45 protein-coding genes are annotated in these 57671 nt (G+C 44.2%); 36 read left to right on the top strand and 9 right to left on the bottom strand.

Annotation, left to right across the window (positions count from 1 at the left end; translation table 11 throughout):
• The first annotated feature begins 110 nt into the window (after positions 1–110).
• From gndA to ACRRU2_RS22900, 7 genes are all read left to right on the top strand, one after another.
• Positions 111–1517, top strand: a complete 1407-nt coding sequence (gene gndA / locus ACRRU2_RS22930) for an NADP-dependent phosphogluconate dehydrogenase (protein WP_331698820.1) — start codon at positions 111–113, stop codon at positions 1515–1517.
• Between the two features lie 22 nt (positions 1518–1539).
• Entirely contained in the window at positions 1540–2802 is a 1263-nt protein-coding gene (locus ACRRU2_RS22925) for a glucuronate isomerase (RefSeq protein WP_432505284.1), read from the top strand.
• A 258-nt stretch (positions 2803–3060) separates the two neighbouring features.
• Positions 3061–4584, top strand: a complete 1524-nt coding sequence (locus ACRRU2_RS22920) for a spore germination protein (RefSeq protein WP_331698822.1) — start codon at positions 3061–3063, stop codon at positions 4582–4584.
• A 23-nt stretch (positions 4585–4607) separates the two neighbouring features.
• Entirely contained in the window at positions 4608–5801 is a 1194-nt protein-coding gene (locus tag ACRRU2_RS22915) for a Ger(x)C family spore germination protein (RefSeq protein ID WP_432505282.1), read from the top strand.
• A gap of 23 nt (positions 5802–5824) precedes the next feature.
• Positions 5825–6925 carry a GerAB/ArcD/ProY family transporter gene (locus ACRRU2_RS22910; protein WP_432505280.1) on the top strand — a complete coding sequence of 367 codons (1101 nt, stop codon included), beginning with the start codon at positions 5825–5827 and terminating at the stop codon, positions 6923–6925.
• 38 nt (positions 6926–6963) lie between these two features.
• The gene (locus tag ACRRU2_RS22905) at positions 6964–7503 is read left to right on the top strand and encodes a cysteine hydrolase family protein (protein WP_331698825.1); all 540 of its coding nucleotides are present in this window, start codon (positions 6964–6966) and stop codon (positions 7501–7503) included.
• Positions 7504–7526: 23 nt separating this feature from the next.
• On the top strand, positions 7527–8966 hold the full coding sequence (locus tag ACRRU2_RS22900; protein WP_331698995.1) for a nicotinate phosphoribosyltransferase: 1440 nt from the start codon (positions 7527–7529) through the stop codon (positions 8964–8966).
• Positions 8967–9080: 114 nt separating this feature from the next.
• On the opposite strand, the gene ACRRU2_RS22895 is transcribed toward ACRRU2_RS22900, so the two are convergent.
• Positions 9081–9986 (bottom strand): helix-turn-helix domain-containing protein, encoded by a 906-nt coding sequence (locus tag ACRRU2_RS22895; RefSeq protein WP_432505277.1) that lies wholly within the window; start codon positions 9984–9986, stop codon positions 9081–9083.
• 37 nt (positions 9987–10023) lie between these two features.
• Here ACRRU2_RS22895 and ACRRU2_RS22890 point away from each other — a divergent pair, with 37 nt between their 5' ends.
• The 19 genes from ACRRU2_RS22890 (at position 10024) to ACRRU2_RS22800 (ending at position 33945) form a co-directional block, all read left to right on the top strand.
• A complete protein-coding gene (locus tag ACRRU2_RS22890; protein WP_432505275.1) occupies positions 10024–10158 on the top strand; it encodes a hypothetical protein in 135 nt (44 codons plus the stop codon).
• Positions 10159–11042: 884 nt separating this feature from the next.
• Entirely contained in the window at positions 11043–11894 is an 852-nt protein-coding gene (locus ACRRU2_RS22885; protein ID WP_331698828.1) for a sugar phosphate isomerase/epimerase family protein, read from the top strand.
• 23 nt (positions 11895–11917) lie between these two features.
• Positions 11918–12931 carry a Gfo/Idh/MocA family protein gene (locus ACRRU2_RS22880; protein ID WP_331698829.1) on the top strand — a complete coding sequence of 338 codons (1014 nt, stop codon included), beginning with the start codon at positions 11918–11920 and terminating at the stop codon, positions 12929–12931.
• Positions 12932–13230: 299 nt separating this feature from the next.
• Positions 13231–13974, top strand: a complete 744-nt coding sequence (locus ACRRU2_RS22875) for a GTP pyrophosphokinase (RefSeq protein WP_331698830.1) — start codon at positions 13231–13233, stop codon at positions 13972–13974.
• 107 nt (positions 13975–14081) lie between these two features.
• Positions 14082–14459 (top strand): ATPase, encoded by a 378-nt coding sequence (locus tag ACRRU2_RS22870; RefSeq protein WP_331698831.1) that lies wholly within the window; start codon positions 14082–14084, stop codon positions 14457–14459.
• A gap of 164 nt (positions 14460–14623) precedes the next feature.
• Positions 14624–14911: an Asp-tRNA(Asn)/Glu-tRNA(Gln) amidotransferase subunit GatC gene (gatC, locus tag ACRRU2_RS22865; RefSeq protein WP_331698832.1), complete on the top strand. Its 288-nt coding sequence runs from the start codon at positions 14624–14626 to the stop codon at positions 14909–14911.
• A 35-nt stretch (positions 14912–14946) separates the two neighbouring features.
• Positions 14947–16395 carry an Asp-tRNA(Asn)/Glu-tRNA(Gln) amidotransferase subunit GatA gene (gatA, locus tag ACRRU2_RS22860; protein ID WP_331698833.1) on the top strand — a complete coding sequence of 483 codons (1449 nt, stop codon included), beginning with the start codon at positions 14947–14949 and terminating at the stop codon, positions 16393–16395.
• A 90-nt stretch (positions 16396–16485) separates the two neighbouring features.
• On the top strand, positions 16486–17925 hold the full coding sequence (gene gatB / locus ACRRU2_RS22855) for an Asp-tRNA(Asn)/Glu-tRNA(Gln) amidotransferase subunit GatB (protein ID WP_331698834.1): 1440 nt from the start codon (positions 16486–16488) through the stop codon (positions 17923–17925).
• An 824-nt stretch (positions 17926–18749) separates the two neighbouring features.
• Positions 18750–20447 carry a sensor histidine kinase gene (locus ACRRU2_RS22850; RefSeq protein ID WP_432505271.1) on the top strand — a complete coding sequence of 566 codons (1698 nt, stop codon included), beginning with the start codon at positions 18750–18752 and terminating at the stop codon, positions 20445–20447.
• A gap of 34 nt (positions 20448–20481) precedes the next feature.
• On the top strand, positions 20482–21981 hold the full coding sequence (locus ACRRU2_RS22845) for a response regulator transcription factor (RefSeq protein ID WP_432505269.1): 1500 nt from the start codon (positions 20482–20484) through the stop codon (positions 21979–21981).
• A gap of 89 nt (positions 21982–22070) precedes the next feature.
• Positions 22071–24026 carry an ABC transporter substrate-binding protein gene (locus tag ACRRU2_RS22840; RefSeq protein WP_432505267.1) on the top strand — a complete coding sequence of 652 codons (1956 nt, stop codon included), beginning with the start codon at positions 22071–22073 and terminating at the stop codon, positions 24024–24026.
• 322 nt (positions 24027–24348) lie between these two features.
• The gene (locus ACRRU2_RS22835) at positions 24349–25347 is read left to right on the top strand and encodes an ABC transporter permease (protein ID WP_432505265.1); all 999 of its coding nucleotides are present in this window, start codon (positions 24349–24351) and stop codon (positions 25345–25347) included.
• A gap of 11 nt (positions 25348–25358) precedes the next feature.
• Positions 25359–26183 (top strand): ABC transporter permease, encoded by an 825-nt coding sequence (locus tag ACRRU2_RS22830; RefSeq protein WP_331698839.1) that lies wholly within the window; start codon positions 25359–25361, stop codon positions 26181–26183.
• A 1-nt stretch (position 26184) separates the two neighbouring features.
• Complete coding sequence (locus tag ACRRU2_RS22825) at positions 26185–27150, top strand: ABC transporter ATP-binding protein (RefSeq protein WP_432505263.1); 966 nt, start codon at positions 26185–26187, stop codon at positions 27148–27150.
• A 20-nt stretch (positions 27151–27170) separates the two neighbouring features.
• A complete protein-coding gene (locus tag ACRRU2_RS22820; protein ID WP_432505261.1) occupies positions 27171–28208 on the top strand; it encodes an ABC transporter ATP-binding protein in 1038 nt (345 codons plus the stop codon).
• Between the two features lie 16 nt (positions 28209–28224).
• Positions 28225–29331, top strand: coding sequence for a glycoside hydrolase family 172 protein (locus ACRRU2_RS22815; RefSeq protein ID WP_432505259.1), 1107 nt, complete (start codon positions 28225–28227; stop codon positions 29329–29331).
• A 181-nt stretch (positions 29332–29512) separates the two neighbouring features.
• Positions 29513–31537: a DUF4097 family beta strand repeat-containing protein gene (locus ACRRU2_RS22810; RefSeq protein WP_432505257.1), complete on the top strand. Its 2025-nt coding sequence runs from the start codon at positions 29513–29515 to the stop codon at positions 31535–31537.
• Positions 31538–31623: 86 nt separating this feature from the next.
• Positions 31624–32058 carry a peroxide-responsive transcriptional repressor PerR gene (perR, locus tag ACRRU2_RS22805; protein WP_331698844.1) on the top strand — a complete coding sequence of 145 codons (435 nt, stop codon included), beginning with the start codon at positions 31624–31626 and terminating at the stop codon, positions 32056–32058.
• A 150-nt stretch (positions 32059–32208) separates the two neighbouring features.
• Positions 32209–33945, top strand: coding sequence for a glycosyl hydrolase family 18 protein (locus tag ACRRU2_RS22800; RefSeq protein ID WP_432505255.1), 1737 nt, complete (start codon positions 32209–32211; stop codon positions 33943–33945).
• 159 nt (positions 33946–34104) lie between these two features.
• Here ACRRU2_RS22800 and ACRRU2_RS22795 read toward each other — a convergent pair whose 3' ends face one another.
• On the bottom strand, positions 34105–34473 hold the full coding sequence (locus tag ACRRU2_RS22795) for a YgzB family protein (RefSeq protein ID WP_331698996.1): 369 nt from the start codon (positions 34471–34473) through the stop codon (positions 34105–34107).
• 179 nt (positions 34474–34652) lie between these two features.
• Here ACRRU2_RS22795 and ACRRU2_RS22790 point away from each other — a divergent pair, with 179 nt between their 5' ends.
• From ACRRU2_RS22790 to ACRRU2_RS22775, 4 genes are all read left to right on the top strand, one after another.
• Positions 34653–35531 carry a nucleotidyltransferase-like protein gene (locus tag ACRRU2_RS22790; RefSeq protein WP_331698846.1) on the top strand — a complete coding sequence of 293 codons (879 nt, stop codon included), beginning with the start codon at positions 34653–34655 and terminating at the stop codon, positions 35529–35531.
• 902 nt (positions 35532–36433) lie between these two features.
• Positions 36434–36571, top strand: coding sequence for a hypothetical protein (locus ACRRU2_RS22785; RefSeq protein ID WP_331698847.1), 138 nt, complete (start codon positions 36434–36436; stop codon positions 36569–36571).
• Between the two features lie 131 nt (positions 36572–36702).
• Positions 36703–38559, top strand: a complete 1857-nt coding sequence (gene glmS / locus ACRRU2_RS22780; RefSeq protein WP_432505253.1) for a glutamine--fructose-6-phosphate transaminase (isomerizing) — start codon at positions 36703–36705, stop codon at positions 38557–38559.
• Positions 38560–39141: 582 nt separating this feature from the next.
• A complete protein-coding gene (locus ACRRU2_RS22775) occupies positions 39142–39987 on the top strand; it encodes a hypothetical protein (protein ID WP_432505251.1) in 846 nt (281 codons plus the stop codon).
• Between the two features lie 390 nt (positions 39988–40377).
• On the opposite strand, the gene ACRRU2_RS22770 is transcribed toward ACRRU2_RS22775, so the two are convergent.
• Positions 40378–41277 (bottom strand): helix-turn-helix domain-containing protein, encoded by a 900-nt coding sequence (locus ACRRU2_RS22770; RefSeq protein WP_432505249.1) that lies wholly within the window; start codon positions 41275–41277, stop codon positions 40378–40380.
• A 132-nt stretch (positions 41278–41409) separates the two neighbouring features.
• Here ACRRU2_RS22770 and ACRRU2_RS22765 point away from each other — a divergent pair, with 132 nt between their 5' ends.
• The 4 genes from ACRRU2_RS22765 to ACRRU2_RS22750 all read left to right on the top strand — a co-directional run bounded on the left by ACRRU2_RS22765 (position 41410) and on the right by ACRRU2_RS22750 (position 46358).
• Positions 41410–42417: a Gfo/Idh/MocA family protein gene (locus tag ACRRU2_RS22765; protein WP_432505247.1), complete on the top strand. Its 1008-nt coding sequence runs from the start codon at positions 41410–41412 to the stop codon at positions 42415–42417.
• Complete coding sequence (locus tag ACRRU2_RS22760) at positions 42414–43406, top strand: Gfo/Idh/MocA family protein (protein ID WP_331698853.1); 993 nt, start codon at positions 42414–42416, stop codon at positions 43404–43406. The genes ACRRU2_RS22765 and ACRRU2_RS22760 overlap by 4 nt, the downstream gene beginning before the upstream one ends.
• Before the next feature lie 292 nt (positions 43407–43698).
• The gene (locus tag ACRRU2_RS22755) at positions 43699–43899 is read left to right on the top strand and encodes a copper ion binding protein (RefSeq protein ID WP_331698854.1); all 201 of its coding nucleotides are present in this window, start codon (positions 43699–43701) and stop codon (positions 43897–43899) included.
• Between the two features lie 26 nt (positions 43900–43925).
• Positions 43926–46358, top strand: a complete 2433-nt coding sequence (locus tag ACRRU2_RS22750) for a heavy metal translocating P-type ATPase (protein ID WP_432505244.1) — start codon at positions 43926–43928, stop codon at positions 46356–46358.
• A gap of 154 nt (positions 46359–46512) precedes the next feature.
• Here the strand turns inward: ACRRU2_RS22750 and ACRRU2_RS22745 are convergent, their stop codons facing one another.
• The 6 genes from ACRRU2_RS22745 to ACRRU2_RS22720 form a co-directional block, all read right to left on the bottom strand.
• Positions 46513–48117 (bottom strand): response regulator transcription factor, encoded by a 1605-nt coding sequence (locus ACRRU2_RS22745; protein ID WP_432505242.1) that lies wholly within the window; start codon positions 48115–48117, stop codon positions 46513–46515.
• Between the two features lie 303 nt (positions 48118–48420).
• Positions 48421–50163 carry a sensor histidine kinase gene (locus ACRRU2_RS22740; RefSeq protein WP_432505240.1) on the bottom strand — a complete coding sequence of 581 codons (1743 nt, stop codon included), beginning with the start codon at positions 50161–50163 and terminating at the stop codon, positions 48421–48423.
• A 139-nt stretch (positions 50164–50302) separates the two neighbouring features.
• Positions 50303–50458, bottom strand: a complete 156-nt coding sequence (locus tag ACRRU2_RS22735; RefSeq protein ID WP_331698858.1) for a DUF6903 family protein — start codon at positions 50456–50458, stop codon at positions 50303–50305.
• 9 nt (positions 50459–50467) lie between these two features.
• Complete coding sequence (locus tag ACRRU2_RS22730; protein ID WP_331698859.1) at positions 50468–51361, bottom strand: carbohydrate ABC transporter permease; 894 nt, start codon at positions 51359–51361, stop codon at positions 50468–50470.
• Positions 51362–51372: 11 nt separating this feature from the next.
• On the bottom strand, positions 51373–52263 hold the full coding sequence (locus tag ACRRU2_RS22725; RefSeq protein WP_331698860.1) for a carbohydrate ABC transporter permease: 891 nt from the start codon (positions 52261–52263) through the stop codon (positions 51373–51375).
• 118 nt (positions 52264–52381) lie between these two features.
• Positions 52382–53737 carry a carbohydrate ABC transporter substrate-binding protein gene (locus tag ACRRU2_RS22720; protein WP_331698861.1) on the bottom strand — a complete coding sequence of 452 codons (1356 nt, stop codon included), beginning with the start codon at positions 53735–53737 and terminating at the stop codon, positions 52382–52384.
• A gap of 379 nt (positions 53738–54116) precedes the next feature.
• On the opposite strand from ACRRU2_RS22720, the gene ACRRU2_RS22715 reads away from it, so the two are divergent.
• The gene (locus tag ACRRU2_RS22715) at positions 54117–55547 is read left to right on the top strand and encodes a carbohydrate ABC transporter substrate-binding protein (protein ID WP_432505237.1); all 1431 of its coding nucleotides are present in this window, start codon (positions 54117–54119) and stop codon (positions 55545–55547) included.
• A 142-nt stretch (positions 55548–55689) separates the two neighbouring features.
• Positions 55690–56322 (top strand): hypothetical protein, encoded by a 633-nt coding sequence (locus ACRRU2_RS22710; protein WP_432505235.1) that lies wholly within the window; start codon positions 55690–55692, stop codon positions 56320–56322.
• The last annotated feature ends 1349 nt before the right edge of the window (positions 56323–57671 follow it).

The following is a 57671-nucleotide window of genomic DNA, read 5'->3' as shown; positions in this document are numbered from 1 at the left end:
GCGCTCGTCCAAGGACGGCGGAAGCCGTTTATCCTTGCAAATAAATATATTTTTTTGCAGCTTTATAACAACGTTGTTATGAGGCTCGACAGGAAAGGGAGATTTGTGCAATGAGCAAGCAGCAAATCGGTGTAATCGGTCTTGCGGTAATGGGCAAAAATTTGGCGCTCAATTTGGAGAGCCGTGGATTTCAGGTAGCGGTATACAACCGTTCTTATAGTAAAACAGCTGAGCTGATGGAGGAAGCGAAAGGCCGTCAGTTATATGGCTATGAGCAGCTGGCTGATTTTGTAGCTGCGCTGGAGAAGCCGCGTAAAATTTTACTGATGGTGCAGGCAGGCAAAGCGACAGATGCGACAATCGAGCAGCTTATTCCTTTGCTGGACAAGCAGGATATTATTATTGATGGCGGCAATGCCTATTTTATGGATACAGAGCGCAGAACGATCGAGCTGGAAAGCTATGGCATCGAGTTTGTCGGCTCTGGCGTATCTGGCGGAGAGCAGGGTGCTTTGGAGGGACCTGCGATTATGCCTGGCGGCACAAAGGAAGCTTACGCGCATGTTGAACCGTTCCTGACCGCCATTTCTGCAAAAGTAGACGGCGATGCATGCTGCACGTATATCGGTCCAGGCGGAGCTGGCCATTACGTAAAAATGGTGCATAACGGCATCGAGTATGGCGATATGCAGCTGATTTGCGAAGCGTACCATTTGCTAAAAGAAATCATTGGCGCAGAGGCGGATGAGCTGCACAGCATATTCAAGGAGTGGAACGAGGGCGAGCTGAACAGCTACCTGATTGAAATTACAGAGCAAATCTTCACCAAGGTTGATCCAGAAACGGGCAAGCCTATGGTTGAAGTCATTAAGGATTCTGCTGGACAAAAAGGGACTGGTAAGTGGACTTCACAAAATGCGCTTGATTTAGGCGTACCGCTTCCGGTAATAACAGAGTCTGTATTTATGCGCTTCTTATCCTCACTTGGCGATGAGCGCAAGCATGCTGCCAAGCTTTTTGATAAGCCAAGCCCAATCTATAAGGGCGACCGCAAGCAATTTATCGAGCTGGTCCGCAAGGCGCTGTATGCAAGCAAAATTTGCTCCTATGCGCAAGGCTTTGCTCAAATGAAGCAAGCATCCGATCAATACAACTGGGATTTGAAGTGCGGCAATATTGCGATGATTTTCCGCGGCGGCTGCATTATCCGGGCTCAGTTTCTAGATAAAATCAAAGCAGCGTTCGAGAAGGACGCAGCGCTTCCAAATTTGCTGGTGGATGATTATTTCCGAGGTATTGTGAATGAATATCAGAGCGCTTGGCGCGAGGTTGTGTCGATCGCAGCGCTAAGCGGCATTACAATTCCAGCTTTTGCAGCAGCGCTGTCTTACTTTGATGCGTATCGCACGGAATATCTTCCTGCGAATTTGCTGCAGGCGCAGCGTGATTTCTTCGGTGCTCACACCTTCGAGCGATTGGACAAGGAAGGCAGCTTCCATTTTGAATGGAATAAATAAATAGTGATAAGGAGATCAGGCTATGTCAGCATTTATACCTTTTGGAAATATTAGAGAAACGGCAGTCCGCTTGGCGCAGACAACGCCAGTAACCGATATGCATACCCATCTATACGCTCCGGAATTTGGCGAGCTGCTGCTTTGGGGAATTGACGAGCTATTGACGTATCATTATTTGATATCTGAATCCTTCCGCTGGTCAACGGAGGAATACGATCAGTTCTGGTCTATGACCAAGCGCGAGCAGGCAGACTGGATATGGCAGAAGCTGTTCATTGAACATTCGCCGGTCAGCGAAGCGGCGTCTGGCTTTATTACGGTATTGCACCGTATGGGGCTTGATGTATCTTCTCGCAACTTGGATGATTACCGCCAAGCTTTCGAGAGCCGGACGACTGAGCAGCAGGTAGATATGATTATGGAGCTGGCGAAGGTTAAGAAAATCGTTATGACGAATGATCCGTTTGATCCTGTTGAGCGTAAAGTATGGCTGGAGGGCAACGGCAAAAAGGATGATCGCTTCTATGCAGCGCTTCGCGTGGACGGTCTGCTTAATGATTGGCCGAACGCCGTCAACAGCTTGGTTGAGCTTGGCTATGATGTCGAAGCAGAGTGGACAGAGCGCACGAAGCAGGAAACGCGCCGCTTCCTGGCCGAATGGATAGAGCGTATGGATGCACTGTACTTGGCGGTATCCATGACTGGAGACTTCCAGTATCCTGCAGAGGATCATCGCAGCCGTATGATCGATGATGTTATGGTGCCTGTATGCCAGCAGCTTAACATTCCGTTCGCGCTTATGATCGGTGTCCGCAGAAAAGTAAATCCGGAGCTTCGCCTTGCCGGCGATATGAGCATGCGCTCTGATGTGTCAGCGGTTGAAGCGCTATGCCGCAAGTACCCGAATCAGAAATTTTTGATTACGATGCTGGCAAGAGAAAATCAGCATGAGCTCACAGTATTGGCGCGTAAATTCCGCAACCTGATGATATTCGGCTGCTGGTGGTTCCTTCATATTGAATCGATGGTGGAGGAAATGACGCGCTTCCGTGTAGAATTGCTGGGAACCTCTATGATTCCACAGCATTCCGATTGCCGCGTGTTCGAGCAGCTTATATACAAATGGGATCATTCCCGTACCATTATCGGCAATGTGATAGCCGATAAGTACGAGCGACTGCATCGCAGCGGCTGGGGCGTAACGGAGGATGAGATGAAGCGTGATTTCGATGATCTGCTTAATCGCAATTTCTGGCGCTTCCTAGGCAGAGAAGCAGAAGCTTAATCAATATTGCAATAAAAGAACTTGCCCTGTAGGTGCAGCTGGTATGCTGTGTCCGTGGGGCAAGTTTTTTTTGAAACTATAGGAAAGTATAAGTTTTCACTTAATATATGTTCCTATATTTCATCGGTAAACGCGCCTGTCCAAAGGACGGCGGAGCCGTTTATCCTTGTCCGGTAAATGCGCCGACCACGCTGCTTATATGAATGATTTCACCACAAAAGGGAAATTTAAGCAGAGCAGGTGAAAAGAGGTGCGAGTTTGGAAGCAAATGAAGATTTTAGCAAGCTGCTGCTTAAAAAAAGTTTAACGGTCAATTTGGATCAAATTCAACAAAGGCTGGGCAACAGTCCTGACGTTGTTATAAGAGAATGCCGGCCTGCATTAATGAGAAAAACGCGTGTTGCGCTTGTATATATTGATGGACTTGTGGATTCTGTAGCAGCTAATGACTTTATTATGGAATCGCTGATGTACGATGTTTCAGAACAAGCCATTGTACATATCAAAAGCAGCGAGCAGTTTTATTGGTATGCCAAGGAATCTTTGCTTGCTTCGATCCATGTTCAATCCGATGTTTTGAATTACGGGCAATTGTTTTCGCTTCTATTTTCCGGCAATGTCATTTTTCTCATCGATAACTATAATAAAGCACTTGCAATCAGTGCAACTGGCTGGAAGGAGCGCGCCATTGATGAGCCAACCTCTGAGACGGTTATTCGCGGCCCGAAGCAAGGCTTTACGGAAAATCTGCGGACGAATACCGCTCTTATCCGCAGAAAAATAAAGTCGCCGGACTTGTGGATGGAAAACTTTGTAATAGGCCGGGTAACTCAGACTAACGTGTCCATCATGTACATAAAAGGAATTGCAGATGATGCAGTCATTGAAGAGCTGCGTACTCGTCTCAACAAAATTGATACAGACAGCATATTAGAAAGCGGGTATATAGAAGAGTTTATTGAGGATCAAAAATGGACGCCTTTTCCGACGCTGTACAATACGGAGCGCCCTGATGTTATATCGGCGGAACTATTAGAAGGTAAAATTGCGATAATTGTAGACGGAACACCTTTTGTTTTGGTTATTCCAGCTGTTTTTGCAGCTTTTTTTCACTCCGCTGAAGATTACTATCATCGCCGAGATATTAGTACGCTTGTACGTCTGCTGAGATTTATTGGCAATATTATAGGGCTGCTTGGCCCTGCAACCTATGTTGCTATAGGCTCATTCCATCCGGAGATGATTCCAAGGCAGCTTTTTTTAAGTCTGGCTGCCCAACGTGAGGATTTGCCTTTTCCAGCTTTTATAGAAGCCATCCTGATGGAGCTTGTATTTGAAATTTTGCGGGAAGCCAGTATCCGGATGCCGCGTAATATCGGGCAGGCGATGTCGATTGTCGGTTCGATTGTGCTTGGAACTGCGGCTGTTCAAGCAGGCTTCGTATCGCCAGCTATCGTGATCGTTGTATCGATTACTGCTATTGCATCATTTGTTATACCGTCAACGGATATGGCCATATCGATACGCTTGCTTCGCTTTCCCTTTATTTTGCTGGCAGCTTCCTTCGGCATATTCGGTATTATTCTCGGAATGATTGCGCTCTTGCTGCATTTAGTAAGCTTACGCTCATTCGGCGTTCCTTACATGGCTCCGTTTGCGCCATTTGATGCGCAGGGACAAAAGGACACTTTATTTTGGAGAGCTTCTTTAAAGTCAATGGTTTTTAGACCTAAGTTTATTGCTAAGGGCAATCTTGTGAGAAGAAGAAATCGTAAGAAATAGCAATCAGGGACAGGGATGAAAAAATGCGAAGATATGTATGGTTGGTTGCTGTATTATTATGCCTCTTTGTTTTGACCGGCTGCTGGGACCGCAAGGAGCTGAGTCAATATGCATTGGTAAGCGGTGTATTTATCGATAAAAAAAATAGTGAATATCAGGTTTCCCTTCAGGTAATAAACACAAAGGAAGTTACTAATAAGGGCGGAAGCAGCGCTCCGGTTACTGTGTTTACCCAGAAAGGAAAAACGATATCGGAAGCGATGCAGCGTATAGCTAAAATAAGCCCCAGACAATTATTTTTGGGACACTTTAGAATATTAGTTATCAGTGAAAGGCTTGCGCGTGATGGTGTTAGAAAAGAGTTGGATGTCTTTCGCAGAAAAGTAAATGTACGGAGTGATTTTTCTATTATTGTACTTAAAGACAGCTTCGGACAGAATCCATTTACCGATTTGGTTCCGCTGGAAAAGCTGTCTGCAAGTTTTTTATATGATACGCAAAAAAACTCAGAAAAACAATTTGCCTCTTCCAGAACAGTAAGGGTACACGACATCGTTAGTGTATTGGCCGAAAAGGGCAAAGATGCTGTATTGCCAGCTGTTGAAATTAAAGGGAAGCATAGCGCAACAGGGAAAATCGATCAATATAAATCGACAGTGCCGCCAACATTATTTGAGTTCTCAGGCTTGGCAGTGTTCCATGACGATAAGCTGCAAGGGTGGCTGAATGAAAACGAGACGATACTGTTTAATATAATGACAGGGAAAGTCAAGCTCTCTAATCTTGTTGTCCCATGTACTGCGGATAATGGTTTTATTTCATATTTAATAGATAAAAGTAAATCAAGCTTGAAAAGTAAGATGGATAACAACAATTTGCAGCTAGGAATCAGCGTCAAGGTAGATGCTTATATTGAAGAGACCAGTTGTATGAGCAAATTATCGAACCCTAATCAGATGAAGCAATTGGAGAAGCAACTGGCTGCTGACCTCAAGCAAAAAATGACAAATCTGATTAATCATATTCGTATGGACTTCAAGTCTGATTTATTTGGGTTTGGAGCTAAAATACATCGCTCGAACCCTAAACAGTGGCAGCAAATATCTGGCCGGTGGGATCAATTATATGCGACAGCGGATCTGGATATTGAAGTAAAGGTGCTGATTAAAGATACAGGTTCGATTACGGATCCGGATATCGTTGATGTTGGAGACTAAGCAATAAGTGAGAGGTTGAGCTGATGAAAAGCAAAATTATGATCCCAAACAGACAGTTTTCTATTCTGGTTACTATGAGCCTTATCGGTACAACGATATTAATCATCCCTCATCTGGTGGGGACGGATGCCAAGCAGGATGCCTGGATGTCTGCCATAATAACATTTGTTGCAGCAGTGCCGCTTATACTTCTCTATACCAGGCTGTACTATTTGTATCCAGGCAATACATTTACGCAGCTTTTTCAAGTCGCTTGTGGTAAATGGATGGGGAAAATACTAGCTGCTGTATATTTGCTTACTTTTCCGCTTATTATTAATTCTTTGTCCTTGCGTAATGTCGGCGATTTTCTGGTCACTCAAATTATGCCAGAGACACCTATTGAAGCTATACATATCATCGTTATGCTCGTCGCTGTATATGCGGTGCATTTAGGAATAGAGGCGATTGCGCGTATAGGCGAGCTGCTTATTCCAATTACGATGTTTTTTTTAATTATCATGTTCATAATGCTGATCCCAAACATTAATTTGGATTTCCTGTTTCCCGTTTTTGAGCACGGCTTTAAACCGGTATTGCAAGGCAGCCTTACCTTTTATTCCTTTCCTTTTATGGAGGGGGTTATGTACATAATGGTTATGCCATTAGTAAAAGAGCAGAAAAAGCTGTTCAAAGCTTATTTTACAGGCATATTAATTGGCTGGTTTATTTTATTTGTCACTACGCTGTTCACAATACTAGTGCTGGGCCCATTTATTACTTCAAATGAAGTGTTTCCTAGCTTTGTATTGGCTAAAAGCATCGCCGTACCGAATATTTTGGAGCGAATTGAACTAACGATAGCTATCGCTTGGTTTATAACGAGCTTTTTTAGAGTCTGTTTTTATTTTTATTGCGTAGTAGCAGGGTTGTCTCAATTGTTTAATGTTACTTACCATTGGATCATCAATTTTTTTGCTGCAATTGCAACTGTTGTGATTTCAGTTACTATTTCTCGCAACATAAACTTATTGCTTAATTTTGATCAAACGCTATGGCCGATCGTGACAGGAGTGTGCGGGCTCGCTTTACCGCTGCTGCTGTTCGTAGTATTGTTAATAAAGAGAAGCTTAAGAAAAGGCTAGACTTCGCCGGCCAAAAAATGCAGAGGAAGGTGTTTCAAATGAAGGCTCTATTAGTCATTGATTACACAGTTGATTTTGTTGACGGAAAGCTGCCATGCGGACAGCCTGCTATTGATCTGGAGGAGCGCATCGCGCATTTGACTCAGCAGTTTGTGGATCAGAAGGATTTTGTCGTTATGGCGGTTGATATGCATGAAGAAGGGGATGTGCTTCATCCCGAGAATAAGCTGTTTCCTCCGCATAATATCCGCGGCACGAGCGGGCGTGATCTATACGGCAAGCTTGATGAAGTATACAAGCAGAACAAAGAAAGCATCTACTGGATGGACAAAACGCGCTACAGCGCTTTTTGCGGAACGGATTTGGAGCTGCAGCTTCGCATGAGAGACATTAACGAAATTCATTTAGTAGGCGTGTGCACCGATATTTGTATTTTGCATACTGCAGTGGACGCTTATAATAAAGGATTTAAAATTGTCGTGCATGAAGATGGAGTAGCTTCGTTCAACGAGGACGGGCATAAATGGGCGCTGACTCATTTTGAACATACGCTTGGTGCAGAGGTTAAGCATAAATAATAAGGTTAGGGATGAGAATGCATATGATAGGGCCTAATTTAACGCTTCATACAGATAAATATCAGATTAATATGATGTACGCGCATTGGAAGATGGGTACGATGAATGACAGGGCCGTGTTCGAGATTTTTTTCCGGAAGCTTCCTTTTGGTAACGGCTATGCGGTATTCGCTGGCTTGGAGCGCGTCGTTGCTTATATACAACAGCTTCGCTTCGGTGATGCGGAAATCGCTTTTTTAAAAGAGCAGGAGGAGCAGTATGAGGAGGAATTTTTGCAGCTGCTGCGTCAATTCCGCTTTACTGGCGATTTGCATGCGGTAAAGGAAGGAACGTTTGTTTTTGCGAATGAGCCTATGCTGCGCATCGAGGCTACTATATTTGAAGCTCAGCTTATTGAAACGGCGCTGCTTAACTTTGTAAACTATCAAACCTTGATTGCAACGAAGGCATCTCGTGTCAAGCAAGCGGCTGGCAATGATGTATTGATGGAGTTCGGCACAAGAAGGGCGCAGGAGGCCGATGCCGCGCTGTGGGGAGCAAGAGCAGCTTATTTAAGCGGCTTTGATGCAACCTCCAATATGCTTGCGGGCAAAATGTTCGGCATACCTGTAAAGGGGACCCATGCGCATGCCTGGGTACAGGCTCATGATACGGAAGAAGAAGCTTTTATGAGGTACGCAGAGGTATTGCCGGATCATGTAACCTTGCTGGTCGATACGTATGATACGCTCAGAAGCGGCGTGCCTAATGCGATTAAAGTGGCTAAGCTGCTTGAGCAGAAAGGGAAAAGGATGAACGGAATTCGGCTTGACAGCGGAGATCTGACATATCTCTCGCAGCAAGCGCGCAGGATGCTTGACGAAGCCGGTTTGTCTTATGTTTCCATCGTAGCTTCCAATGATCTTGATGAAAACATCATTTCCGAGCTGAAGGCGCAGGGAGCCAAAATCGATTCATGGGGCGTAGGCACACAGCTGATTACAGCTGCAGACCAGCCTTCGCTTGGCGGGGTGTACAAGCTGGTGGCGCGTGAGAAGGGCGGCGAGTTTGTTCCGGTCATTAAAATTTCCGGCAATCCGGAAAAGATGACAACCCCTGGCATCAAGCAGCTGTATCGAATCGTGAATAAAGCTAACGGCAAGGCGGAGGGCGATTATTTGGCGCTTGATTACGAGCGGGATATTATCGCTGGCGAGCGGATTAAGCTATTCGATCCGATTCATCCTTATTTTCATAAATACTTGGAAAATTACGAGGCAATTCCATTGCTGAAGCCGATATTCGAGGCGGGCGAGCTTGTGTATGAGCTGCCCGCGCTCGAGCAGATCAGAGAATATAAAAAAAGCCAGAAGCAGTTATTCTGGCCAGAATATTTGCGCAAGCTCAATCCGGAAAAATTCCGAGTCAGCTTAAGCATTGCAGCCTGGGAGCTTAAACAAAAGCTTATTAAAGAGCACAGCTAAGCCGAATTAAGTGGTCGACCGACCGCCGTCATGCAGCGAAACACCGCGCGCTGAGAACTGCGCGCGGTGCGAAAGTTAGGTGTTCATGAGCGTAATTGAGAATTTGTAATTATTCTACAAAATTTGAGACAGCTTTCTGTACTCCGTCGCTGAAATGCCTTCATGCTGCCGAAAGAGCCTGCTGAAGTAATGGATGCTGGAATAGCCAAGCTGCTCTCCTATTTGCTCAATCGACATATTCGTTTCTCTAAGCAGCCGGCGTGCCTCGCGATGCCTTGTCGCATGGATGAAGCTGTTCGGGGGCATGCCGGCAAGCTGCTTGAACAGCTTTGCAGCATGATCTGTGCTCAAATTCATCCGTTTGGCAATCGATTGATTCGTCCAAGGCAAGCCCGGCTGCTCTTCAATTTCCTCCATGAGCTTAAGCAGCCTCAGATCATGCTGGGAAGCATGCTGAATAGAGCGGCTCAGCGGCAAGCGCAGCAAATAAGCTAATATTTGCAGCATTAACGCTTTGCACACCAGCTCATAGCCGAGCGGCCTCATCGTAAATTCATGCTCCAGCTGCTCCATAAGCTGAATGCAGGCCAGCGGCGGCACATAGATAAGCTGGCTGGACAGCGGCGGGAAAATATCTGACACAGCCTCCACAGCAAACTGCTTCTCATTAACATTATCCTCATTAACGAGCATATCCGCTTCTGTTTGAATATCCAGCTCATCAAAAAAGTCAAAATGAATCCCTATAAACCGCGTTTCGTTTTCTGACGTCGCTTCATTCTGGTGGAGCACTCCCGAAGGCAGAAAAATTAGTTGGCCTGCCGTCAGCTCATAACGCTTGCCCCTGATCGTTGTTGCGGCCTCCCCTTGATACACGTACAGCAGTTCAAAATCATACAGCCTTCTGGGCGGGAGCTTGGACATTTGCATGCGCTGGCTCCTTGCATAATGAATGCTGGGCGACCACTCATGAAACGGCGCTCTGCGCTGTAGCGGAAACTGCAGCTCGTTATTAATCACGCTTTTCCCTCCCTTTTTATTGATGGTGACGATGACGATGACGAAAGCGATGATGACGCTGCGATTGCGCGATGATGATGCGACGATTACGGGATGGTCCACCAGCGTATGGTGCATTCACGAAATTTTGGCGCACAGCAAGCGTGAAGTATTTAAAACTACTCGTGTTTAGAATGTTCCTTTCGAGCTGGGAGTGGATCGTATCATGTGACAGTAACTCGGACACAGGTTCCGCTATTTCCCCGAAAAAGGCCTAATTGCTAGTTGAAAGTGACAGACGTTCCGCTATTGTGCAAAAAACATATGAATAAAGACGGAAAATGAGCAAATAGCGGAACGAGTGACCGCGGAAACCTGAAAAAGTAGTTTTTTGGCCCAATAGCGGAACGAGTGTCCGCGAACCCCCGAAAAAGTAGTTTCACAGCCCAACAGCGCATTGAGTGTCTGCGAAAATTCTGAACAGTATTCGTTTAGGAGCACAGCTAGCGGAACGAGTGTCCACGAACCCCATAAAAAGTAGTTTCATGGTCCACCAGCGCATTGAGTGTCTGCGAAATCCAGAACAGCAATCGTTTAGGAGCACAGTTAGCGGAACGAGTGTCCACGACCCCCCGAGAAAGTAGTATTGTGATCTAACGCGCATTGAGTGTCCACGCCCCCCCAAAAAAGTAATTTCACGGTCCAACAGCGCATGAGTGTCTGCGAAATCCAGAACAGCAATCGTTTAGGCGCACTGCTAGCGGAATGAGTGTGAATGAGTAACTGACAAACGCATGTATTCAGAAGGATTCGATGCTATGAACTCCAATAGGGCGGGCAATCGTCGCTATTCGCTAAGAAACGGCCCGTCCCAAGTAAAGGATGTACAACGTATCTTTTGTGAAAACAATTCAACGGAATTGTGCAAATAATATCTATTCTACCTAAATATATTTCTATTAAATTCTTATAATATAAGTATTATTACATGTAATTTAACGCAGATCAACATGACGGAAACAGTTAAACAATGATTTAAGCATTGGTATTCAATACGTAACGAAGGAGCGATAGGTGATGAAAAAAGGAATTAACATTTGGTCCTTTAAAGAAGGCAAATCGATTAAAGAGTGCATTGCTCTTGCAAAGGATGCAGGCTTTGATGGAATCGAGCTGTCTTTGAACGGCTCAGGAGAGCTTAGCCTGCAAGCAACTGATCAAGAAATAGCAGAGATTCGCGCTCGCGTACAAGATGCTAATTTGGAGATTGCTGGATTGGCAACAGGCTTGTATTGGGATTATCCGATGACAAGTGATGATGCAAGCATCCGCTCCAAAGCTGTTGATGTATGCAAGAAGCAGCTTGAAACCGCTGCAGCGCTAGGCGTAGATGCTATTCTTGTCATTCCGGGCGCAGTAGGCGTTGACTTTATCCCAGGTGCTAGCGTGGTGAATTATGAGCGCGCATATGAGCGTGCCCATGAAGCGATCAATTCTCTCGTTCCATTTGCAGAGAGTGCAGGCGTTTCAATTGGCATCGAGAACGTTTGGAACAAATTTTTATTGTCTCCGCTAGAGATGCGTAATTTTATAGATGAACATAAATCGGATTTTGTAGGCTCTTATTTTGACGTGGGCAACGTGGTTTACAGCGGCTACCCTGAGCATTGGATCAGCATTTTGGGTCACAGAATCAAGCGCGTACACTTTAAAGATTACCGTCGTACTGCCGGCGGTCTTCATGGCTTTGTTGACTTGCTTGCAGGCGATGTGGATTATCCAGCTGTTGTAGAGGCGCTCAAAGGCATCGGCTACAACAACTATGTGACCGCTGAGATGATTCCTAATTATGCGCACCATACCGATCAAATTATTTATAACACTTCCGGCGCCATGGATGCTATTCTTGGCCGCACCAATCGAAACTAGGAGCTCACAGGGAGGATAATAACATGATTAAAGTAGGACTAATCGGCTTTGGATTTATGGGCAGAATGCATTTTGACAACTATGTTCGCTTGATGAAGGAAGGCAGAGACGTACAATTGGTTGCGATCTGCGACTTAAGAATCGAAGAGCTCAAGCACGGATCTACTTGGGGCAACATCGCGACAGAACAGTCCGTTTACGATTTGACGCCGTATAATCTGTACGACAATATTCAAGATATGCTTGATAATGAAGAGCTGGATATGGTTGACCTTGCTCTGCCTACTCCACTGCATGCGGACGTATCCTGCAGCATGCTTGAGAGAGGGCTGCATGTGCTGTGCGAGAAGCCGATCGCGCTATCGGCTGAAGAAGGCCGCCGTATGGCAGAAACAGCAAGGAAAACAGGCAACAAGCTAATGATCGGACAGTGCCTGCGCTTCTGGCCTGCCTATGAATATTTGAAGTCCTGCGTGGAAGATGGCCGTTACGGCAATGTTGTTTCCGGTAACTTCTTCAGAGGCGGTGCTTCACCGCAAGGCTGGTTCCTTGACGGCACCCAAAGCGGTGGCTGCATGGTGGATATGCATGTTCACGATACAGATGTTATTAACTGGCTGTTCGGCATGCCTACTCACGTATCTTCGCTTGCGCGCAACGTTATTCCAGGCAGCGCTTATGATACGGTATCAACGAACTATTTCTATCCAGACAATAAAGTAATCAACGCACAGGCTGACTGGACGCTGCAAGGCGATTTTGGCTTCTCAATGACTTACCGCGTCAACTTCGAGAAGGGCAATATTGTTTTTGACGAGAAGGGCGTTAAAGTAAATCCTGAAGGCGCAGAAGGCTTTATGGCTGAGCTATCCAGCGACATGGGCTACTACCGTGAAATCAGCTACTTTATCGATACAATCAATAATAATACTGAGAATACAGTATGTACGCCTGAAAGCGCAGTAAAATCCTTGGAAATCATCGAAGCGGAAATCCGTTCTGCCGATAATCAAGGTGCTATTGAGAAGCTAGGCTAAGCAGTAAGAGCGACCGCATATCATTAGAACAAAGAGGCTGCTACTTAAGGTTATAGAAACCTTAAGGGCAGCTTCTTTGATTTATAAGACGTTATAAGTTTTCACTATAAGCTTGTTCTTATAATTCACCAGTAAATGCGCCTGTCCAAAAGACGGCGGAGCATTTATCCTAGCGTATCTGGCCGATTTGCATTAGCTACTTTTCCATAATATCATGGATATATAAAGTTGATTTTGAAAAATACATTTTATTAATATTCCGCTTTATAACTTTTGTATCCATGTGAGGAGCTTTAAATATGAAGAATGGTTTTCCCATAGAGCAATTCAAACGATTAAAGGATGAAGTTACACGTTTTATGATGCTGTATCAGTTTGCGCTAAGCGAGCTTGAAACTAAAATTGAAATTTTAAAAGAAGAATTTCATATGCTGCATGATTACAACCCGATAGAGCATACAAAGTCACGAGTGAAATCGCTGGAGAGTATTATAAATAAGGTAAGCAGAAAAGGTCTGGTTTTATCGATACCAGAAATCAAGGAAAATATTAAGGACATCGCTGGTCTTCGCATTACTTGCTCATTTATATCCGACATATATCGTATTTGCCAAATGCTGCAAAATCAATCTGATCTCAAGGTGCTGGAAATAAAGGATTACATTAAAAATCCAAAGCCTAATGGTTACCGCAGTCTCCACATGCTTGTAGAAGTGCCCGTTTACATGTCAGACGGGAAAGAAAATATTTGCGTGGAAATCCAAATCCGTACGATAGCGATGGACTTTTGGGCGAGCCTGGAGCATAAAATTTTCTATAAATACAATCAGTCTGTGCCAATAGAGCTTATTAATGAATTGAAGGAAGCTTCAGATAATGCCAACAGGCTTGACCAACAGATGGAACGGCTTAACCGTGACATTTCGGCTATTAAAGAGCTTCAGGGTGATAACAGCCAAGAAGAATTTGCAAAGCTGCTGCTTTCCAATGAACAGTTTATGCTTCCAGCCAGTCTAATTGATATGAAAACTATACCAGAATAAGACGAAATAAGAGGCTTGGCTATTGGACAATACGATTGTTTTTTAGTAGGATAGTAGACATAGTAGAGAGAATGACAATCAGCGACGATAGTTTGGGGGATGAGCCTATGCTGCAATTAGGATCGAAGGTCGTCATAGTGGCTGACCAATTTGAACAAAATCTCCCGGTCGGGGAGTATGGATATATAATCGCGTATGATCGCAATGCTGATAATGTATTTGACTATGTGCTGCGAGTGCCTAATGCGAATCGCAACTTCCTGGTCCCGGATGAGGATGTTGAGCTGGAGGAGGTGCTAATCCAGCAAGAAGTGGATCGCGTGGAGAAGGAGCTTCTGATCGATTACGCGCTTGCGACCTACAATGAGCAATTATTCAATTATATTATGCGCGGCGACGAGGAGCTTGAGGAAGATGCTTCAGCCAAAGAGCCGCAAAGCAGGGACGATTTTATTCGTCAGGTTAATTTGAAGGCCTGGATCTAATATTTTATTATAAAAGATCATATACAAAGCTGCCCAAGGATCAGATTTGCTGATGCCGGGCAGCTTTTTTTGAATTTAACAGCACTTAAGAGGCATTTACATTGCTGTTGCTTGCCCAAATACGTTATAATAATAAGCATGACTTTATAGAGGAGAGTATGACGATGAGCATAACTATGAAGGATGTTGAGCATGTTGCAAGCCTGGGTCGCCTGCGTTTGAGTGAGGATGAGAAGCAGATGTATACAGAGCAGCTCAATACCATTATTAATTACGCGAATAAGCTTAACAGCTTAAATACGGATGATGTTGCTCCAACTAGCCATATATTGCCGCTTACGAATGTAATGCGTGCTGACGAGCGCAAGTCTTCGCTTCCAATCGAGAAGGTGATGGCTAATGCTCCGGATGAGGAAGACGGTCAATTTAAGGTGCCAGCGGTACTTGAATAATACAATGGGGTTTATTTTGAAAGGAGGAGCTATTGTTGGCATTGTTTGATTTGCGTCTACAGGACGTACATAAGAAGCTTGAGCAGAAGGAAGTATCCGTTTCGGAACTCGTGGATGCATCCTTGGCTCGCATTAAAGAAACAGATCCGGCGATTCAAGCTTTTATTACGGTAAATGAGGAAGGGGCTCGCAAGCAGGCAGCTGAGCTCGATCAGCAAGCACCTGGCAGCAATTTGCTGTTTGGATTGCCGGTTGGCGTGAAAGATAATATTGTAACAGAAGGCTTGCTTACTACTTGTGCCAGCCAGTTTCTGAGCAACTACAATCCAATTTATGACGCAACCGCAGTACGCAAGCTGAAGGATGCGCAGTCTGTTATTATGGGCAAGCTCAATATGGATGAATTCGGCATGGGCGGCTCCAGCGAGAATTCTAGCTATTTTGTAACGCGTAACCCATGGAATACTGAGCGTGTAGCAGGCGGCTCCAGCAGCGGCTCGGCAGCAGCTGTAGCGGCTGGACAAGTTTATTATGCGCTGGGTTCAGATACAGGCGGTTCGATTCGTCAGCCAGCAGCTTTTTGCGGCATTGTTGGCCTTAAGCCGACTTATGGGCTAGTATCGCGCTTTGGCCTCGTTGCTTTTGCCTCTTCATTTGATCAAATCGGACCACTTACAAGAAATGTAGAGGATGCAGCCTATGCGCTTCAAGCCATTGCTGGTCATGATGCTGGCGATTCAACTTCTGCCAAGGTTGATATTCCTAATTACAGCGAAGCGCTGACTGGAGAAGTCAAAGGGCTTCGCATAGCTGTGCCAAAAGAGTATATTGGCGAAGGCGTAGATCCGCGTGTGAAGGAATCGATTCTAAATGCACTTAAAGTTTTTGAATCGCTTGGCGCTACATGGGAAGAGGTATCCATGCCGCATACCGAATATGCGGTAGCAACCTATTACTTGCTGTCTTCATCGGAAGCATCCTCGAACCTTGCACGTTTTGATGGAGTGCGCTATGGTGTTCGTGCCGACAATCCTGATAACCTGTTGGATCTATATTTGAAATCACGCAGCGAAGGCTTCGGACATGAGGTGAAACGTCGTATTATGCTGGGAACTTATACGCTAAGCTCCGGCTATTATGATGCTTACTACTTGAAGGCTCAAAAAGTACGCACACTTATTAAACAAGATTTCGATAATATCTTTAAGCAATATGATCTGGTTATTGGACCGACTTGTCCGACTCCGGCCTTTAAGATCGGTGAGCATGCAGGCGATCCGCTGACGATGTATATGAATGATATTTGTACGATCCCTGCGAGCCTGTCCGGTGTTCCGGCAATCAGCGTGCCTTGCGGCATGGTTGACGGAATGCCTGTCGGCATGCAAATTATCGGCAAAGCGTTTGACGAATCCACTGTTTTGCGCGCTGCGCATGCTTACGAGGGACAAACGCAATATCATACAATGCGTCCAGAGCTTTAATATTTAATATAAGAAACGCTCGCTTCTATACAAGGATGAGCAGAGTTTCTTGTTGATGATTATATCTGTTTAAGGAAGGGAACGATATCGATGTCTGAACCGAAGAAATACGAAACGGTTGTCGGGCTGGAGGTTCACGTTGAGCTGCATACAGAGAGTAAAATCTTTTGCGGCTGCTCAACAGCCTTCGGCGCGCCGCCGAATACACATACATGCCCGATCTGCTTGGGCCATCCTGGCGTATTGCCAGTCGTAAATGAGAAAGCCGTAGAATATGCGATTAAAGCTGCTATGGCTATCAATTGCGAGATTGGAGATATCAGCAAATTCGACCGCAAAAATTACTTCTATCCGGATTCACCGAAAGCTTACCAAATTTCGCAATTTGATCAGCCAATCGGTCAGCATGGCTGGGTGGATATTGAAGTAAACGGCGAGACGAAGCGAATCGGCATCACTCGACTTCATTTGGAAGAAGATGCGGGTAAGCTTACACATGTGGATGGCGGCTTTGCTTCCCATGTTGACTTTAACCGGGTTGGTACACCGCTCGTTGAGATTGTAACAGAACCTGACATTCGTACACCTGAGGAAGCTAAAGCATTCTTGGAGAAGCTTAGAGCGATTATGCTCTACTGCGAAGTTTCCGATGTCAAAATGGAAGAAGGCAGCCTGCGCTGCGATGCGAACATCAGCTTGCGCCCTTACGGGCAAGAGAAGTTCGGCACACGCGCCGAGCTGAAGAACATGAACTCCTTCCGCGGTGTACAGCGCGGCTTGGAATATGAAGAAATTCGTCAGGCGGAAATTTTAGACAGCGGCGGAGAGGTCGTTCAGGAAACGCGCCGCTTCGATGACGCACTTGGCAAAACATTCTCCATGCGCGGCAAGGAAGAAGCGCATGACTATCGTTACTTCCCAGACCCGGATCTCGTTCGCATCATCATTAGCGAGGAGTGGAAGGAAAGTATTCGCGCTACGATTCCAGAGCTTCCAGATGCACGCAAAGCACGTTACACTTCCGAGTACGGTTTGCCATCCTATGATGCAGAAGTAATCACAGCTTCCAAGAAGCTTGCGGATTTCTTCGAGGAAAGCATGTCCTATACAAAGGATGCGAAAGCTGTATCTAACTGGATTATGGGCGATTTGCTCGGCTATTTGAATGCGAATGGCAAAGAGCTGTCCGATGTTAAGATTACAGGACAAGGTCTTGGCGAGATGATTGGACTGCTTGAGAAAGGTACGATCAGCGGCAAGATTGCGAAGACTGTATTTAAGGAAATGCTGGAAAGCGGCAAGCTGCCACAGCAAATTGTTGAGGAGCAAGGTCTCGTGCAAATTAGCGACGAAGGTGCGCTGCTTGCAATTGTAGACAAAATTATTGCTGCTAATCCGCAATCCGTTGAAGATTTCAGAGCAGGCAAGGAGAAAGCAATCGGCTTCCTCGTTGGCCAAATCATGAAAGAAACAAGAGGCAAAGCAAATCCTGCACTAGTGAATAAGCTATTGCTGGAGCGTTTGGCTTAAAGTACAGGCTTTTCCAAAAACGGGACGCCAAGTTAGCTGATTTTATAACAGAGAAGTGAATATATATGAAAGAAGCGCAAGCTTGAGGGTATTTTCCCTTCGGCTTGCGCTTTTTGCTGTAATCGAAGTATTCGCTTTGTCTTCCTGTATTTGTAAGCGGGAAGCCGTTGATTTGTTGTAGTTAGTTAATTACCCAAGCAAAAGTTGAAATGCTATCTGTTTAGAATTGTAACGGAACTGAGAGGCTCTATTTAGTGAGATACGGGTGTTTTGAAACTGTAACGGAACTGTGGAGCGCTATAGGTGTTCTTTTCCCCGTTTAGGTAATGATTTTGAGTAAATAAGGTTTCTCAGTTCCTTTAGATTTTAGAATAAGCTGATTTCTGTACAATAGCACGTCTGAGTTCCGTTAGCGTTTTTCAACAGCCTGATTTGGTGTGTGAGCGTCAAAGGCTTGTTCTTCCGTAATGGGGACTTCTATCGAAGCAAAGGATATTGGCGATTAATGGTGGGTGATGAAGCAATAGAAAAGAAACGGAGAGCAGGATTGGGACTGGAGAAGCGTCGGCGTCCGCCTTTGTATGCCTATTTTTAACCTATAAAGGTTTTATAAATCATAAAAATAGGCATACAACAGCGGTCGGAAGCCCAAACTTGATCGCAGTGCCATGCCTTTCTCATTGCTTGCTATGCAAGAAGTGTACCAGCACTGAACCATGCCGCAAAAGTCGCAATTAAATTGAAGGATTTCAAAGTATACCTAATTAAATTTAAAGATTTACATGCTACAATATACGAAAATCTGAGAGGGGGATTGGTTGTATTTGTTTAAACGGTTGCGCATTAGATCGCTAAAGCATAAGCTTATTTTCATTTTTTTCGCGATAACGGCTATTGTTCTGATCGTGCAGGTGACTGTGTTTCAAGGCTGGATCGGGACGATAATCCGGGATCAAACGAAAACTTATTTTGAAGAAACCATTCGGCAAATCGGCAAACGGGTAGAAATGCAATATGAGCAATTCCATGAAAACATGGAGTCCGCGCGTCAGAACCAGGTTATTAAAAATTATTTGCGCGATTTGAAAAATAATGCGATTCACTATCACATTGCCAAATATAAAATAAGCAACCAGGTGCTGCGCGCATCAAAGCTGGATGTAATTGATAATATTTTTTTATTCCCAGTCGATCATGACCCTATGAATTTGTTTTACTCGATTCCGATTCTGGAAGCAGATGATGAGACAAAAAAGTTAATGGAGAGTTTTGATGTAAAGCATGCAAATGAAGTGAATTGGCAAGTACAGCTGGAGCCTTTCCAGGTTAGCGTCATGATGTACATATATGAGGGGAAGGATTTGCTGGGTCTGCTCAGGATTGATCTGAGCGAAAGCTTTTACAAGCAGATTAACGAGGTGGCGTTGGGCGAAAGCGGACAAGTATACCTGATCAGAGACGGGATGATTACCTATGCCCATGATATGAGCTGGATTAACAAACAGGAGTCAGAGCTGGCGGCTGTGTCTGGAACAAAGGTGGAATATCCGTTTGAGTACCGTAACTGGAAGATGATCGGCATTGTGCCGGACAAAGAGCTGATTCATCAAGTAAGCCAGGTAAACCGCATTTTTTTATTTATGGAAATTTTGATTATGATCGCCATTCTAGCTTTTTTACTCTCTACTGTCCGCCTTATTTTGAAACCGCTTAAAAAGCTGCTAAAAGGGATGGAGCATATTCAGCAGGGCAAGCTCGATGTCATTATTGGACACAAAGGGGATGATGAATTTAGCGTAATTATAAGACAGTTCAACGATATGGTGGAAAGAGTAGACCATTTGATTAAAACGATTTATCACCAGCAAATCCATTACCGTAAAACCGAGATGATGAATTTGCAATCCAAGCTGGATCCGCATTTTTTATACAACACGCTGGATATGATTTACTGGTCGGCGATTGTGAAGGACGAAGAGGAGATTGGCGAGGCGATCTTGGCGCTTTCGAGCATTTTGCGCTACTCCATTTCTTATAAGAACGAGTTTGTAACGATTGCAGAGGATCTCGGTCAGTTGAACAATTATCTCAAAATTCAGAAAATGAGGTTCGAGAATAAGCTGGAATACAGCATGGACATTGCGGAGGATATTTTAGAAGTGAAAATACCAAGACTGCTTATTCAGCCGCTGCTGGAAAATGCCATTAAATATGCTTTTGAAAATATGAAAATTGGCGGGAATATTACAGTTAAAGCTTATGCAGTTAGACAGGACTTATATTTTGAAGTTATTGATAACGGTATTGGCATGAGTGAAGAAAAAATGAATCGCCTGTTGAACAATGCCGGCAATAAAGGAAACGGCGGTATTGGCATCCGGTTAATCCAGCAGCGCATCGCATATATTTTTGGCGAAGGATACGGCTTGTCCATTGACAGCAAGCAAGGGAAAGGCACTAAAGTAATGATTCATCTCAATAAAAATACGAATTTTTTGCATGAAGAAGATGCAGTGCTTTAATGAGCAGTTTTGAGCAGCTGATTAGGAGGGGTTTATGCTGAAAATTTTATTAGTAGATGATGAGGTGTCGGTCCTTAAAGGGTTATATCATGTTTTTACACAAAAATGTCCGCAGCATGAAGTAGTTGATACGGCGCAAAGCGGGTTAGAAGCGCTGCAAATTTTGCAACACAGCCATGTTGATGTTGTGATTTCCGATGTCAGGATGCCGGAGATGGATGGCATTGAGCTGACGGAAGCGATCCGCAGCCAGTATCCTCATATTACCGTTATTATTTTGAGCGGTCATGCTGATTTTGATTATGTCAGACAAGCGATGAAAAAAGGCGCTTATGATTATTTATTGAAGCCGTGCCGTTATCAAAGTATCCTAGAGCTTCTGCAAAAGCTTGAGGAGCAGCGGGCGAATACCGAGCTGCAGCAATATCGTTCTCTCAATCAGGAGCAGCTACAGCTTGCCTTGGCCGGAAAGGGGGATGTGCTGGATGGAATAGAGCAAGCGGCAGAATTAACGCTGGCTGTTATTGGGGTGCGCGAATATATGGATACTTACATTGAGCATGCCCTCACCCAATTGCTTGATAAATGGAAAATAAAGCTCGCAGAGCTTGCTATCGCGCATAAGGATGAGCGGTTAATCGTCTTATTCCGCCAGCCTGTTCCCCAGCTTACGGATAAGCTGCATCAGCTGCTTCACACAGTGCGTAAGCAGGGGATAACACTATTTATCGCGGAGCATACGTTTCAAGCACATCGGACTGGGCTGTTGGATGCCTACCATTATTGTGAGAAGATGCTCGAGTTTTTAACCTTTAATGAATATGCGACGGTGCTCGACAACAAGCAGTATGAAAATAAGCTGAACGCTTCTCAAAAGGTGAAAATTGCAGACAGCATTAATGGCAAATCACTGCTCAGATATTTGCTCCATGCAGATTATAAAAATATGAAGAGCTTTGTAGATTGGAACATGGCCAAGCTGCTCCAGCTGGACGTACATATCGATCCAATGCGGATACGCCGGGAGCTTATTTGCCAGCTGTCTTATTTGGAGCATGAGTACATCGAGCAGCGCATTTCCGGCCAGGAAGAAATAACAAACCCATACATCGATGAGATTAACAGCAAGCAAAGCTTTCGAGAATTACTCGGTTGGCTCAAAGCTTATTTGTATAAGCTGATGATGTTTATTAAAGATGAGGAGCTAAAGCCGCAATATATTTTGGCAGCCAAGCAGTATATCGAACGAAACTATATGGAAAGCTTGACGCTGGCATCCGTCTCGCAGACTGTATTTTTAAATCCATGGTACTTCAGCACCCAGTTCAAAAAGTATATGAATATCAGCTTTGGCGATTATTTGAATGAAGTGCGGATTCGTATGGCAAAGGAATTTTTAAAGCAAAGAGATTTAAAGGTGTATCAGGTAGCAGAGATGGTCGGCTTTCAGGATGCGGCTTATTTCAGTACCGTATTTAAAAATCTGGAGAAAATCAGTCCGAAAGAATATCAGAAAGCGTTTACAAAAAACTGATGAAATTAAAAGAATTCAAATGATATTCCAAAGAAAAAATGTGGATGATTGCTACAATGGGGTCATTCCATTTTGAAGGAGGACTGTAGATGATGCAAGCAAGAAAATTTATTCCGTTGCTATTGATAATAGCTTTAGTATTAACGGCATGCTCAGACTCGAAGAACAATGGATCAGGCGGTACAGGAACAGACAAACCAAGCAGCAGTAAAAACGTAAGCTCGAACGGGGGGAAAATGACAGATGTAGGAACACCGCGCAGCGAGACGTTAATTGTCGACATATTAAATGGAACAAGCGCGGATCCAGAGCGAATGAATCCGTATATGCCGGGAGCGGTGTCGATGGACAGCGGCCTGCATCAATTGATTTTTTCGCATTTATGGGAAATCGATACGGTGAAGGGGGAGCAGATGCCAGAGCTGGCAGCAACCTTCCCGAAGAAGCTGGATGATAGCTACACGAAATTTTCCTTCAAAATTCAGGAGGGGCTGACCTGGTCAGACGGTGTTCCATTTACAGCTCACGATGTAGAGTTTACAGCCAATATGATTTTAAATTCAAAAGAGCTTGCCTACAGCGGATACTTTTCAACCTTAGTCAAAACCATGAAGGCAACCGATGACTATACGATCGAGGTGGAGACAGTCGCACCAGAGACTAGGCTGTCGCAGAAGCTTGGAGTAGTTATTTGGGGCAATTCGTTCCGAATAATGCCAAAGCATATTTGGGAGAAGGAGGATCCTACGCAGTTCAAGTTTTCAGATCCGGTTGGCGTAGGTCCCTACAAGCTCAGCAAGCGGGACACGCAAGGAAATTGGTTCTTATACGAAAAACGAGAGGATTGGCAGAACAGCACAGTTGGAAAGCTGGTTGGCGAGCCTGGGCCTAAATATATTTTATTCAAATATTTTGGACCCGAGGAAAAACGGATTATGGCCGCTATTCAGCATGATATGGATGTGCTGCAGGATATTACGCCGGAAAGCTGGGAAATTCTTCAGCAAAAGAATGAATACGCGCAAGCATGGTATGAAAATTTTCCTTACGCCACGATGGATGACCCTTGTCAGCGGGGAATGTCGTTCAACAATTTGAAAGCGCCGTTCAACAGTACGAATGTGAAATGGGCATTGGCGCTTATGACTGACATTAAAAATGTATCGCTCGGCACTTTCGGCGGAATGCTGCGGGTGTCTCCGATCCAGGTGCCTCCAGTCAGCGTGCTGCAGGATACGTACCATAAGCCAATGCTAAGCTGGTTGAAAAGCTTTGCGCTTGAAGACGGCTACAAGCCGTTTGATGAAAGCTATGCGACTGACATGATCGAGGTGCTTAAGCAGCAGGGAGTGGAAGGCTTGCCAACTGACCAGAAGGATATTGTCAGCACCTTTGGCGTAGGCTGGTGGAAGCATGATCCGGAGAAGGCGGCCGAGCTGCTCGAGAAGGAAGGCTTCAAAAAACAAGGCAACAGCTGGCTGCTGCCTGACGGCAGCCCATGGCAAATTACTATCAATGCCCCTGCCAATTTCGAAATAGAGTCGATGCGCCTTGCATTTGCGGTTGCAGACAGCTGGAGAAAGAACGGCGTTGATGTGACGGTGCAGCAAATGGATCACGCTACGTTCTGGGATGCGGAAGCTACCGGCTCATTCATGGTTGGCTCATACTGGCCGTCTTGCGGCTTGCTGCCGGATACGACAGCGCAAATGAGCGGCTGGCATGAGAAGTATGTTGTTCCAACGGGCGATAGAGCATCAAGCAATGCCAATCGCTGGGCCAATGCCGAGGTTAGCAAGCTGCTGGATGAGCTAGACTCCATTCCGGGAGACAATCCGCAGGTTATTGAGAAAATTACAGAAATCAACAAGCAATTTGTAAAAGAGCTACCGTTTTTAGCGATGTTCGGCACTTCGAAATTTGTGCCGGTCGACACCTATTATTGGGAAGGCTTCCAAAGCTCAAATAATGGATTCGAAGGTCCTTGGTGGTGGTGGTCGCAGTTTAAATATTACACGCCTCATCTAAAGCCGACGGGACGATAATCCATCAACTGAGACTGTTGATTCATTGTGGATGTTGCAATAAGCAATAGAAAAGAAACGCCACTACGAGCCAGATTAGCCTTACGACCGCTGTTGTCCGTCAATTTTTTTATCAAATAAGCCAAGATAAGGTGAAAATTGACGGACAAAGGCGGGCGCTACCGCTTCTCCAGCGCCAATCTGGCTCTCCGTTCATCTTTTCTATTGCTTATAAATGAATGTTGCTCACAATCCATCAACAGCTTCCAACTGAACGTTAGCCGGCCTCTGCCCAGGCAGGCATAGCGGTTAAACTCGCACAAGGAAAGGCGGTGCATGACGGGTGAGCTTCTATAAGTTTCTAATATCCAGAATTATTACCTTTATTCTCGTTATCTTTATTGGCATTACAACCGTATTTTTTGTGCCACGCTTTTTGCCGTCTGACCCGGTAGAAGCGATGATTGGCTCCATGACATCGAAGTCAGCTTTTATGGACCCGGTCGCGGTGGAAAAAATAAGAGAAACACTTAACGAATCCTTCGGTCTGGAGGGCTCCTTGTTTTCTCAATACTTTGGATTTTTAAAGCGAGTCGTGCTGACGCAGGATTTCGGACCATCCTTGGCCAACTATCCGACTCCTGTTAATGAGATGATTGCCAGAGCTTTGCCATGGACGATGGGGCTGCTGCTTACTTCCACGCTTATCGCTTGGGCGATTGGCAACGGGATCGGGCTGCTTGCCGGCTTCCGCAAAGAGAAGGCGTATTCCAAGCTGCTGGAGAGCATATCGATTATGCTCTATCCGGTTCCCTATTACATTTTGGCGCTTGTGCTCATTATGCTGCTATCCTACATCATTCCGATATTTCCGCTGTCCATTACAATTTTGAACTATGAGTTTTCATGGGAATTTATTAAAAATGTCATTTATAACTCTGCACTGCCTGCGCTATCGATCATTTTAGTAGGAACAGGCTGGTGGGTTATAAGCATGAAGACGCTGTCGGCGGGCATTGCGGAGGAGGACTATGTTCATTTTGCCAGATTAAAGGGCTTGTCCGAATCGAAGATTATGATGAAATACGTTATGCCTAATGCGACATTGCCGCAAATTACGATGTTGGCGCTGCAAATTGGTACCATTTTTAATGGAGCGCTTATTACAGAAATTTTATTTGGCTATCCTGGCGTTGGCGCGCTTATTTACTCTGGCATTTTGCAGGCGGACTATAACCTCATTATGGGGACGATCACGATCTCGATCATATCAGTGGCCGGCTCAACCTTTATTGTCGATTTGATCTATCCTTTTCTAGACCCTCGAGTTCGGTATAAATAGGCGGTGATAGGATGAAAAATTGGAATTTTAGACTGAGCGCGGGCATGATTATTTTGATTTTGTTTTTAATTCTAGGCTTTATCGTACCGCTTTTCTCGACGGTTAATTCGATGGAATGGGGAACCTATCCCAAAAATTTAAAGCCGAGCTGGGACCATTTTTTAGGCACGACCAATCTAGGTCAGGACACCTTTTGGCTGCTTGCCGATGCGATCCGCAATTCCTTTATTATTGGTATACTTGTAGCTTTTTTCGCTACGTTGATCGGGGTCATTTTAGGCTTGTGGGCCGGCTTTAAAGGCGGTATTGTGGATCGGCTCATTACGCTTATGACAGATTCCTTTATCGTTATCCCTTCCCTGCCTATTCTCATTTTGCTGGGGAGCATGTTGAAGGGCAGAGCCTCGCTCCTCTATATCGCGCTGGTGCTTATTATTTTCAACTGGCCCTGGCCTGCACGGCAGCTGCGATCTATGGCCTTGTCATTGCGAGAAAGAGAGTTTATCAGCACCGCTATTTTTTCCGGACAAAGCACCTTCCGAATTTTGCTGAAAGAAATATTTCCTTTCGTCTCCGGCTGGTCACTAGCCAACTTCGTCAATACGATACTGGTTGCCATCGGCGCAGAATCCGGGCTTGCCGTAATCGGCATGTCAAGCAACGAGAAATCTACGCTTGGCACGATGATTTATTGGGCGAATCAGCATCAAGCGATGCTGGGCGGGCGCTGGTGGTGGATCGGAACGCCGGTAGTGGCAATCACGTTGATCTTTATAGCTCTATTTCTAGTTATGACCGGGTATCAGCAGTATTCTGCCTTAAGAAGGGGGAAGTAGCATGCTGAAGCTGAACGCAGTCAGTGCACAGTATAATATTTTGACAGGTTATGTGAAGGCAGTAGATAAAGTAGATTTTGAAGTAAAAGCAAATGAGATTTTCGGCATAGCGGGCGAATCAGGCTGCGGCAAATCGACGCTCCTTAAGGTGATGTATGATTTGATCAGCTATCCGCTGGAAATTAGTCAAGGCTCAGTAGAAATCCATTCCAGAAGCAATGACCAGAAGATTTACCGTAATGGCGAAATTAATAAAAGCTGGTGGAAGGTTATCTCTTACGTGCCGCAAGGCGCGATGCATGTGATGAATCCGGTTAAAAAAGTAAAAACACAATTTTTTGATTCGATCAGCAAGTATCATGGCAAGCAAAACAAAAAACAGCTGGAGCAGGATATTATTCAGTATTTAAAGGAACTGGAGCTGCCGCCTGAAGTGCTTAAGGCTTATCCCCACCAGCTTAGTGGGGGTATGCGCCAGCGGGTGCTGATCGCGCTGGCCACCTTCTTAAGACCTGATATTGTGCTCGCCGATGAACCGACGACGGCATTGGATGTTATTGTACAGCGAGGCATACTGACGATGCTGTCCCAGGTGCAGAAAAAAATGAAAAACTCTATGGTGATCGTCTCGCATGATATGGGCGTTCATTATCAGATTACGAATCGCATGGGCATTATGTATGCCGGACAGATGATTGAGATTGGGCCTACGGAACAGATTTTTGAAAATCCGAAGCATCCTTATACAAAAATGTTGATCAATGCGCTGCCGAGAATCGGCGACAACAGCCAAAAGGAAGGCATCCCAGGTACGCCGCCTAGCCTGCATCATCCGCCGGCAGGCTGCCGCTTTGCACAAAGATGCGCGTTTGCAACGGATGTATGCAAAACGATTGAGCCGCTTCGAACAAAGGTGGGAGACGAGCATTATGCGAGCTGTCATTTGCTGCAGGATGCCTATATCTAAAGCGGGAAAAGGAGGAGCCTATGCCTGATATTTTACGGATTAAGCAGCTGACGCGGCAATTTAAAATAGGCGGCATGCTGCTGGGCAGCAAAATAACGGCTGTCGATCAGATTGATCTTGCCATTACGGGCGAGAAGCCGCAAATTTTAAGCATTGTCGGGGAGTCCGGCTGCGGCAAAACGACACTCGCCAAAATGATATTGCAGCTGCTCGAGCCAAGCTCGGGGGCCATAGAAATTGATGGCGTACCGCTATCCTACTACGCAAAGTCCAAGCGGCGCAAAGCATTTTACAAAAAGGTGCAGCCCATTTTTCAAAATCCGTTTACATCCTTCAGCTCGCGAAGAACGGTAGAGTCCTATTTATACGAAACAGCTTACAATTTGGATATCGCAAAGAGCAAGCAGGAAGCAAAGCAGCTTATTAAGGAAGCGCTGCAATCGGTTGGTTTGGAGTATGAGCAAATCACGGGCAAATACCCCAATCAGTTTTCAGGCGGGGAGCTGCAGCGCCTGTCTATAGCAAGAGCCCTTATCCCTAAGCCGAGATTAATCGTAGCGGATGAGCCAGTGGCGATGATCGATGCGTCGCTTCGCATGAACATTGTTAATTTGTTCAAGAAGCTTAAGGATGAATACAATGTCAGCTTTATTTATATCACACATGATCTTTCGACTGCTTACTATGTGAGCGATTATATTGCGACCTTGTATCGCGGCAACCTGATCGAGTACGGCAAGGCAAGAGAAATATTAAGCCAGCCCGCACATCCCTACACAGAGCTATTATTAAATTCTATTCCAAGGGTTGGCCAAAAATGGGACGAGGAAGCCAAGCTGCCAGAAATGGAGACGAAGGAGTACGCGATGAACGGCTGCAAGTTTGCCGGGCGCTGCGCTTATGTGAAAGAGGTATGCCGCTCAAGCAAGCCTCCGCTCATGGAGCTGGAAAATGGCCATCAGGTGCTGTGCATAAAGTTTAACGATTATAAGCCTATCGCTCAAAATGAACCAATTACCCATGCCGTATCACCTATTTCAAAAAATAAATCGATGTAGTAAGGGAGGAATTGAAATGCTTCATCAGCAAGGTTTAGGATTTGATTTGTCGAGTGCTCCTATGATGACTAATGGGAAAACAAGATCGATTTCTGCGGAGAACCCAAAGGGCGAGGTCGGCGCTGGAGGCAAAGAAGCCAGCAATCTGGGCGTTGCCCGCAAAGGGCGGCCATGCATTACGCTGAATCAGGGCGAAACCGTAACATTAGCCGAGATTAACAGTACAGGCGTCATTCAAAACTTCTGGATCACCGTAACGGATCGCACAGAGAAAGGCTATTTTGTGCTGAGAGATTTGGTGCTCCGCATGTATTGGGATGGCGAAGAGGAGCCGTCGGTTGAAGTGCCGCTGGGAGACTTTTTTTGCAACGGCTTTGGTGCCAGAAGCAATGTCAATTCCTTGCCGATCGCCGTCAACCCGACGGGCGGTATGAACTGTTACTTCCCGATGCCGTTCCGCAAATCGGCCAAGATCACGATTGAAAACCAGCATGCCGCTGATATTCACGGCTTCTTCTATCAATTCAATTATACGCTTGTCGATCAGATTCCGGATGAAGCAGCTTATTTCCATGCCCAGTGGAGAAGAGAAAATATTACAACTGAAGCAAAGGATTACACCATACTGGACAATGTAAAAGGTAAAGGTCATTATATTGGCACTTATCTGGCCTGGGCTGCGCTGGAACGCTACTGGTGGGGCGAAGGCGAGATCAAGTTCTTTTTGGATGGGGATGACGAGTGGCCTACGCTCTGCGGAACGGGAACGGAAGATTACTTCGGCGGGGCTTGGTGCTTCTATGAGAAGCGCGACGGCAAAATCGTCGAAGCGACCTATAATACACCTTATCTTGGCTACCCTTATTACTCTAAAACGGATACAACGCGTACAGAAATTTTTGGCGAAGACGGCGTTCCAATGCATGGCTTGTACCGCTGGCATTTGATGGACCCGATTCGCTTCGAGAATGATTTGCGCGTGACGATTCAGCAAATTGGGCATAACAGCCGCGACTTATTTGAACGTACAGATGATGTATCCTCCGTAGCCTATTGGTATCAAGCTGAGCCGCATGCGCCATTCCCTGCTTTGCAGCCTCCGGAAAGACGCTGGCCTAGATAATATTTATAAGACGCGATCCATCTCTAGATGGGTCGCGTCTTCTTTGTTAAAATATTAGAAAAGTATATGTTTTTATATGATAACTGTTACCTATATTTCATATTTTATAAAATTGGCAAAGATAATGATTAGAATGATCCCAGCCAGTGTAAATTGTTTTAAAAGTTGGAGGGCGTAGCATTTGGGTAAGCAACATGAGATGAACGAGTCAAATGAAACGAAACAAAAAAGCAGAATACTTACCGTTCTATGCGCCTTTCTATTGCCGGGAGCCGGTCATTGGTATGCGGGCAGCTATTCTAAAGGCTTGCTGCTGCTTGCCGGTTTTTTGCTGGATCTATTTACCCTCATCCGATTGGCGGAGTGGAATGGCGGCAAGCATCTTTTGCTCATCGTCTACCTAGGCCTTTTGCTGCCGCTATTTTATTATTTTAGCGTATTTGATGCTTTGCAAAGCCTGGAGAAGGAAAAGGAACAAACGCAGCAGTATGCACTTCCTCTTCAAGGTGCGTCATTGGTCCTTATTGGCGTTGGGCTTGTCTTGCTTGTTAACCCGGGATATGCGATAAGAGAGCTGCTGGAGGCCATTGCTCCTTGGCTGACAGGCCTATTGCCCATACTGTTGGCCATATGGCTTGTTCTGCCGACTGAGGAGCTGCGCAGCGGAAATTACAGGCTGGGAAAATATACAGCTTCGCTTGCGATTGCAGCGATTGGCTTGATCGGGCTGCTGGATTTTCGATTTGGAAAATCATATTTTTCGCTTATTCCGACTTTTTGGCCTTATTTATTTGTAGCTCTGGGCCTGGAATTGGTTGTTTACAGCATAGTGAACAGACAGAGGCTGAAGCTTCGCGTATCGCTCGGCAGCTTGCTGTTTGCTTTATTGACGGCCTCGGCAACGTACTTTATTATGCAAAACAGCGATTTGCCGGAACGTTTTTTGGAGCAATTTCAAATTCAGCCCAAAATTGCGAGCGAGCTTGGAGAGGCGCAAGGGTTTCATTTTAATAAGCCTGTTATGAATGTGGCAATGAATGAGAATTTAGCGACGGTTAATATAAACAATACGAATGGGAATGTCGTTGTAGAAACAGCAGATATACCGTATATTCAAGTTTCCTCACAGGTATGGATAGATTTGAAGGGCGAGCAGGAGGCAAAGGCTGCAGCAGAAGAGGCGCAAGTCGTCATAACGGAAGGGGAAACGATGCTGATCGAGGCTCAAAGCAGCGCCTATGGCAGCGACAAGCGGGTACCGCGCGTAGATATGCATATTGTGCTTCCGCTCCAGTTATCGAATAGATGGGTAGACAACACAATAAATGATGCTGAGGAGCACAGCGGTGCAGAAGTCGAAGCTGAAATAAATGAATCAGCTGGCGAAGAGACTGGTGCAGAAGCATCTGTAAAAAAATCAAATGAAGCCGTTAAAGAAATAGATGGCTCAGAAGCACTAAAGCCTGATGATATTGTGTCCAATGAGACTGCCGATGCTGACGCTGGTCAAGCCATTGAAAGCACTAACGATAATACAACGGATCAATATTATGGCGTTGACGGTGACCTAGCCAATGATCAAATGATAAGGCAACCTGAGCGGCAGCTGAAAATTGATGTGCAAAACGGAACTGTAACCTTGAAGGATTTGCGCCTGAACAAAGGATTAATTGTGAAAATTGACAGCGGGGATGTCGAGGCGTACCGGATTAGCGCACCGATTCAAATTAAGCTTAACAGCGGAAAAATTAAAATGGAGCAAGTGATCGGCGACAGCACGCTGGAAACTAAAAACGGGATTATTGAAGCGCTGGATATATTCGGTCAAGTGTATGCAAAAGCTACAAATGGCAGCGTCGCCTTAACCCGCGTGGAAAATGCAATTGAGGCGGAAACAAAAAATGGAAATATCGATATATCCTATGCCGCCAGTTCGATTAAAGCGGATACGCTTAATGGCAATATATCAGTAATGAGTCCGCTTGTTAAAGGAGACTGGGATTTGGACAGCTCTGTAGGTGAAATCTCCGCTGCATTGCCGACTGAAGGAGATTATGCGGTGCACGGCTCTGTAACGTTTGGGACAATCACATCCGAGCTTCCTTTTGAAATTGTACGCAAAACGATAAAAGGCAGGAGCGGAACAGGAGATTTTAGAATACAAATTAATGCCACAAATAGCATTTCTATAAAAGCTTTGCCATAAGCTTAATAGTGAACGTTCATTGACAAAGTATTATTATTGAACGTACAATAGTAATAATAATTATTATTAAGAAGGGCGTGAGGGGAATGGGACTAAGTGTGAAGAAAGCACTAGAACAACTAAAAATGACTGGCGTCCGAATGACCCCGCAGCGTCACGCAATATTAAGTTACTTGATGGATTCCAAATCCCACCCTACAGCGGATGAGATATATAAAGCACTTTCACCGGATTACCCAAGTATGAGCGTAGCAACTATATATAACAATTTAAGATTGTTTGTAGAGGCTGGTTTAGTGCGTGAGCTGACCTATGGTGATGATTCCAGTCGTTTTGATGCTGATTTGTCCGACCATTATCATGCAATTTGCAAAAATTGCGGAGAAATCGTCGACTTCGGCTATCCTCCATTGTTAGAAGTGGAGCGAGCGGCTTCCAAGGAAACAGGCTTTGTCGTGCAAGGACATCGCATGGAGATTTATGGGGTTTGCGCTTCGTGCAAAATGTCGCATGCCAAATAATACCCGAGAAGCCAATTTTATCTAATGTAAGACAATGAACATGAGACGTGCCGTGAAGCGATAACGCTAATCAGCACGTTTCTTTAAATTATAAGAATTTATAAGTTATTCTTATTTAAACAAATATAGAGATAGCAGGAGTGTGATGGAGTGGAGAGGCAGTACCCCCCTAGATACGACAGACGCAGAAAGAGTAAGCTAAAAGTATTTATGCTGTTATTTTTTTGCGGCGTGCTTCTAACGATTGGCGGCTGGTATGGTTATATGAAGTATATTCCTAATAATAATCAAGTTGATCCACAATATAGCCTTGAGCACCCGATTACTGTACAAGGTGAAGTGACCGATTTCGGCGCTATTATTGAAAATGACCTTGTGAAGCTGCCGTTGCCGCTGCTCGAGGAATGGCTTGGCGAGGATAATCCTATCCGTTATGAGGCGGAAAGCGGCACATTAATATTTACAACTGCTAATCATGTATTGAAATTAAAGACGGATTCACTGACCGGCAAGCTGAACCAGAAGTCGTATGAGCTTAGAATTGCTGCAGAATCAAAGGATGGCGTAGTCTATATCCCTACAGCGCCTCTTGAAGAACTGTATGGTGTGCAGGTAGATTATCATAAGGAAAGTGGCATTGTAGCTTTGTTTCAACAAGGACAAGCTGTTCAATGGGCTAAATCCGTTAAAGAAAAAGGTGCAGCTGTACGTACCGACGCTACGATTAGAGCCCCCTATATGATGAAGCTGGCACAGGATCAGTCCTTGCAGGTTTGGAAGGAAGCAGAGATGAAAGGCTGGTACCTTGTACAAACAGAGGATGGCCATATTGGTTATATGGCAGCCAAAGACATCGCTTTGACACAAAGCGAGCAGATTCCACCGTTAGCTAAGAAGGAGCCTTTCGTCGCCTGGAAGCTTAAGGACAGCAAAATCAACATGACCTGGGAAGCTGTTTATAATAAACCGGCAGATCACGCCAAAATCCCGCCAATGCAAGGTTTAAATGTGGTCAGTCCGACCTGGTTTGAATTAATCGACGGCAAAGGCACAATTAAAGGAAAGGCCGATCCCGCCTATGTGAAATGGGCGCATGATCAAGGCTTTCAAGTCTGGGCACTGGTTAGCAATGGCTTTGAGCCTAAACAAACATCAGAAGCGCTGGCAACCGCTGAATCGCGATTTTCGATGATCCAGCAGCTGCTTGCTTTTGCAGAGATTTATAAGCTTCAAGGCATAAATATAGATTTTGAAAATGTATATACTAAGGATAAAGAGAATTTTGTACAGTTTGTTAGAGAACTAACACCGTTGCTGCATGAGCAAGGCTTGGTCGTATCCGTCGATGTTACGCCAAAATCTAACAGTGAAATGTGGTCCGTCTTCCTTGACCGTCCGGCATTAGGCAAAATCGTCGATTTCATGATGGTTATGGCCTATGATGAGCACTGGGGATCCAGCCCTAAATCCGGCTCCGTCGCATCCTTGCCATGGACTGAAAATTCCATTAAACGGATTTTGGAAGAGGACGGCGTTCCAGCAGAGAAGTTAATTTTGAGCATGCCGCTGTATACGAGAGTATGGACAGAAAAAGCAGGCGAGGATGGTAAAATAAAAGTAACCTCCAAAGCTCTGGGTATGGATGCTGTGAAAAAGGTTATAGCAGAAAAGTCTTTGACGCCAGTTATGGATGAACAGGCAGGTCAGCATTATGTAGAGTACAAAGAGGACGACGCCTTGAAGCGGATTTGGATAGAGGATGATGTATCTATAAGCGCACGGGTCGCTCTTGCAAAAAAATATAATCTGGCAGGCGTTGCTACCTGGCAGCGTACATTCCAAACGGCTTCCATCTGGAAAACGATTGATGAGCAATTAAAGAAATAGCTATTATTCCATTCTTTTAAAATAAAAGTTTTACGCAAGGATAAACGATTAAAAAAAGAGCTATCTGAATTGTCATGATAGGGCTGTGTGCCGACAATCAGATAGCTCTTTATAGTAGTAAGTAGTAAGTAGTAAGTAGTAAGTAGTAAGTAGTAAGCTCTAGCTGTGCGAATGCTGCTCACTAACGGTAGCTGTTGGCTCTGTAGTCGCTTGATTAGGATCAAGCGTCAGCATCGTGCGGCAGAACATGCAGCGGTCCGTTGTGCCGAGCATCTTGGTCTGGCGGTGGCATTCCGGACATTCCAGCGCTGTAGCGCTTGTGGACATCATGCCTGCCCAGAAGTAAACCCCAACGCTGATCAGCAAGGAAATCATGCCGAACACCATAAAGATGCCAGCCATTATTTTCCCGGCGCTTCCCCATAAAACGATGCCTGCAGTTCCTAAAATCATGATCCCCATGCCGGCCATCGTAAATACAAGACCCCATAGGCGGAACTCATTTATTTTGGCAGATTTGAAAAAAATCCTTTTCATACTTGAATTCATCTTCTTCATACCTTTCTTAAGCACTAATTATACAGTAATATTTGACTAAAAAAATTGTCGTACAAGCAGGAAAGTGCTGCAAGCTTGTCGAAAGAGAAATAAACTTTAGAATACCATTATAGCCTAATCAGAGTGGATTAGCTATACGGAGGATATTTGTGGAGATTATAAAAAAGCACTTAATCGATGCTTATCGCGTGAATTCCAATGTTGCTTCATTAATTCTTGTTCCAAGTCCTATATCATCACGACCGCTTATCGAAGGAACAAATGCATTAGTAATTGTCGTTCAGCACAAGGCTGCAGATGACAGTTCGTTGGAGCATGTCATAGTTCGCCAACAAAAAGTTGTAATCATGACACTATCCAAGGCGGAGTTATGTAGTCGTTTACAAAGCGGAATTGAAGTAAATAGCAGCGTGATGGAGTGGCTGGTACGGGGAGAGATTTTGTTGGATACCGATGCATACTGGGCTAATACACGAAAAGAAGTATTGTCTTTTCCTGAAAACTTGCGTGAAATGCGATGTTTTAAGGAGTTTTCATTATTCCTTCAAACTTATATGCAGGCAAAGCAGTTTCTTAATGACGGCCATGTGCTTGATGCTTACAGCAATATTTTGCAGGCGCTGCACCATTGGGCGCATATCGTATTGATTGAGGAAGGGATACGGCCTGAATTGACCGTTTGGAAACAACTGCGCAGAGTCCATCCCGGAGTATATAAGCTTTACGAGGAGCTGTCTGCCAGTCCGGAAACGATCGAGCAGAGAGTTCAGCTTGTCATGTTGGCTTGTGAATTTACAGTAATGAACAAAATGAAAACAAGCTGTGAATTTTTATTCAAAATTATGCGCGAGCAGGAAGAACCGTGGAGCATGTCGCAGCTTCAGGGGCATCCTAAGCTTGAGCCAATGCAGATAGAGCTTTCTTTAGTTATTCAAAAGCTTGTGACACGCTCCTATATTGAAGAAGTAGCCGTCATGTCCAGTGCCAAGGAAGACTGGATGGAGCTTTGCTATAAAGTAGGAGAGTAGTCATAAAACGTAGATCAATAGTCTTAACGAGCTTGAAAGCACAAAAGCAGAAATAGTCTTAATGAGCTTGAAAGCACAAAAGTAGAAATAGTTTTAATGGGCTTCAAAGCACGAAAAGCAGATCAGCAGCCTTCCGAATCATTCTCAAGTCGCTCATGGGCGACTTTCGTATTATTAGGTCAGCCAGAGATTTTTGGTTGGCCTATTTGTTTTAGGGACGGATGCAAATCTGTAAACTGTGGGGAAATGTGCAAGTGTGGCAATCGTGTAAGTAACTAATTCAATCAAGCATGCAATAGCGGGGCGACTAGTGCGAAGAAGGGATCACGCATGCCGCCGGGTGAGTAGTGCGATGAAACTGGTCAGTCGTTCCGCTATTTTGCGTAAAGCCCCGTTTTGAAGGGGGGAAAGTGACAGACGTTCCGCTATTGACCAAAAAAGAGGTAAAAAACCGCGTAATAAAGTCGAATAGCGGAACGTGTGACCGCCAAAACGGAAAAAAGGTGATTTTAACGCCAATAACGGAACGTGTGTCCACCTTATTACGCCTTTGTCGGAAGTGTTGACTGAGGAGAAATCCACATGCATGATTCACAATCCTGTTACGTCGCACGTGTAACATAAAAAGCTGCAAAGTGTGTTAAAGTACCATTTTACGCAGCCATATTCTCAACACCTTACACAAATTGTTACGCTAAAAGCACCTTGTTCATGGTAGACAACCATTAAATTCTTCTTAAAATAGTTGCAAAATAAACGCCAAATAAATAAGATAGATAATGTGACTCAAGAAGGAAAGAGAGGGCAGAGGTAAATAGTAACATAAGCGCCAGAGCTTGAGCGACGATAAAGATGCATATTTGCATATAAAGTGCACAAGCTGACGAGGTGGGGGTGTTCGAATGATTCGGCGGGGACCCTCCGGTACAGAGCAGCTGACCGAAAGCTTTTACCCAAAACGATTGGGCGACCAATCCGACAAAGGTAGAGCAGGCTGCAAACATTTCTCCTACTTGTCCAATACGCTGCCGTGGAGCTGACATGGACAGGAGAACAACAATTGCATTGTTACAAATATATAGAATTAACCAATCGTTCAATACGTCTATGCTGCACACTGGCAGACATTCGGGCAAGCGGGAAATAACCACTACCGGAGGTCATTTTAATTATGTGCGGAATTGTTGGATATATTGGCAAGCGTGATTCACAGCCTATTTTGCTGGAAGGATTAAATAAGTTGGAATATCGGGGCTATGATTCAGCAGGTATTGCTGTTCTTACTTCGAACGGACTTGAAGTAGCCAAATCTCAAGGAAGATTGGCCATATTAGAGGACAGAGTTAAAACGGATCCTCTGCGCGGCTCGATCGGTATCGGTCATACACGCTGGGCTACGCATGGCAAGCCATCCGATTTGAACTCTCATCCTCATACCGATAACTCTGCAAAGTTTTCCGTTGTGCATAACGGAATTATCGAGAACTATATGCAGCTTAAAGAGCAGTTGATCGGCAAGGGCCATCAGTTTGTATCGGAGACAGATACGGAGATTATCGCTCATTTGATTGCGGATGAGTATGACGGAAGCCTTGTGGAAGCTGTTCAGCGGGCTGTACGCCAAATGCGCGGCGCTTTTGCGCTTGGCGTGCTGACCGAGTATGAGCCGAATAAGCTAATAGCTGTACGCTATGCCAGCCCGCTTATTATTGGGGTTGGAGAGGAAGAGAGCTTTATCGGCTCCGATATTCCAGCTATACTTGCCTACACGCGCGATATTTATATATTGGACGATGGAGAAATGGCAGTATTGACGCCAGATGGCGTTGAACTGATGACCATTGACGGGACGGCAGTTTCCAAGCAAGTGCACCATATCGATTGGGATCTGACGACAGCTGAAAAAGCGGGATATGATCATTTTATGTTGAAGGAAATATTCGAGCAGCCAAGAGCCTATCGCGATACTATGCTTGGAAAGATAAGCGCCGCTGCTGAAATGAGCAGCAACATAAATCAGAGCCAGGTTGATCTAAGCGAGCTTGGCATGACGGATGAGTTTATTCAAACGATTGAGAAAGTGCATATTGTGGCTTGTGGTACAGCGTACCATGCAGGCTTGGTCGGAAAATATGCAATTGAATCGTTAGTACGCATTCCTGTGGAAACGGACGTCGCTTCGGAATACCGCTATCGCTCGCCAATTATAACAAGTAATACACTTGTTATCGTAGTGAGCCAGTCAGGGGAAACGGCGGATACACTGGCAGCTTTGCGCGAAGCACAGCGTAACGGAGCACGTGTGCTTGCGATTACGAACGTAGTAGGCAGCTCGATCGCAAGGGAAGCTAATTTTGTGTTTGTAACCGGAGCGGGGCCCGAAATTGCAGTAGCATCTACGAAAGCTTATACGACGCAGCTTATTGCGTTCTATTTGGTCAGCCTTTACTTCGCTGAAGCTCGTCAAACGCTCACAAGTGAAGCAGCGGCAGAGCTTATCGTTAGCTTACAGCAGCTGCCTGAGCAGGCCGAGCAGCTATTGCAGCAATCAGAACAGCTGCAGCAGCTTGCGGGATCGCTCGCTGACCATAAAGATTTATTTTTTATTGGCCGTGGGCTAGACTTCGCGGTTTCGCAAGAAGGCTCATTGAAGCTGAAGGAAATTTCCTATATTCATTCTGAAGCTTACGCAGCCGGGGAGCTTAAACATGGAACCTTAGCATTAATTGAGCAAGGTACACCTGTAGTGGCACTTATTACTCAAGACGCTTTGTTCGAGAAAACAATGAGCAACATTAAAGAAGTGAAGGCTCGAGGCGCTCATGTATTAGCCATCGGGTCTGCTCATATGCAAGATGAACTGCTAAAGTCAGTAGATGAAGTGTTTACGCTGCCGCAAACGGCATCGCTTTTATCCCCTGCATTATCCGTTATACCGCTGCAACTGCTATCTTATTATGTAGCTGTTGCGCTTGGTCGTGACGTAGATAAGCCAAGGAACCTGGCGAAGAGTGTGACGGTGGAGTAGGGGGTATGTTTGATGTCCAAGTCTATGATTCATTACAATTAAGTTTTGCTCTAAACAATTAAATTTTGTTCTGTGGGATTATTTCACAAAAAAGTTTTGTTTTAACTGACAAAGAGGGCAACCAGATGAGGATTACTGGTTGCTCTTTTTTTAAAGGGGAAAGAGTTATGGCGGACTCAATAGGTCAGAAGATAAAAAAGATCAGAAAAGCACAAGAGATGAATCTGAGTGTGGCTTTCTAAAAGCCGTTAACAGTACTGGATATCTTGTGGTACCTAAAAAATAATCTAAGCCTCCTAAACAATCCTAATCTATCTCAGGTAATAACACTATAATGATCATGCGAAATGTAATTTTGTTCAACTAACGGGCAGAATAGCGAGAGGATAAAATAATTTATTGTGATATTTCATTTAATAGGTAAAAAAATACAGATTAAGGAGGTGGAATTAAATGCAACTTTCTATTCGTTTTACTCGATATGATAGTTAAATACGGAAATTTCTATACGCAAGATGGTCATCCTAGATCCCTGAAACTTATTTCCATTCTTTGCGTCTAATGATAGATGGGGGGATGTGTATGAACAAACTCTGGATAGTTGTTTGCTTTTTGCTAATTTTGCCTGCATGTAAAGGTGATCTAATACGTGACGTCCAAGCGCCTGTAGCCACGCAGTTGCAGGAAAATTCCCAAGCGACGGGAATACCTTCTAGCCAAGGAGTCGATGAAAATGCAGAACTGTCTTTCATTGATTTTGACAAACTTTCCAAGCAAGCCTTAAGACTGACCACCACTACCGGACCCGACTACAGTAGTGATGATCTCGAAACGATGAGCCAAGAAGATTGGCGGAAGGATTACACCGAGGTTGTTAAGCGATATGCTGAGAAAAATTTATTCTCAGAAATAGCCTTTATTAATTCACTCGACGGATTTTATAATCCCAGATATGTCTTGGTTGGCAATGACAACGGTCTTGTATATCGTGTCCAGCTGGTAAAACACTATAATTATGGCGGGATCTGGACAGTAAGAGATCACGCGGAGATTAATGAGGCAAATTCGGCTACCCAATATGAGATAATCGAGTATGCGATCATTGATATCGAGGAAGCAGAAGAGCCTATAAGTAGTTGGGCACAGGAAATCATTACAAAGGATAAGGCTGCTGAAGAATACTTTATTGGGGATAGCTCGAAAACATATATTTTGCTGACATCGGATCCAGGGGAATCCATTGAAGTAATGGAAATCAAAGCGGCTGATTCGAGCATTTCTATACAATACGCGAATACAATCGTTGATGAAGAGATGTATGGGCGGCAGCCATATGTACTGATCCAATTCGACTCACCTGCAATGGATATCATTATTCGCAAATATGCAAGCCGGACTACGAAAGACATTCGGCCTTTCATGCCTTAATCCAGCAATCGGAGATGAACCCGCTATAGTTTATAGCCAAGAACACCTTGTGAAAACCTTGAGTTGAAAGGCTTTTTCTTTGGCGATTTATATTAGTATGATATTGATTGCTCCTTGTAAAGCTTACAATGTTTTAATCAGGTAAACTTTTCACCCTAAGTAGTTCTGCTAACGGGTACGATAATTGAATAAAACTTATTGTTGAGCAGGATACAGCAGTCCGCTCATTCTATTAATCTAACGTGGCGTGAACTGCTTATAGTTCACGCCAGTTTTACTTTATAAGTACATCCAACGTTGATATCGCTTGGCCACACATGCGAAATTAGAAGATGATTGTGTTCTTATCCATACAGCAAGAGGTTCAATTATTGTTCTGCGTGCAGCCGACTAATCGTGCGCGCTGGCCCCGGCGTCCGGCGTCATGCGGCGCAAATACTGCTTCGGTGTACAGCCGTTGAAGCGGCGGAACAATTCGTAGAAATGCGCCATGTTGTCGATGCCGACCGAGCGGGCGATGTCGACTACGCTTTCTACTTGTGTAGCCAGCGCGCGTTCGGCGGCGGCGATACGCTTGCGATTGACGTAGTCGGTGAACGGCACGCCCATCGTTTTCTTGAAGTATTTCGAGAAATAGTGGTAGCTCATGCCCGCCATACGGCTGACTTCCTTCAGTTCGATCCGCTCGGACAGTCGTTCCTCCACATAAGCTAATATCGGCCCGATCGTGTCGCGATCTACATATTCGTGGGATTGCAGTAGTCCGCGGCTATCGGCACGCAGCAGGGTCAGCAGCAGATGCTTGATATGCATGGCCGCCGCAATCTCGTGGCCGATTGGGCGCGAGATGATTTCATCATGAATCTGTTCGATGATCCGTCCCACGTCAGCGCGCGCCTGCTCATTTTCTGCGAATATATAATTCAAATCCTCTAGCGGCCGCATGATCTCGGCAAAATGCCGGTAATACGGCATCATCGCCGGATCAAAATAAGGCTCCAAATCGACGTGCAGCACGATATATGACAAATCGCTTTCGCTAAGACGCTGTGCAGCGTGCAGACGGGATGAGCCGATAACGACAACCTCGCCCGGCTCCAGATCGAAGATGCGTTCCGGCGTATATAGCCGGTGCTTGCCCGTCTTCACCAGAATAAACTCAATTTCTTTATGGTAATGCCACTGGGTAGGCGGCTTTATGTGCGCCAGCGGGCCCGTTGAGGTGAATTCCCATACTTTTATGCACAGCAGCGGGTTTTGATAGTGAATAGGCTCTTGGAAAATCTCCATCAATTATCCCTCGTTTCGTAGTGGAGGACAAATTTGGATACAATTCGGACAAATCGCGGAATAGCGCAGTTGCCCGTTTGGCGATATCCTCGCATTAAGTACATTATACATGGAAACAGGGAGTGGAAAGCGATGAAAGTAGCAATTATCGGCTGCGGCGGCTTGGGTAACGTCCATGCTGACAGCTATACAGCTATGCCCGATGTAACAGTTGTGGGTGTTTGCGACCTGGAAGAGGCGCACGCACGAGCGGTTGCTAATAAAACCGGTGCTCACATATATGCAGATTATGATCAGATGTTGGCCGAGTCCGGCTGTGATATCGTCAGCATTGCACTGCCGAGCCATCTTCATGCGGAGTTTGCGATTCGCGCGGCGAGAGCAGGCAAGCATGTCATTTGCGAAAAGCCGATAGCGTTGCGGTCGGAGGATGCCGAGCGTATGGTCAGCGAGTGCGAACAACACGGTGTTGGCCTGTATGTGGGCCATGTCGTTCGCTTTTTCCCGGAATATGTGCGTGTGAAGAATCAGATCGCCGATGGCAAACTCGGACAGATCGGCGTTGTACACGCCAAGCGGGCCGGCGGTCATCCGGGACTTGCCCGTTCCTGGTTTGCCAATGACAACCTGAGCGGCGGTGTGGTGGTGGATCTGATGGTCCACGACCTGGATTTCCTAAGCTGGGCGCTTGGTGAAGTCAGCTCAGTCTACGCTTTCCGGCAGCGTTCCGAATGGCAAGACTACGCAACGGCGACTTTGCGTTTTAAAAATGGAACGATCGCCAATGTCGAAGCGCATTGGGGTTATCCCGGAGGCTTCCATACGATGCTGGAGGTGGCCGGCAGCAGCGGTACAGTGCGCCATGATAGTCGTAACTCCAATTCGCTGACGATCCGCAAAGCTGCATCGCAACAAGAGGGTGCGCGTTTCGCGGAGATACCGCAACGCCCTGAGACGCTGAACCCTTACGCGAAGGAACTGCGGCATTTTATCGAGTGTATTCGTACCGGCGGACAACCGATCGTCACGGGCCGCGACGCTTGCCGGGCGCTGGAATTGGCGCTTGCCGTTGTGGAGTCCGCAGAGACGGGCCGCGTCGTATATCCTGCCGCATTATCCACAAAGGGGGAGACGAAATGAACAAGCTTAAAGTAGGTATGATTAGTTTCGCGCATGGGCATGCGTTCTCCTATCTGAACGCGTTGCTTGCTTTGCCGGACGAAGTCGAGGTTGCGGCGATTGCCGATTCCTCTTATGACAGGGTCGCGGCGGTAGTCGAGAAGCATGGCATCCCGTATTACGCCGACTATCGAGAGCTTTTGGCGACAGATATTGACGCTGTTGTCATCTGCTCGGAGAATGTCCATCACGCTGAACAGACGATTGCGGCTGCTGAAGCGGGCAAGCATGTGCTGTGTGAGAAGCCGCTGGGTATTTCAGTGGAAGAGATGGAGCGAATGATCGAGACATGTAAGCGTCAAGGCGTTCAACTGATGACGGCATTCCCATGCCGCTATATTCCAGCCGTCTCGGAAGCTAGAACTGCGGTTGAGCGGGGCGATATTGGCGACATCATTGCGATTAAGGGGACGAACCGGGGTTCGATGCCGGGGGGCTGGTTTGTGAAACCGGAACTGTCGGGAGGCGGCGCTCTGCTTGATCACACCGTACATGTGATGGACTTGATGAATTGGTTCATCGGCTCGCGGGTGCAGAACGTATTTGCCCATGCCGATACGTTGTTCCACGAAGGACTGGGTGCCGACGATGCCGGCATGATTCATGTGCGCTTCGAAAACGGCGCAGTCGGCGTTTTGGATACAAGCTGGTCGCGCACGCATTCGTTCCCGACTTGGGGCGATGTGACGATGGAGATCATTGGGACAAAGGGCGTTATCTCGGTAGACGGCTTCGGGCAAAAAAATGAATGGTATGATGACGCTCGGGGCAAGGGCATCTGGGACTACTGGGGCGATTCAATGGACGGCGATCTGGTTGCAGCGTTCGTCCATGCCATTCGTCGAGGCGAATCGGTACCGATATCGGGCGAAGACGGTTTGCGTTCGGCGGAAGTTGCACTGGCCGGCTACGAATCCGTTAAAGTCGGACAGCCGGTTTCGTTGAAATAACAGGGAGGCAGCGAAAGCGGGGCCAATGTCATTAAGGATGGCCTCCCTTATATTTGTTATAATGTGATTTTTAAATTAACCCTGTACGGTAAAACATCTTTTTACTGTACAGGGTTAATTTTATGCAATTTGCCGTTTATGCTGAAGGTTATTTACATGAAATAAGGGTAATGAATAAGTAATGAAAAAGGCATTGACAAAATATAGGGTAGGGGGGTATACTTTAATTATTAAAGCATCATTCTCTATTTATTAAAACATCACTATCTATTCATGAAGGGACAGATGAAATATGAAAAACGTGACATTACATGTACAAGGTATGAGCTGCCAGCATTGCGTGAACTCGATTGAAGGTGCGCTGAAGGAAATCGGCGTAAGCGGAAAGGTGAACCTGAAGGGTGAGTCAGTCGATGTGTCGTTCGATGAGCAAAAGGTTTCCCTGGTTCAGATAAAGGAAGCCATTGAAGAACAGGGATATGACGTAGGGTGAGCTAATCGACAAAGGAGTGAGGCATTGTGGAATCGACAGCAACTAAGACGAAACAGTCGTCTTTTCAAATAACGGGCATGACTTGCGCAGCATGCGCCAACCGGATTGAAAAAGGGCTTAATAAATTGGATGGCGTGACTACAGCGAATGTAAACTTCGCACTGGAAAAAGCGAATGTCACCTACGATCCAGTCAAGGTAGATGTAAAAAACCTGGAGGATACGATCAAAAAGCTTGGATATGGCACGGTCACGGAAGTGGCGCAGTTTAATCTGGAAGGCATGACCTGCGCAGCCTGCGCTAACAAAATTGAAAAAGGACTTAGTAAGCTGCCCGGTGTGACCAATGCAACGGTAAACTTTGCGATGGAAACGGCACGCGTCGAGTATTCGGCGGGTGAAATCACGATTGAGGACATGCAGGCGAAAGTCAAAAAGCTGGGCTACAAAGCTCAGGTCAAACAGGAAAACCAGAACGCGGGAGATCATCGCGTTCGTGAGATTCGTGAGCAAAAAAGGAAACTTCTCATCTCGGCCATTCTTTCTTTTCCGCTATTATGGACGATGGTTGGTCACTTCTCATTTACTTCATGGATTTATATGCCGGATTTTCTGATGAATCCTTGGGTTCAACTCCTGCTGGCCACACCGGTACAGTTCTATATAGGGAAGCAGTTTTATGTCGGCGCGTATAAGGCGCTGCGCAATCGCAGCGCAAACATGGATGTTCTGATTGCGCTTGGAACATCGGCAGCGTATTTTTACAGCCTGTATCTAACGATCGACTGGTACACCGCTGGGGATCAGATACATCATGGTCCTTCGCTTTACTACGAAACCAGCGCGGTGCTAATTACTCTCGTCATAATGGGCAAATTGTTCGAAGCGCTGGCCAAGGGACGTACTTCGGAAGCAATCAAGTCGCTGATGGGGCTGCAAGCAAAAACGGCTTTGATTATTCGGGATGGCCTAGAAATAACGATTCCGGTGGAAGACGTTATCGTAGGGGATGTGGTGCTGGTTCGACCTGGCGATAAAGTGCCAGTGGACGGCCAAGTGCTGGATGGCGTGTCATCGGTGGATGAATCCATGCTGACAGGCGAAAGCCTCCCTGTCGAGAAGAGGGCTGGCGATGCCGTTATTGGGGCTACTATCAACAAAAACGGTATGCTGCGTATCAAGGCCACCAAAGTTGGCAAAGAAACGGCGCTTGCTCAAATCATTAAAGTCGTAGAGGAAGCGCAAGGTTCCAAAGCGCAAATTCAACGGGTAGCCGATGTCATTTCTGGCATATTTGTTCCGATTGTTGTAGGGATTGCGATCGTGATGTTTCTAGTTTGGTACTTCTTCATTACGCCAGGCGATTTTGCCCACGCTCTAGAAATTGCCATTGCAATTCTCGTTATTGCTTGTCCATGTGCCCTCGGTTTGGCTACGCCAACTTCGATTATGGCCGGTTCTGGCCGCGCTGCGGAACTGGGTATTCTGTTCAAGGGCGGCGAGCATTTGGAGCAGACGCACAAGATCAATGCGATCATTCTGGACAAAACAGGTACCGTCACAAAAGGCAAGCCGGAGCTGACCGATGTGATCACTCAAAACAACGAAGCGGATTTCCTTCGACTTGTCGGCGCGGCAGAGAAAAATTCGGAACATCCACTGGCAGAAGCGATAGTTACCGGTATTCAAGCCAAACAAATTGAGTTACCTGAAACGGAATCGTTTGAAGCCATTCCAGGCTACGGCATCAAAGCAATGGTAGAAGGTCGGGAGTTGCTTGTCGGCACTCGCCGCTTGATGGAGAAATATGACGTGGATGCAAAGGCAGCATATGAGCCGATGTCCCGTCTGGAGGAAGCAGGCAAAACGGCTATGCTGGTTGCAATCGACAATCACTATGCTGGTATGGTAGCTGTAGCTGATACGATCAAGGAAACTTCAAAAGCGGCAGTGAGCCGTCTGAAGCAAATGGGCATTGAGGTCATCATGATTACAGGTGATAATGAACGGACCGCCAAGGCGATTGCAGCCCAAGTTGGCATTGATCATGTACGGGCGGAGGTCCTGCCTGAAGGCAAAGCCGAGGAAGTGAAGAAATTGCAGGCTCAGGGCAAAAAGGTTGCGATGGTTGGCGATGGTATTAATGATGCGCCAGCGCTGGCGACAGCAGACATCGGCATGGCCATCGGTACTGGAACGGATGTTGCGATGGAAGCAGCAGATGTGACCCTGATGCGTGGCGACTTGTCGAGCATCCCCGATGCGATCTTTATGAGCCGTAAGACGATGGCCAATATCAAACAAAACCTGTTCTGGGCGCTGGGCTATAACACGCTTGGCATCCCAATTGCCGCAATTGGCTTGCTGGCCCCATGGGTGGCAGGCGCAGCGATGGCATTAAGTTCGGTATCGGTTGTCCTTAATGCGCTTCGCTTACAACGTGTGAAAATACGTCATTAATCATGAAGATAGCCAAATTGATGAAATAGAAATGGGTAGAGGCGGCAATTGCCCTATTTTTGATGAAGTAAATTGACAAAGGATTCTATATGATAATGAAAGGAGCTTGCCGAGACAAGCTCCTTTTCCAGTAAATCATGAACAGCCCTATTCGTTAAACGTTTTTTCGTAATTGCAATTGTTGTGCTTTATATTCTGTAGGCGACACACCAAAATGTTTTTTGAATAATCTGCTGAAATAAAATTGATCGCTAATACCGACTAAAGAGGCTACTTCCTTCATGTACGTATAACCTTGCATAATCAAATCAGCAGCTCTGCCCATTCTTACATGATTAATATAATTGATCAAGCTTGTGCCTACTTGTTCTTTAAAAACACGACATAAATGATTCTCGCTGAAGTTAACATAATTGGCTATAGTTTCCAAGGTCAGCTTGTCTTTATAACGTTCTTCAATATAGTTGATTACATCTACTATTTCTTTCTTATAGACGGTGACCTCGGCTGTTTTCTCTGTAAGGAATAGACATTCAAAGGCATGTACAGCATAGTTTAAAAAAGCTTGTGAGTCTTTAGAGTGCAAGATGTTTTTTTTACTAAGTTCAAACTGTTCAGGATCACGAATATATACTCTGTTGCTGCTTAGCGGAATGTAATCCAGGCATTTTATAATAAAGTTTTTGAGCGTGAGAGGATGAATATTGTTTTGTTTGCAATTGTCTGTAAGTGCTTTCAATTCTGTTTTAAATACGGTCGGATCGTTCTCAGTCATGCGATCAATGATTACTGCAGAATAATCTACATAGTTGGTAAACGCTATGTCATGCTTCAACGCGATCTCTTTTGAAGAAATAATGACATTATGATTATAAAAATGAATAGTTATTGCTTCTTTACAAGCTTGGTACGCTAGCTTGGCTTCTTCGTACCCGGTAAATTCGTTAGAATATGCGATAACGGGTTCCACCGTAGTATACATTAGTATTAATTTTTGGATGCGTTGGACGAAAACCAGCGGCTCTGATTGATAGTTCTTGAGCTGTTCTAAGGAGACCATCGCAACGATCGAATTTATGTTTGTCTGGAAGGTTTCAATTTCATTTTCGGAATCAGCCAAGTCCAAGAGCATATTCTCGATAAAAGATATAGAAATATTGTTATTAGATTGTTGTTTTGAATCAGCCAGATCGAAAGTAATATAGAACAAGAAGCTTGGACATGATATTAAGTTCAGCTGAATTTTATCGTTCTGCAGCAGATGGGCGATATCAAAATCAGCATTAGTAAAATAATCCTTCAAAACGGAACTTTTGAAGCTCTTTAAATTACTTTGAATAAATTGTTCTCTTGTAACTTGCTCTTGTAAGGTATGCTGCTGTTCCTGAAGCAACTTTCCTGCTTTATGGAGCTGGGAAATGAGGTCCTCTGTCTTAATGCTTATTTTCAACATGTAATCGATTGCACCGAGCAGTAAAGCTTCACGTACGAGCTCAAATTCACCAAAGTTGCTTGCAACAATAACCTTTCCTTTATATTGCCGCTCGTTCAGCTCCCTCATCAATTGAAGGCCGTCCATATTTGGCATTTTTAGATCTGTAATAATTATATCAGGTTTTAATTGTTCGATTAGAGCAAGAGCTTCCATTCCATCAGAGGCAGTTCCGCAAATAGGGAATCCGAGTTTGTCCCAATCAATCATCGTTCGAAGTGCGATTTTTACAATAGGTTCATCATCTACTAGCAATACATTGAACACAATATGATCCCCCCTATCCTTCATTATATAGAAATTAAACCCGAAATTATAATGGGATATCGTACCATAGCAATATCGTTTATTTAAAATATAAGAAAGTATAAGTTTTGTAACCTTATAACTGTTCTTATATTTCATAAGTAAACGCGCCTGTCCAAAGGACGGCGGAGCTATTTATCCTTGTAGAATTTATAGTATCACAAGCATTGAAAATAACTCTTGCTGCTTTAAGATTCTGATAAGATAATCTATAAATTAAATAATATAATCTATATACATAGGGGAGATCTGGAAAGTCCGCGTTTATAGGGTGCTTTTTTTGATAGGAATAATGATTTTACAGCAAGTGCCTTCACCAACTTCGCTTGAAATAAATAATCCGTATTTTTCCCCATAATGGAGTTTGATCCGCTCATTAACGTTGGTTATGCCTATGCCTGACAATTTATTTTTGTTATCGGATTGATGGGGTTTACTTGTATCAAACCCTTTGCCGTTATCCGTTATTTCAATCTGGATGAGATGGTTGACTTGCTGCACCTTAATCATAATTTCTAAAGGTTTGCCTTGATCGGACAGGCCGTGAATAATGGCATTTTCAGCTACTGGCTGCAGGATCAACTTGGGGATCAGACAATGGAGCAGCTCGTTGTTAATGTCATATTCTACATGGAATCTGTCTGCATAACGAATTTTTTGAATTTCAAAGTAGTGGGACAGGTTTTGGAGTTCTTGCTCGATCGTAATTTCCTCGTTGTTATCCAGGATTGTGCTGCGCAATAATTCGGATAATGAGCCGATTCCGTTTATTAGTACCGGTACCTGATTAATGACTGCCAGCCAGCGCAACGTAGAGAGTGTATTGAATAGGAAGTGGGGATTAATTTGAGACTGCAGCATTTGCAGTTCTAATTCCCGCTTTCGTTTCTGATCAATTTTTTGAGTAACCATCAGTTGTTCAATTTCGTTAACCATGCTATTGATTTTGCGGGAGAGCACGCCCATTTCATCATCATTATCATCCTGTATGCGAATGGAAAATTCTCCGTTCGATATTTGATTGCTGAATGCAATGATTCTCTTTATTGGCTTGACAATACTGTTGTTCATAAAGTAGATGATCGTAATACAAATGACGATAATCAACAGGCTGATAAGTGCCATACTGACGGTGATTTTGCTTGTTTCGGAGTTGATATAGGAAAAGGGCATCAACGAAATCAGATACCATCCGATTTGTTCATTATAAATATAAGAAATCTGTTGATCTGTATGGTTGATTTGACCAGAGAAGGATTGAATGCCTTGCTTTTGCTGTTCTTTGATCAATGAAATTAGTTTGGAATCCGTATATTGCTCCCCTAGTGAAATCTGCTTGTCGCTGGCAGACATCACGGTTCCGTCGCGTCCCATTATGATGAGCTTGGAGCCAGTGCCGAGATCAACCCGTGACAAAATGTTTTTTGAAAACAGGTCGCTTCCAATGAATACGAAAGCATAGCCAAGCTGCTCTGAACTGTTATTCTCATCATATATTTTTCGCCCCAGAGCAATCGTGTCATACGATCGAATCGTTTTAATATAGGTTAATCCATCATAAGGGGCATAGTTGTCCACATCTTCGATGGCTTTGTTCAGTGATTGGGTGCTTATGGCCTCAAATCCTAACTCATAAAAAAGGTTGCGATCCTTATCAAATATGCTGACGTTTATGACATGAGACGGAAATATCGTCCGAAATATGGCATCCATCGCAGCTTCTTTAGTTTTTTCACTCATATTTTGTCCATTGTGTCCATTGGACAAATTTTCTTGAACAAATTCGCTGGTTGAAATTGAACCGCTCAAATATTGATAATTTTGCAGCTCGGCGAGCAAGTTTTTATTAACCAGTGTAATAGCTTGAAAGGTTGATTTACTCAGTTTCTCGCTAATGGATTCAGAATAAAGCTTATAGGAATAGTATCCGAGAAAGAGGATAGGGATAACAGAAACGATAAGGAAAGTTCCGACTAATCGGTGCTGAATTTTAAATTTGCGCAGCATAGTTTTTGCTCCTTGTATTTGTTAAAATAATTTTAACATACAGCTTATACAATGCCATATTGAAATACAGGAAATCAAATGGAACGAATAAAACGGAATCATCAGCGGTTTCTGACGATTCCGTTTTGGTATGACAATGTTATTGATATTTGCGATTATACAGCCAGAGAAGGCTAATTAGGAGAACCATGCCGAGCAGCATAGTCATGAGACCTGACGGACCTATATTTTTCTGTCCCAAAATAACAAGCGCCAAGCCAGCGATAAACATAACAGAATATAGCAATTTACTCATAGCAGCACCTTATCCTTTCAAACCGCCCATTGTCATACCTTGGGTCAGTTTCTTTTGCACTAAAATATACAGGATTAGAGTAGGCAACATGACAAGCACCAGACCAGCATACAGCTGTCCATATTCTACCGCTGATTTCTGAGCAGCCATCAAATTCATTAAGCCAACCGGCAATGTTTTTAAATCTGGTTTGGTAAGCAGCGTCATAGAAATAATATATTCATTCCAGAATGACAGGAAATTGAATAAAATGATGGTCACTATAGCTGGCTTGGCCATAGGCATAATGACTTGAACCATCGTTCTAAAATAACCCGCCCCGTCAACCGAGGCAGCTTCTTCGTACTCTTTTGACAACGATTTGAAGTAACCTGAAAGCAAATAAACGGTAAACGGCAAAGCCATTGCTGTATAGACTAACGCCAACATAAATAGATTATTCAGAAAGATCGGCTGTCCAAGCAAGCTTCTGGCGGCCTTGTCTCCATTGTTCAGCATTAAAAATATGGGCACGACGATATAGTTCATGTTGATGAATAAACCCGCCATAAATAAAGTGTTCCAAAAAGCGCTTCCCTTAAACTTGTAACGGGCCAACACATAGGCGGCAGGCAAAGCTATTACGAGCAGTAAGCCAATGGCCATGGCTGTCAAAAGAACGGAGTTAAGCATGTAATCGCCCATTTTTGCTTTAAGCCAAGCATCTGCAAAGTTCTGAAGATAAATGCCTGCTGGCATTGCCCATGGATTGCCGTAGAACTCGGAATCTTGTTTAATGGAGGCAATAAACGCCCAAAAAACAGGAATAATGATAACGACTGCCAGTATGCTCAAAATCAGGTATGAGATGACCTTGTATATGCTTCCGCCGTTTTTTTGTTTCTTATTAATGCTTGTGTCCATATCGCTCCCCCTTAATACTCCAAGTTCTCACGTTTGGTAGCGGCATTCAAAATGCCTGCAAGGGCAAACGAGAATATAAATACGACTACGCCAATGGCCATTCCATAGCCGTATGAGGAGTTAGTATAGGCTTCCTTATACATATAGCTCAGGAATACTTCTGTCGCCCCGTCCGGCCCGCCGCTTGTCATAGCAGTAACAAACAAGAAGCTCATATTGATTGTACTTATAATAAAAAACGTAAGTGTCGTACGAATATTTGTCCATATGAGTGGAATGGTAATAGTAAAGAATTGATGGGTTGGCGATGCTCCCTCAAGATCAGCAGATTCATACAAGCTCTCAGGAATGTTGGCCATACTGGCCATATACATCACCATATAGTAACCGACTGCCTGCCAGATCATTGCGCCAGCGAGACTGAATATAACGATTTTTTGATCTCCAAGCCAAAGTATCGGATTATTATCACTGCGAAATAAGTTTAGAAAAGCATTTAAAAGTCCATTGTTTGGATCATAAATAGCGGAGAAAATGGCACTTATAACGACAACAGATAAAATGTTCGGGATATAGAAAATAATGCGAAAGAAGTCTTTGCCTTTCAGTTTGCCGCGGGTAAGCACGGAGGCAAATACCAGAGCAAACACAAAGGTTACTATTGTAACGAGAGTAATCAACAATATGCTGTTTTGGAACACTTGATAAAATTTGTCACTTTGAAACAGCTTGATAAAGTTGCTAAAGCCGACAAACGTTTTATTATCGGTATAACCTCCCCATTTGTACAAAGACATGCGGAATACATCAATAGTGGGAATGATTAAAAAGATAATGAACAGAATGACAGCAGGTGTCAGACAAAAAAATATGAACCGGCTTCTTCCCTTATTGAACGCCATGAGCCGATCTCCTTCCAAGATAAAATAACTGTGGCCAGGTTTCGCTGGCCACAGTACCATTAACTATTAAGTTAATAATAGATCAGTACAGCCCGAAGCACCTTTCGGTTAAGCAATATTACTTAAGAGCCGGACGAAGGGCGTCGCTTGCCTTAGTAATGGCTTCTACCCAATCTTGTTGTGACTTAGCACCGGTTACAAGCGAATCGATCGTACCAAACACGGTATCAGAGATGCTTACCCCTTCAACAGGATCTGTTGTAGCAAATGCGCCCATTGCTGCTTTGGCGCCATTGTCATAGACGCTGTAGAATAGTTTGTTATCGCCGTCCAGCTTGCTGGACATGCTCTTGATTGGTTGAATTGCACCAGCTTTTGCAAAGATTTCTCCAGCTTCATCGGAATAGAGATAAGCTAGGAATTGCTTAGCCAAATCTGCATTTTTTGCTTTTGCAGGCACCCAAATTTGCTCAAAGAATGTGTAGGAATAACGATCGCCGCCTTTATCAACGGCAGGAAGTGCAGTGAAGCCCCATTGGAAACCTTCAGCCCGAGGCGCTTTGCTCATCTCGCCAACTACCCATGTGCCGTTAGGCATAAACAATGCTTTGTTATCTAAAATAAGCTGCTGGTTTTTATTAAAGTTATCTTTGTTGGCATTTGCAGGAACAGTTTTTTCAGTGTAAGTCGCAAGTTTGGCAATAATGTCAAATGCTTTGGAAGCCTCTGGCGTCTGCCAGATTCCTTCAGAATAGTTCATTGCTTTAGTGAAGAATTCAGCACCGCCTACTTCATTAAGCATAGCGTAGAAGAAAGCATCAAAATAACCTGTAGTTGGATAGGAGAACAATGCAATGCCCTCAGCTTTGGCCTTGTCTCCTAATTCCCACATTTCATCCCATGTTGTTGGCACTTCCCAGTTTTTTTCCTGGAACAAGCCTGCGTTATAGAAAAGACCTGTTGGGCTGTAGAACATTGGCAATAAATATGTTTTTCCATCGTTGTATGGATTAGTAATAGTTGTTTCTGTGAAGCCAGGAATCAATTTATCTTTCACAGTAGATTGTTCACCAGGTATCGTCATGGAAAGGACATCGGTCAGATCCGTCATGTTGTTGTCTTTCACGAACGTTTCTGTTAACCCTTTCGGCTGTCCGACTGCCAGATGGATCACGTCAGGAAAATCACCGGATTTCATACTGGGTCCGATAACATCCTCGATGTTCTTGTCAATCGTTAAATCTACTTTAACACCAGGCACTTTTTTCTCGAAGGAGGCTGCAACGTCTTTCCATACGTCTGCTCCGTAAGCTGTTTCCAATGCAGCAAATTTTAAAGTACGTGTTTCTGTAACGGGTGTTTCACTGCTGTTAGGGCTTTCTTTGGATCCGTTTTCAGTTTTACCGCCGCAAGCAGTAAGTCCTAAAGCGAGTGAGACAGCAAGTGTAAGACTTAATATTTTCTTTTTTTTCATGTCTAATATCCTCCCGATTGAATTTACGAGCGAACGGGTTTATGGTAGTACTATAACAGCCATCACTGTTCGCAAATTAACAATATCGAAGAAGAACAGCTGTTTTCAATAGGTCGGGTTGATATCGATAAGATAGGTCATCAACATGCATGAATAATCTATAAGAGCTTTAATTGCTTTGTTTTTTGTGAGAAATTAATGAATGAATAATGGAATATAGATTGATAATCTGATGTATCTGGATAAAATCGTGCATGGATTAGTTAGATAAATTCATGTACAATGCTATAATTTTTCTATAATGTTAGTCTATTAAGGGTAATAAGATGTAGGCTTTTAGGCAGGATAAGAGGTGGGAATCATGAAGAAGCTTATAAGCTTGATTATCGTAATTTTAATATTAAGCATAATTATTATTCTACGCACTAACAATGCTTTTTGGCATGAACGTGAGACAACTCCCGATCCTGCAGATATTGAATATAATGATCGTTCGGATTACGTTGAAAAAAGTTTTCAGAATAAAGAGCTGAATATTGCTGTATTCCAAGGAGCTTACGGCCCTGAGTATTGGAAAGAAATCGTTGAGCTATTTGAAGAAGCTTATCCGGGAGTTAAAGTAAACATAACGATTAGTCCTAGAATTGCGGATATAATCAGACCTCAAATTGTTGCTGGCAATCCGCCGGATTTTTTGGCTATTACGGATACTGAACAAAGCAGAATGATTAGCTCGCTTGTGAAAGAAAGAGGACTTATGGAAATAAGCGATGTGTTTGAAAGTAAGGCATTGGATAAAGATCAGTTGCTAAAGGATTTGATTCTTCCGGGCATGCTGGAAAGCACAAGATTTACTCCTTATCAGGATGGGCGAATTTACTTGGCACCGTTCAATGCAGGACCAATGGGTCTGATTTATAATAAAAATTTATTCCGTGAGAAAGGATGGGAGTTGCCTGAGACTTGGGAACAATTTTTTGCATTGGATGAGGAGTTAAAGAAAGAACAAAATTACTTGGTTAATGATAACGGTACAAAAACGAAGAGAGCGTTGTTCACTTATCAGGGCATATACCCTGAATATTTGGAAGAAATTATGTACCCTGCATTAGCCAACTCAACCGGCATTGATCACTTGAAGAAAATTTTTTCATACGAACCGGGGTCTTTTAACACAAATGAGGTTAAGAAAGTTCTTGATATATTTTCTAAAATTGGATCTGGCGGTTATTTATTGGAAGGAACGGTTACCCGTCATCATATTCAAGCACAATCAGACATGATGTTAGGTAAAGCGTTATTTGTTGTAAATGGTTCTTGGATGGAGTATGAAATGAAAGATTTTCCTAGAGAAGAAGGATTTGAATTTGGTATGATTCCCGTACCTGTTTTCAATAAAGGGGATCAGCGTTATATTCTGTCTAGTTACGAGCAATTTTCGATCCCTGCAAGGGCTAAAAATCCAGAGCTGGCAAAGCTTTTTTTAAAGTTTTTGTACACCGATGAATCTGTAAAGTTGTTTGCCCAAAAGTCTAATGGAGCGTATGCTCTAAAGGGGGCAAAAGAACTTTCAAAGCCTTATTTGACAGCTGATGCATATGGGATGTTCAGCGCTTATGATGGAGCAACTGCTATTTTGCAGGATTGGAATACATTACCCAAAAATATGAAAATAGATATTAGGACAGACCTGTTCAAAGATGTGATGACGCCTATCATGACCGGAAAAATGACAACGGAAGAATGGGTCGAACGTGTTGAGAAAACATTCGCAGAGATTCAAAGCAAGACAATGGATCTTCAAAAATAAGAAAGAGCAAGCAAGTGTGTGATGAACTTACAGGACGCTTCCAAACCACATTAAAAGCGGTGGGGAAGCGTCTATTTATATGCAAAATAATTATCGCTTTGGATATTTATGGTACAATAGCTTTGCATTGGAGGCGATGATATTGAAAAAATATCAATTTATATCATGTTCGATCGTAAAGTTGATTTTATTTCTGATTTTTTTAGCGGGTTGCAGTAGTGAACCTAGTAGTGGAAAGAAAATTGCTTACATTTCGACAGTGAAAAATTCCCAATATGCAAAGACATTTCATAATTTACACCTTGGAGTTCTATATGATTTTAATTTGAAATTAACAGAAGCTGATACAAGTTGGGTAACACTTTGGGTAGAAGGTTATAAAAACGGAGAAGAAACTGACCCTTTTCGATTAAAAGAACTTTCGTATGGTTTACATCCCACAAATAAAGTTGTAGAAGGTCCAATTGGGTTTGGTATTATTAATCCTCGATCAGATGATGATGCTTCATTCTTTTTCTATTCTTCAGGAGTTTCTGTACCACCACAAACAGTGGGAAATATAATTAAAGGCGCAGGGGCAACAACTTGGGGCTTTGCAATCGGGGACGAAGAGGTGGCTTTAGAATCAGGAGAAACGAAAGTGCTTGGAGTTTACCGCCAGTCAGGAAATTCGATAAGAACGTACGATTATCAAGATATAAATCAAATAACAGAAATGATAAATAAGGATAAAACGGTATTATTGCTTAAGATTAAAGTAGAGAAAGAGAACTAATTACATTTTTAGTGCTAATGAGCAAGTTAGTACAAAAGATTAGCGAATCCCTAAACAAGGAACTATTTATTAAGTTCTTAAATAAGACGTTATAGGAATGAGGGGAAACATGAGTAAGTATTCATTTATAGTTTCTAATAGTTTATTACCTGAGATAGATTTAACTGGTGGAAGAGAATGAAGTATGGAGACTACAAAAAATTAAATAAGGAATCTTCAAAATCTATTCGAGATCAATTAGATGATAAAGATGATGAATTAGTAATCCTAATCATGGATTCTACAAAAATGCATCATCTTAAGATAGCTATTTGTACCAATCCCCCTTGTGCCAGACACCTTGATTCAGATACATTGCATTAGCTAATGGGTTTGATAGCTCAATCGAGAAAAGAAGAGGGCTGCTCAGTACGACTTGGTGATATATAGCTTTAAAACGAAGGGATACTTGATGTGAATATTGTGAAAGAAATGACGGAGTGTTTATTGCATAATAAAAGTGCCGAAGATTGCAGCGTAAAAATGCTCAAGTAAAGTGCAAAAAAGGAACTTGCCAGTATCCCAAATCCCTCCTATCGTAGGGTTGCGAAGACCAGACGAAGGAGACTTGAAAGGATGCTGAAAATGCCTCAACAACAATATATCAAATTTTTACGTGAATCTGAAGACCTTTGGACATCGTCGACATATGGATAGAGGAAGATCGGCTGCTCCCTCGTAAACAGCGGCATACGGGGGTGCGCATCTTTCAGAGGCTGCGAGATGAACATCAATTTACATAATGATTCTGAATAGTGGTAGTTATTGACATAGGCTACATGAAGAGTGCTCTTTTTGAGCAGGAGATTTTGGAGTGGAATAGTTTTATTAAGAATATAGAAAAAAATCAAATAGGTGGTTCCCAACTTTCTTTTCATGGTAATTTCTGGTGGTACCACACTTTCTTTTTTTCATCTTTATCACGTACCGCGGCAAACCCAGTAAAATCAACAAAATTGGTTCCACAGTTTTATATCACCTGACAATAAAAAGGTTGTTAGATGATAAAAAAGTCTGGAATCAGTAAAAAAACTGTGAGTTAGTAATAAAAGTGTGGAACCGCTGAAGTCGGGGCTGTCCGAAAATCAGTAAAAACTGACCACTGGACGCCCCGTTTTTTGAATGCTAAAAAGGCATAAAAAAACCGTCTTTTCTTGTAGAATGAAAGTTACCACACCAACATTCAAAAAAGGACGGTTTTTTATGCGTAATCAAATAAAATGTACCCAATAAAATGGACACTTGAAAAAGGTCATCTTATTGGGTACATTTTAAATTTCCGTCCAACCTTTTTATTTTGGGGACTTATT

The sequence above is a fragment of the Paenibacillus sp. GXUN7292 genome (assembly GCF_050864975.1).
Lineage (GTDB): Bacteria > Bacillota > Bacilli > Paenibacillales > Paenibacillaceae > Pristimantibacillus.
Note: the sequence above shows the minus strand (reverse complement) of the source record. Positions and strands in the feature narration are given on the sequence as shown.

Coding starts and splice junctions, on each gene's coding strand:
- gndA (WP_331698820.1), top strand. CDS start 111: ATGAGCAAGCAGCAAATCGGTGTAATCGGTCTTGCGGTAATGGGCAAA.
- ACRRU2_RS22925 (WP_432505284.1), top strand. CDS start 1,540: ATGTCAGCATTTATACCTTTTGGAAATATTAGAGAAACGGCAGTCCGC.
- ACRRU2_RS22915 (WP_432505282.1), top strand. CDS start 4,608: ATGCGAAGATATGTATGGTTGGTTGCTGTATTATTATGCCTCTTTGTT.
- ACRRU2_RS22910 (WP_432505280.1), top strand. CDS start 5,825: ATGAAAAGCAAAATTATGATCCCAAACAGACAGTTTTCTATTCTGGTT.
- ACRRU2_RS22905 (WP_331698825.1), top strand. CDS start 6,964: ATGAAGGCTCTATTAGTCATTGATTACACAGTTGATTTTGTTGACGGA.
- ACRRU2_RS22900 (WP_331698995.1), top strand. CDS start 7,527: ATGATAGGGCCTAATTTAACGCTTCATACAGATAAATATCAGATTAAT.
- ACRRU2_RS22890 (WP_432505275.1), top strand. CDS start 10,024: ATGACGAAAGCGATGATGACGCTGCGATTGCGCGATGATGATGCGACG.
- ACRRU2_RS22885 (WP_331698828.1), top strand. CDS start 11,043: ATGAAAAAAGGAATTAACATTTGGTCCTTTAAAGAAGGCAAATCGATT.
- ACRRU2_RS22880 (WP_331698829.1), top strand. CDS start 11,918: ATGATTAAAGTAGGACTAATCGGCTTTGGATTTATGGGCAGAATGCAT.
- ACRRU2_RS22875 (WP_331698830.1), top strand. CDS start 13,231: ATGAAGAATGGTTTTCCCATAGAGCAATTCAAACGATTAAAGGATGAA.
- ACRRU2_RS22870 (WP_331698831.1), top strand. CDS start 14,082: ATGCTGCAATTAGGATCGAAGGTCGTCATAGTGGCTGACCAATTTGAA.
- gatC (WP_331698832.1), top strand. CDS start 14,624: ATGAGCATAACTATGAAGGATGTTGAGCATGTTGCAAGCCTGGGTCGC.
- gatB (WP_331698834.1), top strand. CDS start 16,486: ATGTCTGAACCGAAGAAATACGAAACGGTTGTCGGGCTGGAGGTTCAC.
- ACRRU2_RS22845 (WP_432505269.1), top strand. CDS start 20,482: ATGCTGAAAATTTTATTAGTAGATGATGAGGTGTCGGTCCTTAAAGGG.
- ACRRU2_RS22840 (WP_432505267.1), top strand. CDS start 22,071: ATGATGCAAGCAAGAAAATTTATTCCGTTGCTATTGATAATAGCTTTA.
- ACRRU2_RS22830 (WP_331698839.1), top strand. CDS start 25,359: ATGAAAAATTGGAATTTTAGACTGAGCGCGGGCATGATTATTTTGATT.
- ACRRU2_RS22825 (WP_432505263.1), top strand. CDS start 26,185: ATGCTGAAGCTGAACGCAGTCAGTGCACAGTATAATATTTTGACAGGT.
- ACRRU2_RS22820 (WP_432505261.1), top strand. CDS start 27,171: ATGCCTGATATTTTACGGATTAAGCAGCTGACGCGGCAATTTAAAATA.
- ACRRU2_RS22815 (WP_432505259.1), top strand. CDS start 28,225: ATGCTTCATCAGCAAGGTTTAGGATTTGATTTGTCGAGTGCTCCTATG.
- perR (WP_331698844.1), top strand. CDS start 31,624: ATGGGACTAAGTGTGAAGAAAGCACTAGAACAACTAAAAATGACTGGC.
- ACRRU2_RS22785 (WP_331698847.1), top strand. CDS start 36,434: ATGATTCGGCGGGGACCCTCCGGTACAGAGCAGCTGACCGAAAGCTTT.
- glmS (WP_432505253.1), top strand. CDS start 36,703: ATGTGCGGAATTGTTGGATATATTGGCAAGCGTGATTCACAGCCTATT.
- ACRRU2_RS22775 (WP_432505251.1), top strand. CDS start 39,142: ATGAACAAACTCTGGATAGTTGTTTGCTTTTTGCTAATTTTGCCTGCA.
- ACRRU2_RS22770 (WP_432505249.1), bottom strand. CDS start 41,277: ATGGAGATTTTCCAAGAGCCTATTCACTATCAAAACCCGCTGCTGTGC.
- ACRRU2_RS22765 (WP_432505247.1), top strand. CDS start 41,410: ATGAAAGTAGCAATTATCGGCTGCGGCGGCTTGGGTAACGTCCATGCT.
- ACRRU2_RS22760 (WP_331698853.1), top strand. CDS start 42,414: ATGAACAAGCTTAAAGTAGGTATGATTAGTTTCGCGCATGGGCATGCG.
- ACRRU2_RS22755 (WP_331698854.1), top strand. CDS start 43,699: ATGAAAAACGTGACATTACATGTACAAGGTATGAGCTGCCAGCATTGC.
- ACRRU2_RS22740 (WP_432505240.1), bottom strand. CDS start 50,163: ATGCTGCGCAAATTTAAAATTCAGCACCGATTAGTCGGAACTTTCCTT.
- ACRRU2_RS22735 (WP_331698858.1), bottom strand. CDS start 50,458: ATGAGTAAATTGCTATATTCTGTTATGTTTATCGCTGGCTTGGCGCTT.
- ACRRU2_RS22730 (WP_331698859.1), bottom strand. CDS start 51,361: ATGGACACAAGCATTAATAAGAAACAAAAAAACGGCGGAAGCATATAC.
- ACRRU2_RS22725 (WP_331698860.1), bottom strand. CDS start 52,263: ATGGCGTTCAATAAGGGAAGAAGCCGGTTCATATTTTTTTGTCTGACA.
- ACRRU2_RS22720 (WP_331698861.1), bottom strand. CDS start 53,737: ATGAAAAAAAAGAAAATATTAAGTCTTACACTTGCTGTCTCACTCGCT.